This is a genomic window from Pseudomonas sp. Irchel s3a18 (assembly GCF_900187535.1).
GTDB lineage: Bacteria > Pseudomonadota > Gammaproteobacteria > Pseudomonadales > Pseudomonadaceae > Aquipseudomonas.
The window spans coordinates 461,372-518,476 of the sequence record NZ_FYDV01000001.1; the positions used below are offsets into that span (position 1 = coordinate 461,372).

Annotated in this window: 52 protein-coding genes and 1 pseudogene (1 of these 53 running past the window's edge); 34 read left to right on the forward strand and 19 right to left on the reverse strand. The window is 60.8% G+C overall.

Annotation, left to right across the window (positions count from 1 at the left end):
• Positions 1–31: 31 nt before the first annotated feature.
• Genes CKW29_RS01865 through CKW29_RS01875 form a run of 3 tightly spaced genes read right to left on the reverse strand, consistent with a single transcriptional unit; the run spans position 32 to position 5,510 of the window.
• On the reverse strand, positions 32–1,213 hold the full coding sequence (locus CKW29_RS01865) for a hybrid sensor histidine kinase/response regulator (RefSeq protein WP_095144376.1): 1,182 nt from the start codon (positions 1,211–1,213) through the stop codon (positions 32–34).
• Positions 1,207–2,034 carry a protein-glutamate O-methyltransferase CheR gene (locus tag CKW29_RS01870; RefSeq protein WP_095144377.1) on the reverse strand — a complete coding sequence of 276 codons (828 nt, stop codon included), beginning with the start codon at positions 2,032–2,034 and terminating at the stop codon, positions 1,207–1,209. Before CKW29_RS01870 ends, CKW29_RS01865 begins: the two co-directional genes overlap by 7 nt.
• Complete coding sequence (locus CKW29_RS01875; RefSeq protein ID WP_095144378.1) at positions 2,034–5,510, reverse strand: response regulator; 3,477 nt, start codon at positions 5,508–5,510, stop codon at positions 2,034–2,036. The genes CKW29_RS01870 and CKW29_RS01875 overlap by 1 nt, the downstream gene beginning before the upstream one ends.
• Positions 5,511–5,760: 250 nt before the next feature.
• On the opposite strand from CKW29_RS01875, the gene CKW29_RS01880 reads away from it, so the two are divergent.
• Positions 5,761–6,126, forward strand: a complete 366-nt coding sequence (locus tag CKW29_RS01880; protein ID WP_095144379.1) for a response regulator — start codon at positions 5,761–5,763, stop codon at positions 6,124–6,126.
• 98 nt (positions 6,127–6,224) lie between these two features.
• Positions 6,225–7,520 carry a glycosyltransferase gene (locus tag CKW29_RS01885; protein ID WP_095147810.1) on the forward strand — a complete coding sequence of 432 codons (1,296 nt, stop codon included), beginning with the start codon at positions 6,225–6,227 and terminating at the stop codon, positions 7,518–7,520.
• Positions 7,521–7,569: 49 nt separating this feature from the next.
• On the opposite strand, the gene CKW29_RS01890 is transcribed toward CKW29_RS01885, so the two are convergent.
• Positions 7,570–8,871, reverse strand: coding sequence for an OprD family porin (locus CKW29_RS01890; RefSeq protein ID WP_095147811.1), 1,302 nt, complete (start codon positions 8,869–8,871; stop codon positions 7,570–7,572).
• A 331-nt stretch (positions 8,872–9,202) separates the two neighbouring features.
• Here CKW29_RS01890 and CKW29_RS01895 point away from each other — a divergent pair, with 331 nt between their 5' ends.
• The 3 genes from CKW29_RS01895 (at position 9,203) to eco (ending at position 10,546) form a co-directional block, all read left to right on the forward strand.
• Positions 9,203–9,466, forward strand: coding sequence for a DUF2790 domain-containing protein (locus CKW29_RS01895; protein WP_095147812.1), 264 nt, complete (start codon positions 9,203–9,205; stop codon positions 9,464–9,466).
• Positions 9,467–9,557: 91 nt separating this feature from the next.
• Entirely contained in the window at positions 9,558–9,956 is a 399-nt protein-coding gene (locus CKW29_RS01900) for a hypothetical protein (protein ID WP_095147925.1), read from the forward strand.
• Positions 9,957–10,066: 110 nt separating this feature from the next.
• Positions 10,067–10,546: a serine protease inhibitor ecotin gene (gene eco, locus CKW29_RS01905; RefSeq protein WP_095144383.1), complete on the forward strand. Its 480-nt coding sequence runs from the start codon at positions 10,067–10,069 to the stop codon at positions 10,544–10,546.
• Between the two features lie 26 nt (positions 10,547–10,572).
• Here the strand turns inward: eco and ilvA are convergent.
• A pseudogene (ilvA, locus tag CKW29_RS01910) lies at positions 10,573–11,568 on the reverse strand (threonine ammonia-lyase, biosynthetic); the annotation flags it as partial.
• 246 nt (positions 11,569–11,814) lie between these two features.
• Here ilvA and CKW29_RS01915 point away from each other — a divergent pair.
• Positions 11,815–12,150 (forward strand): DUF2834 domain-containing protein, encoded by a 336-nt coding sequence (locus CKW29_RS01915; RefSeq protein ID WP_095144385.1) that lies wholly within the window; start codon positions 11,815–11,817, stop codon positions 12,148–12,150.
• Here the strand turns inward: CKW29_RS01915 and CKW29_RS01920 are convergent.
• From CKW29_RS01920 to CKW29_RS25375, 5 genes are all read right to left on the reverse strand, one after another.
• Positions 12,134–13,198, reverse strand: a complete 1,065-nt coding sequence (locus CKW29_RS01920) for an asparaginase (protein ID WP_095147814.1) — start codon at positions 13,196–13,198, stop codon at positions 12,134–12,136. The genes CKW29_RS01915 and CKW29_RS01920 overlap by 17 nt on opposite strands.
• A gap of 119 nt (positions 13,199–13,317) precedes the next feature.
• Positions 13,318–14,463 carry a PQQ-dependent sugar dehydrogenase gene (locus CKW29_RS01925; RefSeq protein ID WP_095147815.1) on the reverse strand — a complete coding sequence of 382 codons (1,146 nt, stop codon included), beginning with the start codon at positions 14,461–14,463 and terminating at the stop codon, positions 13,318–13,320.
• 51 nt (positions 14,464–14,514) lie between these two features.
• Positions 14,515–14,892 carry a hypothetical protein gene (locus tag CKW29_RS01930; RefSeq protein WP_095144388.1) on the reverse strand — a complete coding sequence of 126 codons (378 nt, stop codon included), beginning with the start codon at positions 14,890–14,892 and terminating at the stop codon, positions 14,515–14,517.
• A gap of 167 nt (positions 14,893–15,059) precedes the next feature.
• On the reverse strand, positions 15,060–15,959 hold the full coding sequence (gene lpxO, locus CKW29_RS01935) for a lipid A hydroxylase LpxO (protein WP_095147816.1): 900 nt from the start codon (positions 15,957–15,959) through the stop codon (positions 15,060–15,062).
• A gap of 170 nt (positions 15,960–16,129) precedes the next feature.
• Complete coding sequence (locus CKW29_RS25375; RefSeq protein WP_141234437.1) at positions 16,130–16,324, reverse strand: hypothetical protein; 195 nt, start codon at positions 16,322–16,324, stop codon at positions 16,130–16,132.
• A gap of 384 nt (positions 16,325–16,708) precedes the next feature.
• Between CKW29_RS25375 and CKW29_RS01940 the strand changes: the two genes are divergently transcribed.
• The 6 genes from CKW29_RS01940 (at position 16,709) to gltS (ending at position 23,357) form a co-directional block, all read left to right on the forward strand.
• Complete coding sequence (locus tag CKW29_RS01940; RefSeq protein WP_095144390.1) at positions 16,709–17,812, forward strand: AI-2E family transporter; 1,104 nt, start codon at positions 16,709–16,711, stop codon at positions 17,810–17,812.
• 18 nt (positions 17,813–17,830) lie between these two features.
• Positions 17,831–19,372: an efflux transporter outer membrane subunit gene (locus CKW29_RS01945; protein WP_095147817.1), complete on the forward strand. Its 1,542-nt coding sequence runs from the start codon at positions 17,831–17,833 to the stop codon at positions 19,370–19,372.
• Entirely contained in the window at positions 19,365–20,489 is a 1,125-nt protein-coding gene (locus CKW29_RS01950) for an HlyD family secretion protein (protein WP_095147818.1), read from the forward strand. The genes CKW29_RS01945 and CKW29_RS01950 overlap by 8 nt, the downstream gene beginning before the upstream one ends.
• Positions 20,479–21,501, forward strand: coding sequence for a DUF2955 domain-containing protein (locus CKW29_RS01955; protein WP_095147819.1), 1,023 nt, complete (start codon positions 20,479–20,481; stop codon positions 21,499–21,501). Before CKW29_RS01950 ends, CKW29_RS01955 begins: the two co-directional genes overlap by 11 nt.
• 10 nt (positions 21,502–21,511) lie before the next feature.
• Entirely contained in the window at positions 21,512–21,961 is a 450-nt protein-coding gene (locus CKW29_RS01960) for a potassium channel family protein (protein ID WP_095144394.1), read from the forward strand.
• Positions 21,962–22,142: 181 nt separating this feature from the next.
• Positions 22,143–23,357, forward strand: coding sequence for a sodium/glutamate symporter (gltS, locus tag CKW29_RS01965; RefSeq protein WP_095144395.1), 1,215 nt, complete (start codon positions 22,143–22,145; stop codon positions 23,355–23,357).
• A gap of 116 nt (positions 23,358–23,473) precedes the next feature.
• Here the strand turns inward: gltS and CKW29_RS01970 are convergent, their stop codons facing one another.
• Positions 23,474–24,157 carry a helix-turn-helix domain-containing protein gene (locus CKW29_RS01970; protein ID WP_095144396.1) on the reverse strand — a complete coding sequence of 228 codons (684 nt, stop codon included), beginning with the start codon at positions 24,155–24,157 and terminating at the stop codon, positions 23,474–23,476.
• 104 nt (positions 24,158–24,261) lie between these two features.
• On the opposite strand from CKW29_RS01970, the gene CKW29_RS01975 reads away from it, so the two are divergent.
• The 5 genes from CKW29_RS01975 to CKW29_RS02000 all read left to right on the forward strand — a co-directional run bounded on the left by CKW29_RS01975 (position 24,262) and on the right by CKW29_RS02000 (position 30,115).
• Positions 24,262–25,203 (forward strand): carbon-nitrogen hydrolase family protein, encoded by a 942-nt coding sequence (locus CKW29_RS01975; RefSeq protein WP_095144397.1) that lies wholly within the window; start codon positions 24,262–24,264, stop codon positions 25,201–25,203.
• Positions 25,204–25,275: 72 nt separating this feature from the next.
• Entirely contained in the window at positions 25,276–25,710 is a 435-nt protein-coding gene (locus CKW29_RS01980; protein ID WP_095147820.1) for a GFA family protein, read from the forward strand.
• Positions 25,711–25,960: 250 nt separating this feature from the next.
• The gene (locus CKW29_RS01985; protein ID WP_095147821.1) at positions 25,961–26,326 is read left to right on the forward strand and encodes a YcgJ family protein; all 366 of its coding nucleotides are present in this window, start codon (positions 25,961–25,963) and stop codon (positions 26,324–26,326) included.
• A 648-nt stretch (positions 26,327–26,974) separates the two neighbouring features.
• Positions 26,975–28,564, forward strand: a complete 1,590-nt coding sequence (locus CKW29_RS01995) for an ABC-F family ATPase (protein WP_095144401.1) — start codon at positions 26,975–26,977, stop codon at positions 28,562–28,564.
• Positions 28,565–28,912: 348 nt separating this feature from the next.
• On the forward strand, positions 28,913–30,115 hold the full coding sequence (locus CKW29_RS02000; protein ID WP_095147822.1) for an MFS transporter: 1,203 nt from the start codon (positions 28,913–28,915) through the stop codon (positions 30,113–30,115).
• 3 nt (positions 30,116–30,118) lie between these two features.
• Here the strand turns inward: CKW29_RS02000 and pssA are convergent, their stop codons facing one another.
• Entirely contained in the window at positions 30,119–31,462 is a 1,344-nt protein-coding gene (gene pssA / locus CKW29_RS02005; RefSeq protein WP_095144403.1) for a CDP-diacylglycerol--serine O-phosphatidyltransferase, read from the reverse strand.
• Positions 31,463–31,700: 238 nt separating this feature from the next.
• On the opposite strand from pssA, the gene CKW29_RS02010 reads away from it, so the two are divergent.
• From CKW29_RS02010 to CKW29_RS02050, 9 genes are all read left to right on the forward strand, one after another.
• Positions 31,701–32,264 (forward strand): TetR/AcrR family transcriptional regulator, encoded by a 564-nt coding sequence (locus CKW29_RS02010; RefSeq protein ID WP_095144404.1) that lies wholly within the window; start codon positions 31,701–31,703, stop codon positions 32,262–32,264.
• Positions 32,265–32,312: 48 nt separating this feature from the next.
• Positions 32,313–32,792: a DUF1348 family protein gene (locus CKW29_RS02015; RefSeq protein ID WP_095144405.1), complete on the forward strand. Its 480-nt coding sequence runs from the start codon at positions 32,313–32,315 to the stop codon at positions 32,790–32,792.
• A 375-nt stretch (positions 32,793–33,167) separates the two neighbouring features.
• Positions 33,168–33,782 carry a DUF3313 domain-containing protein gene (locus CKW29_RS02020; RefSeq protein WP_159950225.1) on the forward strand — a complete coding sequence of 205 codons (615 nt, stop codon included), beginning with the start codon at positions 33,168–33,170 and terminating at the stop codon, positions 33,780–33,782.
• Positions 33,783–34,104: 322 nt separating this feature from the next.
• Positions 34,105–34,944, forward strand: a complete 840-nt coding sequence (locus tag CKW29_RS02025; protein ID WP_095144407.1) for a transcriptional regulator — start codon at positions 34,105–34,107, stop codon at positions 34,942–34,944.
• Entirely contained in the window at positions 34,941–35,423 is a 483-nt protein-coding gene (locus CKW29_RS02030) for a hypothetical protein (protein ID WP_095144408.1), read from the forward strand. The genes CKW29_RS02025 and CKW29_RS02030 overlap by 4 nt, the downstream gene beginning before the upstream one ends.
• A gap of 262 nt (positions 35,424–35,685) precedes the next feature.
• Positions 35,686–37,323, forward strand: a complete 1,638-nt coding sequence (locus CKW29_RS02035; RefSeq protein WP_256577032.1) for an EAL domain-containing protein — start codon at positions 35,686–35,688, stop codon at positions 37,321–37,323.
• Positions 37,324–37,455: 132 nt separating this feature from the next.
• Positions 37,456–37,962: an outer membrane beta-barrel protein gene (locus CKW29_RS02040; protein WP_095144410.1), complete on the forward strand. Its 507-nt coding sequence runs from the start codon at positions 37,456–37,458 to the stop codon at positions 37,960–37,962.
• Positions 37,963–38,029: 67 nt separating this feature from the next.
• Positions 38,030–38,989: a helix-turn-helix transcriptional regulator gene (locus tag CKW29_RS02045; RefSeq protein WP_095144411.1), complete on the forward strand. Its 960-nt coding sequence runs from the start codon at positions 38,030–38,032 to the stop codon at positions 38,987–38,989.
• Positions 38,990–39,075: 86 nt separating this feature from the next.
• On the forward strand, positions 39,076–39,855 hold the full coding sequence (locus CKW29_RS02050; RefSeq protein ID WP_095144412.1) for a TSUP family transporter: 780 nt from the start codon (positions 39,076–39,078) through the stop codon (positions 39,853–39,855).
• Here CKW29_RS02050 and nudC read toward each other — a convergent pair.
• From nudC to CKW29_RS02070, 4 genes are all read right to left on the reverse strand, one after another.
• On the reverse strand, positions 39,823–40,653 hold the full coding sequence (gene nudC, locus CKW29_RS02055) for an NAD(+) diphosphatase (RefSeq protein ID WP_095147823.1): 831 nt from the start codon (positions 40,651–40,653) through the stop codon (positions 39,823–39,825). The genes CKW29_RS02050 and nudC overlap by 33 nt on opposite strands.
• 6 nt (positions 40,654–40,659) lie before the next feature.
• Positions 40,660–41,517 carry a crotonase/enoyl-CoA hydratase family protein gene (locus tag CKW29_RS02060; protein WP_095147824.1) on the reverse strand — a complete coding sequence of 286 codons (858 nt, stop codon included), beginning with the start codon at positions 41,515–41,517 and terminating at the stop codon, positions 40,660–40,662.
• A gap of 160 nt (positions 41,518–41,677) precedes the next feature.
• Positions 41,678–42,961: a Zn-dependent hydrolase gene (locus CKW29_RS02065; protein ID WP_095147825.1), complete on the reverse strand. Its 1,284-nt coding sequence runs from the start codon at positions 42,959–42,961 to the stop codon at positions 41,678–41,680.
• A 30-nt stretch (positions 42,962–42,991) separates the two neighbouring features.
• Complete coding sequence (locus tag CKW29_RS02070) at positions 42,992–44,479, reverse strand: NCS1 family nucleobase:cation symporter-1 (protein WP_095147826.1); 1,488 nt, start codon at positions 44,477–44,479, stop codon at positions 42,992–42,994.
• A gap of 620 nt (positions 44,480–45,099) precedes the next feature.
• Here CKW29_RS02070 and hydA point away from each other — a divergent pair.
• The 3 genes from hydA to preA all read left to right on the forward strand — a co-directional run bounded on the left by hydA (position 45,100) and on the right by preA (position 49,345).
• Entirely contained in the window at positions 45,100–46,539 is a 1,440-nt protein-coding gene (gene hydA / locus CKW29_RS02075) for a dihydropyrimidinase (RefSeq protein WP_095147827.1), read from the forward strand.
• Between the two features lie 163 nt (positions 46,540–46,702).
• Positions 46,703–48,070, forward strand: coding sequence for an NAD(P)-dependent oxidoreductase (locus CKW29_RS02080; protein ID WP_177452370.1), 1,368 nt, complete (start codon positions 46,703–46,705; stop codon positions 48,068–48,070).
• The gene (gene preA / locus CKW29_RS02085) at positions 48,071–49,345 is read left to right on the forward strand and encodes an NAD-dependent dihydropyrimidine dehydrogenase subunit PreA (RefSeq protein WP_095147829.1); all 1,275 of its coding nucleotides are present in this window, start codon (positions 48,071–48,073) and stop codon (positions 49,343–49,345) included. It abuts the gene before it with no gap.
• A 171-nt stretch (positions 49,346–49,516) separates the two neighbouring features.
• Here preA and CKW29_RS02090 read toward each other — a convergent pair whose 3' ends face one another.
• Positions 49,517–50,137, reverse strand: a complete 621-nt coding sequence (locus CKW29_RS02090) for a TetR/AcrR family transcriptional regulator (protein ID WP_095147830.1) — start codon at positions 50,135–50,137, stop codon at positions 49,517–49,519.
• A gap of 110 nt (positions 50,138–50,247) precedes the next feature.
• Positions 50,248–51,048, reverse strand: coding sequence for a sulfite exporter TauE/SafE family protein (locus CKW29_RS02095; RefSeq protein ID WP_095147831.1), 801 nt, complete (start codon positions 51,046–51,048; stop codon positions 50,248–50,250).
• Between the two features lie 161 nt (positions 51,049–51,209).
• On the opposite strand from CKW29_RS02095, the gene CKW29_RS02100 reads away from it, so the two are divergent.
• Complete coding sequence (locus tag CKW29_RS02100; protein WP_095147832.1) at positions 51,210–52,073, forward strand: MBL fold metallo-hydrolase; 864 nt, start codon at positions 51,210–51,212, stop codon at positions 52,071–52,073.
• A 30-nt stretch (positions 52,074–52,103) separates the two neighbouring features.
• On the opposite strand, the gene bkdR is transcribed toward CKW29_RS02100, so the two are convergent.
• Complete coding sequence (bkdR, locus tag CKW29_RS02105) at positions 52,104–52,592, reverse strand: Bkd operon transcriptional regulator BkdR (RefSeq protein WP_095079112.1); 489 nt, start codon at positions 52,590–52,592, stop codon at positions 52,104–52,106.
• A gap of 185 nt (positions 52,593–52,777) precedes the next feature.
• On the opposite strand from bkdR, the gene CKW29_RS02110 reads away from it, so the two are divergent.
• The 4 genes in view from CKW29_RS02110 to lpdA are tightly spaced (at most 3 nt apart) and all read left to right on the forward strand, a layout consistent with a single transcriptional unit that may run on beyond the window.
• Positions 52,778–54,013, forward strand: coding sequence for a 3-methyl-2-oxobutanoate dehydrogenase (2-methylpropanoyl-transferring) subunit alpha (locus tag CKW29_RS02110; protein ID WP_095079113.1), 1,236 nt, complete (start codon positions 52,778–52,780; stop codon positions 54,011–54,013).
• Between the two features lies 1 nt (position 54,014).
• Positions 54,015–55,073, forward strand: coding sequence for an alpha-ketoacid dehydrogenase subunit beta (locus CKW29_RS02115; RefSeq protein ID WP_095079114.1), 1,059 nt, complete (start codon positions 54,015–54,017; stop codon positions 55,071–55,073).
• Positions 55,074–56,357: a dihydrolipoamide acetyltransferase family protein gene (locus tag CKW29_RS02120; protein ID WP_095144424.1), complete on the forward strand. Its 1,284-nt coding sequence runs from the start codon at positions 55,074–55,076 to the stop codon at positions 56,355–56,357.
• 3 nt (positions 56,358–56,360) lie between these two features.
• Positions 56,361–57,105: the 5' portion of a dihydrolipoyl dehydrogenase gene (gene lpdA / locus CKW29_RS02125; protein WP_095147833.1), read on the forward strand. The gene runs 638 nt beyond the window's last position; only the first 745 of its 1,383 coding nucleotides appear in the window; it begins with the start codon at positions 56,361–56,363; the stop codon falls past the right edge of the window.

The window sequence follows — 57,105 nt, forward strand, 5'->3', positions numbered from 1 at the left end:
GCAGAGGTTGCGTTTTTTTTTGCCCGTCTTGCTACAGAGGCAGGCAAACACGGAACAACGCGCCTTGATCAATCTTGCTCTCGACACGGATGGTGCCACCGTGGGCCGCCACAATCTGCTCGCAAATGAACAGCCCTAATCCAAGGCCGGCCACCTCATTCCTGGTGCTAACCCGCTCGAACTGCTGGAAAATCCGCTTCTGGTTATCCTCGCTGATTCCCATCCCGGCGTCACGCACCTCGATCAAGGCCTGACCACCTTCAGGATAGACATGCACACTGATCGGCGCCTTGCCACCGTAACGCAAAGCATTGGTCAGCAAGTTGGACACCACCTGTTCGATACGAAACTCATCCCAGAGGCCTTCCACCGGCTGTCCGGCAACCAGCGTCACCGAAGCCTCGGCGGCTTCGATCTGGGGGGCAAAACTATGCACCACCCTACCCACCAGTTGCGCCAGGTCGAAACGACCCGGACGGATGGACAGCTTACCCGTGCGAATCCTCGACACATCGAGCATGTCTTCGATCAAGCGGATCAGACTCTTGATTTGCCGTTCGTCGCGATCGACCATCGCGTGCATCTTGTCCAGGGTGAAGGCGGCAGCGTTGTCCCGGGCCAGGTGCATCTTGCGCAACTGGGTTTCCAGAATCAGCCCGTTGAGGGGAGTACGCACCTCATGGGCCACGATCGACATGAAGTCGTCACGCATGCGCACCGCCCGCTCCAGCTCACCTTGTGTGGCTTGCAGTTGCTTGAGCAAGGTTTCCTGCTCGCGGCGGCTTTGCTCCAAAGCCTCCAGCTGCAACTTCATCGCCTTTTGCTGGCGATACAGATCGACAAATACCTTGACCTTGCTTTTCACCGCGTGGGTATCCAGCGGCTTGTGCAGGAAATCCACGGCGCCGCTTTCATAGCCTTTGAACACGTAGTTCGTTTCTCGACCGGCCGCACTGACGAACACAATCGGGATGTCCCGGGTCTTTTCGGTACCGCGCATCAGCTCGGCCAGTTCGAAGCCGTTCATGCCCGGCATCTGCACATCGACAATGGCCAGGGCGAACTCGTGTTGCAGCAGCAGCGACAAGGCTTTGTCGGCCGACTGCGCCGGGTAGATGGTGTGATGTTCACCGGCAATCAACGCCTTGAGTGCCAGCAGATTCTGCGGCAGGTCATCGACGATCAGCACGTTGGCCTGGATCTGACTCAGCATTTTCGGTAGATCCGTTCTTGTTTGACCAAGGGCTCGAACTGTTGGCCGTACGCGGAGAACTCAAGGGTCTCCTTGCTGCCCAGCGCCAGGAAGCCGCGATGGCACAGCGATTCATGAAACAAGCCAAAAGCCCGATCCTGCAGCTTCTTATTAAAATAAATCAATACGTTACGACATGAAATGAACTGGACTTCGGAAAACACGCTGTCCGTTGCCAGGCTGTGATCGGCAAAGGTCACGTGCTCGCACAGGCTCTTGTCGAAAATCCCGTGGTCATAGGCGGCCGTGTAATAGTCGGCGAACGAGCGCCGGCCACCGGCCTGCTGATAATTTTTGGTGTAGGCGCGGATGTTTTCCCGGGAGAAGATGCCCCGCCGGGCCTGTTCCAGCGACCGCGGGTTGATGTCGGTCGCGTAAATGAGGGTGCGTTCCAGCAATCCCTCCTCGCGCAACAGAATCGCCAACGAATAGACCTCCTCCCCGGTGCTGCAACCGGCGATCCAGAGCTTGATCGAAGGATAGGTCTTGAGCAGCGGCACCACTTCCTGGCGAATCGCCAGAAAGTGCGCCGGGTCGCGAAACATCTCACTGACCGGAATCGTCAGCAGTTGCAGCAACTGCATGAACGCGGTCGGGTCGTGCAGCACCCGCTCCTGCAAGGCAGAGATGGTCCTGCACTCGAACTGAGGCAGCGCGTGGTTGACCCGACGCTGAATCGACGCTGCGCAATAATCGCGGAAATCGTAACTGTACTTGAGATAGATCGCTTCGATCAGCAACCTCAGTTCGATCTCGCAAGCTGCACCCGTGTTGCGCTCCACTAAACTCTTTCCATCTTCGGTAGCCACACGCGAACCAGCGAGAACAGGCGATCCAGGTCGATGGGCTTGGCCAGGTAGTCATTGGCACCCGCTTGCAGGCAGCGCTCCTGATCATCCTTCATCGCCTTGGCGGTGACGGCAATGATCGGCAGCTTGCGCCAGCGCGGCTCCTGGCGAATCCGGGCCGTAGCTTCAAGCCCGTCCATCTCCGGCATCATCACGTCCATCAGCACCAGGTCGATGTCCTCGACTGCATTGAGTTTTTCCAGCGCCTCGCGGCCATTGCGGCCAATGACCACGATGGCGCCCTTTTGCTCCAGGGCACTGGTGAGGGCAAAGATGTTGCGCACGTCATCATCCACCAGCAGCACCTTGCGACCTTCGAAGAGCCGGTCATGGCTGCGGGCAGTCTTGAGCATCCTTTGCCGCTCATGGGACAAGCGGGATTCGACTTTGTGCAGGAACAGGGTCACTTCATCCAGCAAGCGCTCGGGAGAGCGCGCGCCCTTGATGATGATCGAGCGTGAATAGCGGAGCAGTTCCGCCTCTTCATCACGGGTCAGGTTGCGCCCGGTGTAGACAATGACCGGCGGGAACGAGCAGATGTCTTCGCTGGACATGCGTTTGAGCAGATCGTTGCCGAGCATGTCTGGCAGTTTCAGGTCGATGATCATGCAGTCGTAGAGGTTTTCGCGCAGCAGGTCCAGCGCTTCCTGGGCAAGCCCCACGGCAGTGATCTCGATGTCATCGTCGCCGATCAGGCGGGCAATGCTGTCGCGTTGCAGGTCGTCGTCTTCAACCAGCAGCACCCGCTTGACCTTCTGCGTCAGCTTGGCCTCCAGGCGTGCAAACACACCCTTGAGCTCTTCGCGGGAGGTCGGTTTGACGGCATAGCCAACCGCGCCCATGTGCATGGCGGCCTCGACACGGTCCTCGACCGAGATCACATGGACCGGAATATGTCGGGTGTCGGCCTGTTCCTTGAGGCGCTGCAGCACGGTCAGGCCGGAGTGGTCCGGCAAGCGCATGTCCAGCAGGATCGCATCGGGCAGGAACTGTGTGGCCAGCTCATAGCCTTCGTCGGCACCATGGGCCACCAGGCACTGATACCCCAGCTCATGCGCCAGATCGAAGAGGATATGCGCAAAACTGACCTCGTCCTCCACCACCAGAATGCACCGACCGGTAAACGGCGCATTGCCGCGGTCATCGGCAAAGCGTGGTGCCTGTGGTGTGACAGCCCGGGGTTTGCCTGGCGCCGCGGGTGCAGGCGAGGCAGCCTTCATCGATTGAATCCGCTGCGCATCGTCTTCAACGTAACGCTCAGGCAGCACCAGGGTGAAGACACTGCCCTGCCCCGGCTCGCTGCTGACGCTGATCGATCCGCCGAGCAAGGCCGCCAGGTCCCGCGAGATCGACAACCCCAGCCCCGTGCCACCGTAACGACGATTGGTGGTGCCGTCGGCTTGGTGGAACGCCTCGAAAACACTTTCAAGCTGATCGCTGGCAATACCGATCCCCGAATCGCGAACCACAAAGCCGATACCGGCGTCCGGCTGGCGGATGACGGTGAGGCTGACCGTGCCCTTTTCGGTGAACTTGATCGCGTTCGACAACAGGTTCTTGAGCACCTGTTCCAGGCGCTGGGGATCGGTGAACAGTATCGGCGCTGCATCCGCCTGCACTTGAGCCGTGAACACCAGTTGCTTGTCGGCGGCCAGGGGCACGAACATCCCGCGCAGGCCATCTACCAGCCGCGCGACGCGGGTGTTCTGCGCACGTATCTCCAGCTTGCCGGCCTCGACTCTGGAAATGTCGAGGATGTCATTGATCAGGTTCAGCAAGTCGTTGCCGGCCGAGTAGATCGACTCGGCGTACTGCACTTGTTCGGCACTGAGGTTCTCTTGGGGGTTCTCGGCCAGCAGTTTGGCCAGGATCAACGAACTGTTCAGCGGTGTGCGCAACTCATGGGACATGTTGGCCAGGAACTCGGACTTGTACTTGCTCGAACGCTGCAGTTCTTCGGCACGCTCTTCGAGCTGGGCCTGGGCCTGGTGCAACTCGGTGTTTTTCAGGTCCAGGACATCGCGCTGCTCGGCCAGGGTGAGTGCCTGGTCTGCCAGTTGCTCGTTGGTCTGCTCAAGCTCGACCTGCTGGGTTTCCAGGTGGGCCTGGGACTCCTTGAGAATCCGCGACTGTTCCTCCAGCTCCTCGTTGGCCGCCTTGAGCTCTTCCTGCTGCACCTGCAACTCTTCGTTGAGCTGCTGGGTTTCGGCCAGCACCTCCTGCAGGCGCTGGCGATAGCGCGCCGCCTCGAGCGAGGTGCCGATGTTGCCGGCAATCAGCTCCAGCAGTTCGACATCGCGCTCGTCCAGGGCACGCAAAAAGCCCAGCTCGATCACCCCGTTGACCTGGTCGTCGTTCGTGGCAGGCACCACCAGCACGCTGCGGGGTGCCCCCTCACCCAGTCCTGAGCTGACTTTGAAATAGTCGCCCGGGACATCGTCCAGACGGATCAAGCGACCTTGCCGGGCGGCCTGTCCGGCAATGCCTTCGCCGCTGGCGATCGATTGTTCACGCGCTTGCTGCTCACGGGAGAAACCATAAGTGGCCACCCGAACAAGGCCGCCATGATCGTCCTTCACATACAGGGCCGCGACGACACTGCCCAGGTACTGCGCACAAAACTGCAGGATACTGCGCCCCAACAGGTTCAGCGTCAGCTGACCGAGGACCTGCTCTGCCAGTTCGGTCTGCCCCTTGCGCAACCAGGCTTGCTGTTCCAGGCGCCGAGCGCTCTTTTGTTGCGCGGCCAGGTTGGCACTGTAGCTTTTCGAAAGGCTGACCAGGTCGCGGCGCCCGACGTAGGCCAGCAGGCCGCTGATGCCGACGATGAACAGCACGTACAGGGAGATGCTCCAGATCGTCGTGCGACGAACCTCTTCGTTGCGCGTGGCACGCAACTGTTGCTCCATGCCGGTGACGTCTTCGTACTGTTTGCGGATTTCGTCGGTCAGGCGCTTGCCACGACCGGCCTTCACCACCGCGCGGTAGTCGCCGCTGCTACGCTGCAGGTCGATCATCGTTTGGGCATAGGCATTCCACTCGGTTTGCAACGCCTCGATCCGACGCAACCGGTCAAGTTGTATCGGGTTGTCCGCCGTCAGCTCCTGCAAGGTGTTAAGCGCCACCATGATTCGCGGCTTCGCCGTTTCATAGGGGTCAAGGAAGTGCGCGTCACCGGTCAACAGATAACCGCGCATGCCGGTTTCCAGGTCAACCGTCAGCTTCACCGCTTCGTTGGCGTTATTGATCACCCGGTCGGTATGCTCGACCCTCTGCATGACCGACATCAGGTAGGTGATCAGGGAGACAAAGAACACCACGCTGAGGACACCCAGCCCCAGCGGCAAACTGACGTTACGACTCAGGAGTTTGCGAAAGCTCTGCTCATCAACCGAAGACGAAGCGTTCATTGGGAGGCCTTGGTGAACTGTCGTAAGAGAAGGAGTTTGCCCCAAAAGCGAATGTGGGATCCATGTTTCTGACAGCCTAGCCAGCAATTGCCGGTATTGCCCTCCAATGATCCCGAGACGCGCAAGACCGCGCCCGATTCCTGTACATTAACGCTTTGCTGTACCGCTTTGCGCACGTGTCGGGTTTGATCAATGATGCCGGGCAGTGTGATGGCCCCGGTCACCGAGCGCCCTTTTGAGAACAGCCCTTATGTCCGTCACCGCCACCATCCTTGTCGTCGAAGACGACGCCATCGTGCGCATGCTGATCGTCGATGTGCTGGAGGAACTGGCGTTCAAGGTGCTTGCGGCCGAAGGCAGCACGGACGCCTTGATCCTGCTGGAAAACCAGTCGAATACGATCGACCTGCTGATGACCGATGTGGGCTTGCCGGATATGGATGGCAAGGAACTGGCCATGCGCGCCCGCGAACTGCGCCCCAACCTGCCGGTTCTGTTTGCCAGTGGTTATGCCGCAAGCATTGAAGTACCTGACGGCATGTCGGTGATTGGCAAGCCATTCTCCATCGATCAACTGCGCGACAAGGTCAAAAGCCTGCTGGGTGACGCCCACTAGAGGGCACTGTCGCCGCCCAGCCTGCAAATGCCTGGGCTGTGGTTTAATGGCGCCCCCGCACCTCCCTGCCCACCTGCCGTTTCAAGGAAATACCGCTCATGAGTCCGTCTCGCGCAACCAAGGTCCTGGTCATTGGTTACGTCTGGCCCGAACCGCGCTCATCCGCCGCCAGCGGTCACGTCATGCAAATCCTCGAAACCTTTCTCCAGCAGGGTTGGGACATTACCTTCAGCAGCCCCGCAGGCGTCGGCGAGCACAAGGCCGATCTGCTGTCGATGGGTATCAAGGAACAGCCCATCGAGCTCAACAACAGCAGCTTTGATGCCTTCGTCAGCCAATTGGCTCCGGATATCGTGCTGTTCGACCAGTTCATGATGGAGGAACAGTTCGGCTGGCGCGTTGAAAAACACTGCCCCGATGCACTGCGTGTCCTGGAAACCTCGGACCTGCAAAGCCTGCGTCACGCTCGCCATCAGCGTTTGAAAGACCGCCTGAAGGCCAGCGACGACCACAATGATTTCGCCTCGCTGTTTGCCCCTGCGCTGGCGCAGGAGTTTGCCCTGATGGCCGACACTGAGCTTGCCAAGCGGGAAATTGCCGCGCTGTTACGCTGCGACCTCAACCTGATGATCTCGGAAGTGGAAATCCAGTTGCTGGTGGAGCATTTCTCAGTGCCACGCAGCAGTGTGCATTGGTGTCCATTGATGCTCGACCCGCCGGCGCAAGCCTTCGTGCCTTTTGAAGACCGTGCGCATTTCCTCAGCATCGGCAACTTCCGCCACGCACCGAACTGGGACGCCGTGCTCTGGATGAAAACCGCCATCTGGCCGCTGATCCGCCAACAGCTGCCCGGTGCGCAACTGCACATCTACGGCGCCTATACACCGCCCAAGGCCACGGCCTTGCACAATCCGGCACAAGGGTTTCACGTCATGAATTGGGCCGAAGACGCCCTGCAGGTCATGTCGGCCGCACGCATCTGCCTCGCGCCCCTGCGCTTTGGTGCAGGGATCAAGGGCAAGATCTTCGATGCGATGCTCTGTGGTACACCGAACATCACCACCCCGACCGGCGCTGAAGGCATGTCCGGGGACATGCCCTGGGCCGGGGAAATTGCCGAAAGTGCCGAGGCCATCGCCCAGGCGGCGGTGCGCCTGTATCAGGACAAGGCACTGTGGACCCGGGCCCAGGATGCCGGCGTACAGCTGCTCGACGCCCGTTACCGGCAGAGCGTCCATGGTCCGGCGCTGATCGACCGGTTGCAGCACTGCCGTGACAACCTGCTGGCGCTGCGTCGGGAGAACTTTATCGGTGGCATGCTGCGTCATCATCAACACAAGAGCACGCAATACATGTCGCAGTGGATTGAAGAGAAAAACCGCAACACCCGGTGACGCCCATCAAGGTCGACCAGCGATCGCGCTCACACTGCCCGCCCAAGACTCACAGCAGCGAAAAGTTGTAGCTGACGATCAGCCGGGTCTCATCCACATCCCGGGCGAACTGTTCGTAGTTGGTGCGGTAGGTCGCACTGCGCAGGCGCAGGCTCACATCCTTGAACGTCCCGCTTTGCACCACGTACTTGAGTTCGCTGTCGCGCTCCCATTCCTTGCCTTCCTGCTCGCTACCCGCGACCTTGATGTGATCGCCGTTCACGTAACGGGTCAGGAAGCTCAAGCCATTGATACCGATGGCCTTGAAGTCGTAGTCGTAACGCAGCTGCCAGGAGCGTTCCTGGGCCGCGGCGAAGTCATTGACCTGCACATAGTTGACCAGATAGGGGTTGCTGCCATCCAGGTACGGCATCGAGTTATCGCCGATCATGCGCTGCCAGCCGGCGCTGAAGGTGTGCCCGCTGACGGCATAACCCAGCATGCCGCTCAGGGCGCGGTTGTCGATGGCGCCAGCACGGGCCGCACCGCTGTCGGCACTGCTGAGCACCCGCAGATCGGCCTTCAACGAGCCCGCCGCCAAGGGTTGATTGGCCAGTACGCCCAGGAAGTGCTGGCGATAGATGTCTTCCAGTTCGCCATACTGGTACTGAGCGCTCAGGCGATCATTGAGCTTGTACTCCACGCCGTACAGATCGAAGTGATCGGCCGTCACGTTGCAAGCGTAACGCTTGTTCTTGCAGTGCAGGCGAATGTCCTGGGCGTCCGTTGAATCCCGGGCGGTGTACCGGTTGAGGCGGGCGCCGGTGAAGGTCAGGTTCTTCAGCTCCCTGGAGGTGAGCAGCGCACCGTTGAACATCGTCGGCAACAAGCGGCCGTCGTTGTACTTGATCAGTGGCAGGTCCGGCAGCAGTGCGCCGTACTTCAGTACGCTGCGGGACGCCCGGACCTTGGCGGTCAGGCCCAGCTTGGCGTATTGGTCTGCGGAACCGCGCGGGTCATTGCCGGATGACGGCAACAGGCCACTGTTGCTGCTGTCGGCACTGGAGTCGAGCTTCAAACCCAGCATCCCCAGCGCATCGACACCAAACCCTACGGTGCCTTCGGTGTACCCCGACTGCAGATTGAGAATGAAGCCCTCGGCCGACTCTTCGCGTTTCGAGGCGCCCTGCGGGTTGGAGGTGTGGCCATCACGAAAGTCGCGATTGAAATACACCGTGCGCGCCTCGACAGTAGCGTGGCTGTCTTCAATGAAACCACTGGCCTGGCTCTGTGTGGAAAAACCGGCGCACAGCAAGGCGGCGCCGACGCCCAGAACCGGGCACGACGTGATGAGGGGAAACGGGGGACGCATGACAAAAGCTCCAGCAGTGCATCTTTGCGACGGGACAATCAGCCAACACAAATAGCGTTCATCCAGCAAACCACTGTCTGCCGGAATGAAATGAAAAGTTACAAGGTGATCGCCAATGGTGGCATATGGCCCCATATCGCTACAGGCGACTTTAGTCTGAAACCATCGCCACCTATCCGGGCAGCCTCATCGCGCGCGCCCGTCATCTATGCTTAACCCTGCTACCCAACAGTGGCTGAACCGCGTTCGTGCCAGACATTCCGACACCCTGCGCGGCAGGGCCGGCATCTGCGGATGTCGTGCCAATCCTGGTCTGCTCCGGAGATGTGTCATGAACATGCGCACCCTGCTGGCTATTGCGGCCCTCACCTGCACCGGATACGCCGGGCTGGTGCTGGCCGACACCGCACCGTCCCAAGCCGTGCCCTATCACTACGGCATGGCGCTGCACGTGAACAAAGTGCTTTCAATGACCGAACCCACCACAACGGACTGCAAGGTGGTAACCGCCGAAATGACGTTCATCGACAACGCTGGCAAACAGGAGAGCATCCGTTATCAGAAACTCTCGGAGGCCTGCAGTTACCAAAACTGAGTGAAGCGGGTCACGACAACTCTTGATGATGGGCGAGCGCCGGGCCAAAGGTTATGCTTTGGCCTGCCCTCCGCTGCCGCAAGGATTCGCCATGCAGTTGTCATTTCGTACCCTCGCCACCCTTACTACCGCACTGTGTTTTGTCCTGGCGCTGATCTGGGGCTTGATTCCCGAGTTCATGCTGTCGATCTGGGGGGTTGCCTACGACAACACCGCCGGCTTGATGGCCAGGCGCGGGGCCATGTTGTTCGTGACCCTGGGCGTGATGTTCTTCATGGCGCGCCATGCACCGCCCTCCATAGCCCGCACCGCCATGAGCAGTGGTGTGGTCATCGGGCTGCTCGGCCTGGCAGTACTGGGCTTTAGCGAATGGCTCAATGGCCGCGCCGGTCCCGGCATCCTGTTGGCGGTAGTGGTCGAGATCGCGCTAGGCACAGCCTTTCTCCAGACTCGGCGCGACTGCGTCGAACTCACGCAATCCGTTGATTGAGCCGCCTGAACTTCTGCCGCGCAAACCCGTCAATACACCCGGTTTGCATTGGCAGGCCCATGGGGCAGAATGCTCGCGTTTTTTGAATCAACCACAAGCAAGGAGGCGTCATGCGCTCATCTACCCTTACCGCCACGGCCGCTCTGCTGATCGGCCTGTCCACCCAGGCCGTTGCGGCCAAACTTGAAGACGTTGCGCCCTTCCCCAAAGCCGAAAGTGGCTTTACCCGCCAGGTCATTCATCTTGCCCCGCAAGCCCGTGAAAACAATTACCAGGTCGAGATCCTCGCTGGCAAAACCCTCGCCGTGGACTGCAACCAGCAACGTTTGGGTGGCATCCTCGAAGAGAAAAACCTCGAAGGCTGGGGCTATCCCTTCTATCGCATGGATAATGTCATCGGCCCGATGAGCACCCTGATGGCCTGCCCCGATGGCAAGCGCACACAGGACTTCGTACCGGTGGTCGGCGATGGCTTCATGTTGCGTTACAACAGCAAGCTGCCGATCGTGCTCTACGTGCCCAAGGACATCGAAGTGCGCTACCGGATCTGGTCGGCCGCCGACAAGGTTGAAAAAGCGACTCAAGAATAAAGCGCCCCGTCTCCCCGCGCGCAGCTCAATGCAGCGCGCTCGGCCACGTGACGCAAGCTGTCGAAGTTGATATTGGCGCCTGAATCGATCGCTACCAGCGTCTGCCCCCGCACGCCCTGTTGCGCGACATACTGCTTGATGCCCGCCACGGCCAACGCGCCGGAAGGCTCGGTGATCGAGCGGGTGTCGTCATAGATGTTCCTGATCGCGGCGCACAGTTCATCATCGCTGACAGTCAACACCTGGTCGACGTAATCGCGACAGATCTGGAAGCCATGCGCGCCGATCTGCGCGACCGCGACACCGTCAGCGAAGGTGCCCACACTCGGCAGCACCACCCGTGCTCCCGCTTGCAATGCTGCCTGCAAGCACGCGGAATGCTCGGACTCCACACCGATGATGCGGATATCCGGCCGCAGGTATTTGACGTACGCCGCGATACCGGCGATCAGGCCGCCGCCCCCCACCGGAACGAAAATCGCATCCAGCGGCCCCTGGTGTTGGCGCAGGATTTCCATGGCCACGGTGCCCTGGCCGGCGATCACATCCGGGTCGTCGAAGGGCGAGACGAAGGTGCGACCGGTTTGCCGGGCCAGGTTCAAGGCGTACTCCAGGGCGAACGGAAAACTGTCGCCATGCAGCACCGCATCCGCGCCACGGCTACGCACTCCGATGACCTTGAGCGCAGGGGTTGAGGTAGGCATGACGATGGTCGCCTCGATCCCCAGTTCCCGTGCCGCCAGCGCCACACCTTGCGCATGATTGCCGGCCGACGCCGTGATCACGCCACGGGCCTTTTGTTCGTCGCTGAGTTGCGCCAGCTTGTTGCAGGCACCCCGAATCTTGAAGGAAAAGGTCGGTTGCAGGTCTTCGCGCTTGAGCAGAATCTGGTTGCCCAACGCCTCGGACAATGCCGGCGCGACCTGCAACGGCGTGCGCACCGCCAGTTGGTAAACCGGGGCGGCGAGGATTTTTTTCACGTAATACTCAAGCAGGGCCTGAGCGGTCGTCGGGGAGTCCATCAACGTCTCCTGGTGGTGTTCAAGGCCCCGGAGACAGAAAATGAAAACCCGCCTCTAGGGCGGGTTGGGTGCAGCCGTCAGCTAGCCCGCCAAATCAGGAATGGCGGTAATAATGCTTGGCTGGCAACGCAGTGCAGTGAAAGTCATGACTGGAAATTAGCCGCGTGCTGATGGCAAGTCAATGGCCAACTTTGCCTACGGTGAGTTAGTCTGCGAAAACTGCTCACTGACCCAAGGAAGGACTCCATGAAGTCTGTCGCGCTACCGTTGATCGCCCTGCTCGCCTTTACCGGCTACACCCTTGCCGTGATGCTCCAGGCCGAACAGTCATTGATTGATTTCGGCATCGGCCTGATGTCCCGCACGGACACGGCCCAGGTGGTGATCGACCTCTATCTGCTGGCCACGCTGGCGGGTATATGGATGTACAAGGACGCCCGCGACCGAGGCCAGTCAGCGTGGTCCGTACTGCCATACCTGCTGCTTACCGCCGTGTTCGTTTCCGCGGGGCCGCTGTTGTACCTGGTGGTGCGCGGCCTTCGCACCAGCAAGACCCGCCCGGTCGCTACGCAACAGGCGTGATGGACCCAGGGTCTGATGCCTGACGGGGAGCCAGTGCAAAGGTCAGTGCCATTCGCCCCGTTGGCACCTTCATGGTGTTCATCATCGGGGGGTGGTGCCAGGCACTGAGTTGCTGGCGTTGCTCGGCAGAACCGATATTCAGCTGTTCCAGCACCTCACAGACCACGGCATACAAAACACCCTGGTGACCGTCTTCGACTTTCACGGCGATACCCCGTGCCGGCTGGCCATCGCTGCCACGCACACCAATGGCGTAACTGGCGTCGGCCCCCACCTTGCCCACCAGTTGGCCGGCGTAGGCTTTCATCAGCGCAGTGCAGAAACGCCCCTCCCCGGCGACCAGTTCCGGGTGCCGGGTCATCGCCTGGTAGATTCGCGCCAGTGCGGCTTCACGGGGCGTCGTGGTGTCACTGGCCGCCGCCAGTTTGGCAAACAGCAAGGCCAGACGGTCGAGCGCAAACGCGGGAGTCGGCAGGTTACAGCCATCGATTGCCCATTGGATGCTTCCGGCGCGCACTTCGCAGGCCGCGGCGACGGTGTCCATCACCCGGCGTTGCAGCGGATGCTGCGCAAGGTGATACCCCTCCAGCGGTTGTCCCAGGGCTTTGGCCGCCGCCAGCATGCCCGCGTGCTTGCCCGAGCAGTTGCTGCACGCGGGGGTGGGTTGAAAGTCGCGTCTGATCCAATCGAGATAGACCGCATCGCCTATCGGTGGGTGACCGCCACAGCGCATGTCCGCCTCGGTGGCACCCGACTTTGCGAGCAGATCGCGCGTCAGGCGAATATGCCGCTCTTCACTGCTGTGTGACGCGCACATCAAAGCCAGGTCCGACTCATCCAGGCCAAATGCTTCCAACGCACCGGTTTCCAGGATCGCCAATGCTTGAGCGGGCTTGACCGCCGATCTGGTCAGGGTCATGCGAAGCGGGTTACCAAAGCCACACAGCAACTGCCCTTGGGCGTCGACCACGGCAATGTGCGCCATATGGGTGTTCTCCACCGCTTCACCCCGGTAGACGATCGCGGCAATCGAGTCTTGCGTGTTCATTCAAACGCTCCCTGGTTCAAGTACTGGATGTCTCGACCATCGTCGGATGTGTCAGTCAGTGCAAGGGGGTCGACCAGACACGGCCTGCGGCCTCATGCCCCCACACCCTGTACGCTCACCTACAGACCGATCTTGTACAACGCCCCGTCGTCTTCATCCGTGAGTATATAAAGATAACCATCCGGCCCTTGGCGAACGTCGCGGATCCGTGCCTTGAGTTCGCCAAGCAAGCGCTCTTCATGCACCACCTTGTCGCCATCGAGTTGCAGGCGAATCAACTCCCGGGTCGCCAGGGTGCCAATGAACAGATTGTGCTGCCAGGCCTTGAAGCGGTCCGCGTCGTAGAACGCCATGCCACTGATTGCCGGCGACTGCTCCCAGACATGCAGCGGCCCCACCGTACCCTCGGCGGTTGTGCCCCCGGCTTCGGGGATGGGTAATCCCGAGTAGTCGATACCGTGGGTCGCCGTGGGCCAACCGTAGTTCGCCCCTCGCTCGATAAGGTTGATCTCATCGCCGCCCCTGGGGCCGTGCTCGTTTTCCCAGAGCTCGCCAGTCCAGGGGTTCAGCGCCGCACCTTGCGGATTGCGCTGGCCATATGACCAGATTTCCGGGCGCACTCCGGCTTGACCGACAAAGGGGTTGTCCTTCGGTACCTGCCCGTCGGAATGGATTCGCACGACCTTGCCTTGAAGCTTGTCGAGGTCTTGGGCGGTCTCCCGGACATTGTTCTCGCCCAGGGTGATGAACAGGTAACCGTCGCGATCGAACACCAGCCGTGAGCCGAAATGATTGCTGGTGGAGAGCTTGGGCTCCTGGCGAAAAATCACCCTGAAGTCGTTGAGCGCCGTCAGGTCCTCGGATAAGCGGCCACGCCCCACCGCCGTGCCGGCCTTGCCGTCCTCGCCACCGCCTTCGGCGTAGGACAGATAGACCATGCGATCGACCTTGAACTGTGGCGACAACACGACGTCGAGCAATCCCCCCTGGCCTTTGGCCCACACCTGGGGCACGCCACTGAGCGGTGCTGAACGCTTGCCCTCGGCACTGACCACTCGCAGGTCACCGGGGCGCTCGGTCACCAGCATGCCCTGCTGGTCGGGCAGGAACGCCACTGCCCAAGGATGCACCAGGCCCCGAGTGACTTGCGTGACCTTGAGGGTGCCCTGTTCACTCGGCAACTGTTGGGTTTGCACGGCAAGCAGCGGCATCGAGGTCAGCAGCGCGCTGGCGCACAAGGTTGCCAGAAGCGATTTACGCGACATGTTCAGTTCCTTTTGAAATGGATGTTCGACCTGCGGTGAGCCCCCCCCCTTTCAGCGGTTACTGGTGTCCGGGTCTCTGTGGGGAGGTGCCGGGGAAACATAGGGTTTCACCGTCGGCGGCGTGGCTCCGGGCCGTGGATAGCCATTGCCAATGCCGCCGTTATCCAGGGTCGGCAGGCGGGGAACCGGCACGGTGTTGGGGGCGCGAATCGCCGGCGCAGCGGGCTGGGTACCCTGCATGCTGTTGGGGTTAACTCGACGAATCGGACTGTTGTAGGGATTGTTTTGGGGGCTGCCGGGAAGGTTCTGCGCCAGCAGTACGGGATACCCCGCCACCGCAGCCCCGGTGTCGACCTCTACGCCCGCCAACGCCAGTGAACCCAGCAGACCTGAGGTCAGCGCGGCGATACCCAAGACAAACCTGTTCATGGTGGAGGTCCTCCAATACATGCAGACACGTTGTTCGATACCACGCTACGCCCAGGGTTCGACGCTGTGAAGGAAATACTCCCAAAGAAGATGTAACACCAACGAACCTTGCCGTCGGAAACCGCCGTGCCTGGCGCCAACGAATCGACGCAGGCAGCGGGATCGCCTCAGATCAGCACGATAATGGCCAGCAACCCGCCGAAAATCGCCCACTTTTCCAGGTAGTAGAGCGTGCGGTTGCTCTTTTTCAACGCCTTGCCCCGCAGGCGTATCTTGTAGATCTTGCCGAATGCCCGATTCAAGCCACCGGTTCTGTCGCCCGCATCGTTGGGGGCACCTGCAGACGACATCACGGTGCGGCTGAACCAGCCATTGAACGCCGCCGCCCAGCGGTATTTCATGGGGCGTTCGATGTCGCAGAACAGAATGATACGGTTCTGCCTGGTGGTGTTCTCGGCATAGTGGATGTAGGTCTCGTCGAACATCACGGCCTCACCGTCGCGCCAGTGATAGCGCTCGCCGTCGACGTCGATGTAGCACCCTTCATCATTCGGCGTTTCCAGGCCCAGGTGGTAACGGTAACAGCCGGCATACGGATCCCGATGGCGAACCAGCCTGGAGCCCGGTGGCAACTCGGCGAACATCGCGGCCTTGATCGAACCGATGCTTTGCACCAGCTCCGTGGTAAGGGGGCACAGCTTGGTGGCCGAGGGGTGACTGTCGCCATACCACTTCAGATAAAAACGCTTCCAGCCGGACTTGAAGAACGAGTTGAAGCCCACGTCGTCGTATTGATCCGAACGCTTGATCTCCCCGGCCCGCAGCAGGCTCTGTCCTTCGGCGCGGATTGCCTGCCAGTTGGCCTGCAACGGGCTCAGGTCCGGAAAATTAGCGGGGTCCAGGTACGGCTTGTTGGGGAGCCTGGAGAACAGATAGAGGAAGCAGTTGATCGGCGCCAGGAAGCTTGAGTGATCGCTTAGCTGGCGACCCAGCTTGTGCCGAATACGGCCACGCAGATGCACATACGCGATGGATAAAACGTAGAGGGAAACAAGGATGAGCTTCACGGGAAATCGTCACACGTAAGAGAAATACCTGCTGCGCACCACTGGGCTGATCGGAACGCAACGTCTGAAATTCAATTGCCGCAGGCTTGGCAAAGTGTCAGTTCAAGGCAATTGGCCGGTATTTTAGACATACTTTGTAACCCAGGGTTAACACCCAAGTGTGAAAAACCTTATGGTTTTTGTGTCGCCGGGGGCGTCTGTTCGTCGCGACCGACATCGCGCGCTCCCGCAGCCTGCCCCTGATCATGGAAGACACTCTGCCGGCCTTTGGTGCGCTGCCCCGGCACCTGATAACGCAGCGTTGCGGTGCGCTGCACGCCCCGTAAATAATTGTTTTTGATAAAGATTGATTGGGCATCGAGCACGATTTTCGCCCTAATGCGCGCCGAGGACGGTTAGCGGGGGAGCCAATGGAAGAGACACGGCTGTTCCGCCCGGGCGCTCTACGAGTACCGGCGGGTGCTGACCCTCCTCACTCCTTCTTTTCTTGAAATTTTTTGCCCTGCGCAAGCGAAAGCACACGCGGGGCATTTTTTTGTCGGTCTCGATGCCCATGGACGTGTTTGATGATTTGTGACGCCCCCCCCTTCCTGACAGTCCCACCATCGCTTCCTGACAAAGAGGTCGCGATCAAGCGACTGATCACTTATTCCGATTCCCGCACATATTCGCCATCTAGTACAAGTTGAGCGTCTATGCTGCATTTAGCCACCTCACACCTTTGCTGACCGCCGTCGGAGGCCTTCCCCATGATCCCCTCGCCCATCACCGAGAAGAGTTTGTCTCGGAATATGCTTGATGTACTGATTCGAGCAGGACTACTCACCATTCTGGCGATGTTCTGCTTCCGCATTTTCAGTCCGTTCCTGGATTTGATGCTGTGGTCGATCATCCTGGCAATCACTCTCTATCCACTGCATATCAAGTTCAAGAACCGACTGGGCCTGAGCAGCGGACACACCGCCACCCTGCTCGTACTGATCGCCGTTGCCATCCTGATGGTGCCGATCTATCTGCTGGGTACGTCCCTGGTGGACTCGGTGGAAAGTGCCATCGCCGTCGTCAAGAGCGATACCGTTCAGGTTCCACCACCACCCGAGGCCCTTGCCAGTTGGCCATTGGTAGGCAAACCCCTGAATGCCCTGTGGATGCAAGCCTCCAACGACCTGCCCCTGCTGATACAAAAGTACATCCCCGAAATCAAGGGCTTCAGCCTCTCGCTGCTGGGCAAGCTTGCCGGAGCCAGCATGGGCTTCCTGATTTTCATCTTCGCCCTGATCATCGCGGGGATCTTCATGGCCTATGGCCAAGCCGGTAGCCGGAGCGCGGTGAGCATTGTTTCGCGCATTTGCGGCCCGGACCGGGGCCCTAGCATCACCGTACTGTGCACCGCCACCATTCGCGCAGTGGCGCTGGGTGTGATCGGTATCGCCTTCATTCAAATGCTGCTGGTGGGTGCCGGCCTGATATTCAAGGGCATTCCCGGTGCAGGCCTGCTGGCCCTGGCGGTACTGCTGCTGGGCATCATGCAGCTGCCAGCGACCCTGATTACCATTCCGGTGATCATCTTCGCCTTCGCCACTGACGGTCCGACTACCGGGACCATTGTGTTTTCCATCTTTGTGTTTGTCGCAGGCCTGGTCGATAACGTCCTCAAGCCACTGCTGCTGGGGCGTGGTGTCGATGTACCGATGCCGGTGGTGTTGATCGGCGCATTGGGCGGCATGGTCACCGGGGGCATCATTGGTCTGTTTATCGGCCCGGTCGTGCTGGCGGTTGCCTATCAACTGTTCTGGCAATGGGTTGGTGACCAACCGCAAGACAAGGGGTCGAGCGACCAGACGAAGGCCTGACGCGACATGACGCATAGCATGTCCCTATCCGGTCCCGGGCGGTTACTGTTGATCGGCGCACTTGGCCTCAGCGGTTGCATGCAGGTGGGACCGGACTTTAAGCCGCCGGCCGAGCCGTGGATGGAGCATTGGAGCAGCCCGCCGGTCGAGCGGGCCAGCCAACGCGCACAGAACCCGGACTTGCGCCAGTGGTGGCAGATATTCACCGACCCGGTGCTCGATCGCCTGATTGCCGAGTCGGACGCCCACAACTCGAATCTGAAGATTGCCGGCTTGCGGGTGATGGAGGCCCGCGCGCAACTGGGTATCGCCCAAGCCGGGCGCTACCCGCAGGTGCAACAGGTCGGCGCCGACAGCCTGTATGTTGATCGCGACCAGTCGGCGGGCCGCAACCCGCAAGACAGTCATTTCTGGCAATACAGCGCCGGCTACGATATTGGCTGGGAGATGGATTTCTGGGGGCGCTTCAGTCGCGCCATCGAGTCATCCGATGCCAGCTACTTCGCCGCCCAGGCCAACTATGAGGACGTCCTTGTGCTGTTGCGCGCACAAGTGGCCGATACCTACTTTGCCTTGCGCACCACCGAAGCCCGACTGCGTGTAGCCCGCGACAACGCGGAGCAACAAAAGCGCAGCTTTGAGATTACCGAGAAACTGTTCCAGAGCGGGCAAAGTGCCGAGCTCGACGTGCAACAGGCCAAGACCCAGTACCTGGGTACCCTGAGCAGCATTCCCAGCCTTGAAGACCAGGCGTTGCGTGCCCGCAACGCGCTGGCCGTACTCATTGGCCAGCCGCCCAGCGCCCTGTCCATGCTGGTGACCAACACCGGCCTGATCCCGCTGGTTGACCGGGCGGTGCTGCAGGACGTGCCGGCCGAACTGCTGTTACGCCGACCGGACGTGCGCGCCGCCGAACTGAACGTCGCGGCCCAGTCAGCCCTGATTGGCGTGGCCGAGTCCGACTTCTATCCCTCGTTGTCGCTGCTGGGCAGCATTGCCTGGTCCGCCAACTCGCTGGGTGGCACCTCCAATAGCCTGGACCTGGTGGGCGGCCCCAGCTTGCGCTGGAATGTCTTCGACTTCGGGCAGATCACTAACAATGTGCGGGTGCAGGATGCCCGCCTTCAACAATTGATCGAGGCCTACCGCGACAAAGTCCGCCAGGCCGCGCGCGAGGCCGACGACGCCGCCACCGGCTTGAACAAGGCGCTTGAACGCGAGCGCATCCTGCGCGACTCGGCCCTGGCGGCCAAGCGTTCGCTGGTGCTGGCCAATGCCCTGTATCGGGAAGGCTACTCGGACTTCCAGCGGGTGCTGGACGCCCAACGTGCCTTGCTGCAGCAAGAGGACAACTATCTGCTCAGTCGCGCCGATGCCGTGAGCAACTTGATTGCCCTGTACAAGTCGCTGGGTGGCGGTTGGTACAGCGCCCTGCCGAAAGTCGATCCCGGCACTCGCCAACTGATGGAAAAACGCACCGACTGGGGCGACATGCTGGATGAGTCCACCCCCGCACCACCGTCCCCTCTCGCGCCAAACAAGGTAAACGACCATGACTGAAGCCCCCCAGCCCGCCGCCAAGACGCCAGAGCCGGTGGCCGATCCGGTGAATAAGGGCGTCAAATGGGTGTTGCTGCTGATTGTGCTGAGCCTGGCCTGGTACCTGCTGGCCGACCGCTTCACCCCCTATACGCAACAGGCCCGCGTAGGGGCCTTTGTGATTCCGGTCGCCTCGGAAGTTTCGGGCCGGGTGATCCGGGTCAATGTCCGCAACAACCAGGACGTCAAGGCCGGCGATGTGCTGTTCGAGGTGGATCAGCAGCCGTACCAGATCGCCGTCGATCGCGCGCGCTCGGACCTTGACTCGACTCGTCGCCAGATTGCTGCCAGCACGGCCGGGATTGCCTCGGCACAAGCCTCCTTGCGCGCCGCCCAGGCCAACGAACTCAAGACCAAGCAGGACAATCAGCGCCTCGAGGGCCTGTACCGCCAGGACCCGGGGACGATCTCCGTACGCCTGCTGGAAGTTTCGCGGGCCAATCGTGAGCAGGCGGTCAGCCAGGTCGCCGCCGCGCGGGCCGAAGTGCAACGAGCCCGCGAAACGGAAGGTGGCAGTGACGAAGACAACGCGATGCTGCGCAGCGCCGCCTCGGCCCTGGAAAAAGCCCAACTGGATCTGGCCAACACCCAGGTGCGCGCCAGTTCTGCGGGGTTGATCACCGACTTGCGCACCGATGTCGGGCAATTTGCCGCCGCCGGCAACCCGGTCATGACCCTGATCGCCATCCACGACGTGTGGATCAGCGCCGACATGACCGAGAACAACCTGGGCCTGGTGGCCCCGGACACCCCGGTCTCCATTGTCCTCGACGCCCTGCCTGGCGAGGTCTTCGAAGGTCGGGTGCGTAGCATCGGCTATGGCGTGAGTGTCGGCCAGAGCACACCGCCCGGCTCACTGCCGACGGTACAGAACAGCCGCGACTGGTTGCGTCCGGCGCAGCGCTTCCCGGTGATTATCGAGTTCGCCCCTGGTGCACTGGGCGAACTGCGTGATCTGCGTGGCATTCGTTCCGGCGGGCAGGCCGAGGTGATGGCCTTCCCTAGCGCCGGCAACCCGCTGAACCCGATCGGCCGCGTGTTCCTGCGGTTCATGAGCTGGCTGTCCTATGCCTACTAAGCATGATCCTCGTGCCCAACGTACTCTGCGCCTGGCGACGGGCACGGCGTTGTGCCTGGCGATCAGCTTCGCGATGGAACTCTCGATCCCCTTCCTCGCGCCGGTGCTGTGCCTGCTGCTGGGCATGGCAAACCGGCCGTTATCCTTCAAGGCCGGGGTCGGCCTGGCACTGGCGGTGATGTTGACCACCGGCTGCGGACTGCTGCTGATCCCTGTGCTCGATTACTACCCGGCAACCGGGATCCTGCTGATCAGCCTGGGGTTGTTCCTGGCATTCCGCCACGGCCTGCAGGGCGGCAACAACCTGATCGTCACTTTTCTGATAATTGGCCTGACCATGATTTCGGCAGCCGGTGTCGCCGATTTCGGGGCGGCGGTCGCGGTCATCGCCGCGATGGTCAGTGGCTTGTCGCTCGCCGTGCTGGCCGTGACGTGCAGCCATTGGCTGTTTCCCGAACCGGCCCAGCCCGCGCGACCACCCGCCACGGCCGCCATGCCGCCCGAGGAAGTCAACCGAGTGGCGTTGCGCGCCACCTTGATCGTGATCCCTACCTTCCTGCTGGCCCTGATCGACCCGAGCAAATACCTGCCGATCATCCTCAAGGCGGTCAGCCTGGGGCAGCAAAGCTCCACGACAAACGCACGCAACGCCGCTCACGAACTCCTGGGGTCGACACTGCTCGGCGGCGTGCTGGCCATCGCGTTCTGGTGCGCGCTCAGCCTGTTCGTGCACTTATGGATGTTTTTCCTGTGGATGCTGCTGTTCGGCTTGCTGGTCGGGCGCAAGCTGTATCGCCTGAGTCCGACATTGCAGACCCCCGGCTTCTGGCTCAATACCCTGATCACCATGATCATCCTGCTGGGCCAGTCGGTACAGGACAGTGCCGCCGGCAAGGACGTCTACACCGCGTTTGCCATGCGCATGGGGCTGTTCATCGTCGTCACCCTCTATGCCTGCCTGATGGTGTATTGGCTCGAGCAACGCCGACCCGCCCCTAAACGCGCCCACTGAGGAAATTGCAATGCTGCACAATCTGCTGGCCGGTATACCCGTGATGTTGCTCTGCCTGCTGCTGCAAGGCGTTTTCGTGACCGTCTGCCTGCGCCAATACGTGAGAATCCGTGAAGCCCATGCCGGACGGATCTCGCAATGGATGAACATGGTCCTGTTGTCGACCGCGATGCTGCTGATGCTGATCGGCAACTTTGTGCAAATCGGCATCTGGGCCGCGCTGTTCATGCTGATCGGCGAATTCGATGATTACACCACTGCCGTGTATCACTCAGGCGTCAACTTCGCGACCCTGGGTTACGGCGACATGGTCATGTCCCCGTCCTGGCGCCTGTTGGGCCCCATGGAAGCGGCCAACGGCATCCTGATGTTTGGCGTCTCGACCGCCGTGATGACCGCGGCGGTAATGGACGTGATCAAGCACACCGTGCAGAGCCTGGAAAAACGCGCCGGGCGCTAACTGATGGGGCGGCACCCGCTGAACGATTCAACCCGTCTGTTGCATTGACGGGTTGAATCCACAGCCACGAACGAACGTCAGCACGCCCTGCGCCACTACCTCCACTTTCATTGACAAATGTCTGGGTATTGTTCGGCCGGGTCTGAATAATACTTTTTTCAGGTTCATAAATAGGCTATCGATGACCGCCCAGCTTTTTCCTGTTCATGGTCTCGTGAGCTTCACGCTCGCCATCGTGCTGCTGTTTCTCGGCAAGACCATCGTCCAGCACACCACCTTGCTGCGCCAATACTGCATTCCCGAATCGGTCGTCGGTGGCTTCATCTGCGCAGCGGTAACTACCCTGCTCTACTACGGTCTCAACATCCAGATCGAATTCGAGCTGCAGGTACGCGACACACTGCTGCTGTATTTCTTTGCCGGCATCGGCCTCAAATCGGATGTGCGCCAACTGATCAAGGGTGGGCGCCCGCTGCTGATCCTGGTCGTGCTCGCCGGCGTGTTCATCATCCTGCAAAACCTCCTGGGCATGAGTGTGGCCGAGGCGTTCGGGCTGGATCCCAAGGCGGGCCTGATGGTGGGTTCGATCGCCCTCACGGGAGGCGTTGGCACCACGCTGGCCTGGGCGCCGCTGTTCGTCGAAAAACTGGGCATCCAGAACGCGCATGAACTGGGAATCGCCAGCAACACCATTGGCCTGATTGCCGCTTGCGTGATCGGTGGCCCTATCGCCAACCGTTTGATCCGCCGTTATCAGCTAACACCCTCAAAGGATCTCGCACTGGAAGTCGGCATTCTCGAGACACAGCCGAGCAAGCCATTGGATTACTACGATGTGCTCTGGGCCTGGATGTGGCTCAACCTGACCCTGATGCTCGGCTACGGACTCAACCTGCTGCTGGTCAAGGCCGGGGTCACTCTCCCCAACTTTGTCAGCTGCCTGTTCGCGGGCATCGTCATTCACCACCTGGTGTTGGCCCTGATCGGCGAACAGCGCCTGAAAACCTGGAGCGGCGCCAGCCAGGGCTTGTCGCTGATCTCCGATATCTGCCTGGGGATGTTTCTGACCATGGCCCTGATGGGGCTTCAGTTGTGGCAACTCAGCGGCGCACTGATGTTTATCCTGTGCACATTGACCCTGCAGATCACATTGAGCATTGCCTATACGCTACTGGTGGTCTTCCGCTTCATGGGCCGTGATTACGAAGCCAGCGTGATCGCCTCGGGATTCGGCGGCATTACCCTCGGTTCCACGGCGACCGCCATCGTCAACATGACGACCGTGACCCAGAAGTACGGTGCGGCTCACCAGGCCTTCCTCATCGTACCGTTGGTGTGCGGCTTTTTCATTGACCTGCTCAACGCCTTGATCATCGGCCTGTTCAGTGGTCTCTAGCGTCCTTGCAACCGGGTTCGAACGGCTGCGGCCAAACGTGCCGCGGTAGAATCCGGGGGGCTGATGGCCGTGTTTGTCGACTGTGGGAGATGGTTTAGCGATGGCCGCCGCCAGGGCTAGAGTACGGCGCTGCGGGTACCGGCGAACGCGCTCGTGCCAAGCCAGCGCCACAGGTTTTTCGCATCCTGCGCGGCGCCGTCTACGCGCAGCTCTCGCGACTGAAGCACCTCCTGCGGTGTGCGGTCGCCAGTCCACACCTCGGTCAACGCCCGCACGCTAGAGTCCACGACAAGCGTCAGGTCGCGTCCGGGGTCGTCGCGGCACAGGTCTGCCACCCCCTGTTCGACCACGAGCCACCACGCTTGCTCGCCGGGCCGCGCGTCGCGGAACCTGAAGTGGATGACCACCGGTCGGGACGGGAACGCCTCAATGTGCGCAAATCGGCGCACATCCCACATGAGCAGGCCCGCGTCGAGTTCGTCGTCGCGAAGACGACTGCCAATCCAGCGCGCGCCCCAATGGCCGAGCGCCATGATGATGGGGCGCAAATCCTCGCCCGCCTCGGTCAGGCTGTACTCCCAGACTTTGCCTGCGGCCGTGCGATGCACGACACCGATACCTTCCAGATGGCGCAACCGCTGTGCCAGCAGGCTGGTGGACATCCGTGGTACGCCTCGGTGCAGTTCATTGAAGCGCTTACTGCCGCACAGCAACTCGCGCACGACCAAAGGTGTCCAGCGCTCGCACAGTGCTTCAGCACCGCGTGCGACCGTGCAGAACTGACCGTAGCTCTCTTCCATCGCCAGGACTCCGCCACTGCAACGCTTCAGATTCTGAACTAGCCTCGCGACCTCGTCACGCGCACGCTGAGACCTTCGAAAGCCTACCGCCACAGGAGAACGCCATGACGATGATCGCCATCATTCAGCGCCCGCCAGTGCTGCTCGATCGCAGCGCGACAATCGCCCGGGCCGTGCAATCGGTCGCCGAGGCTGCGGCTGCGGGAGCCTCGCTGATCGTTTTGCCCGAACAGTTCATTCCAGGTTACCCGTCATGGATCTGGCGGCTGGCGGCGGGAACGGACGGGGCTTTAATGGGCCAGTTGCATGCGCGGCTGCTGGCCAACGCCGTCGATATCGCGAGCGGTGACCTGAGCCAATTGTGCGAGGCCGCCAGGGTTCACGCCGTGACGATCGTGTGCGGCATCAATGAATGCGACCGGCGCCATGGCGGCGGCACGCTCTACAACAGCGTAGTCGTTATCGGAGCGAACGGCGACGTGCTCAACCGACATCGCAAGCTGATGCCAACCAATCCCGAGCGCATGGTACATGGCTTCGGTGATGCAAGCGGGTTGCGCACGGTCGACACACCGGCCGGCCGCGTTGGCACGCTCATCTGCTGGGAAAACTACATGCCGCTGGCACGCTATGCACTGTATGCCCAAGGGGTGGAGATCTACGTCGCCCCCACGTACGACAGTGGCGATGGCTGGATCAGCACAATGCGCCACATTGCACTCGAGGGCCGCTGTTGGGTGCTCGGCAGCGGCACGTTGCTGCGCGGCAGCGACATCCCCGACGACTTCCCGGCGCGTACGCAGCTGTTTCCCGATCCGGACGAATGGATCAACGACGGCGACTCGGTGGTGGTCGATCCCCAAGGCCGGATCAAAGCCGGCCCGTTACACCGAGAGGCCGGCATCCTGTATGCGGACATCGACGTCACACTCGTGGCGCCAGCGCGGCGGACGCTCGACGTTACCGGGCACTACGCGCGCCCTGACATTTTTGAACTGCAGGTGCGGCGCACGCCGGCGACAGCGGTGCGCTACATTGACGAGTGAAGGTGGGCAACGTTCAGACGCTCCATGCCACGTCCAGTGGTATGGCCTGACAATGGGTCAAGGAGTCATTCCATGAGTATTGAACAGTCTTACAAGGGCAGCTGTTTCTGCGGCGCAGTCGAGTTCACAGTCAGCGGCGAGCCGGCCGCGATGGGCTACTGCCATTGCGAGTCGTGTCGGCATTGGTCAGCAGGGCCGGTCAATGCCTTCACGCTATGGAAACCCGAGGCGGTGCAGGTGACTCGGGGTGCTGACAACATTGGCACCTACAACAAGACGCCGCAGAGTTACCGCAAGTGGTGCAAGACGTGCGGCGGGCACCTCTTCACCGATCACCCGGGGATGAGGCTCATCGACGTGTATGCCGCAGTCATCCCGGACCTCGCGTACTCGCCAGGCGTTCACGTCCATTATCAAGAGACTGTGCTGCGCATTAAAGATGGATTACCCAAGCTCAAGGATGTCCCCAGTGAATTAGGGGGATCGGGCATCAGCGTGGACGAATAGCGCTAGCAAGGTAAGCGTGCGGCCAACACACCGCCCTGATCCCAACGCCAAGGACGACGGTGTCCGCGTGATTCAGGTGGACGCCCTGTCCGGGCTTGGCGGAGCCGGCTGGATGACTTTGCCGGACGCATACAGTTGCTGACCAGAAGGGACACTCGCATTAGCGTTGGCTGTAAAACTCGAATCGGAGGTAGACGATCCTGGTCACATTGTGGACCCTATGCACCCGATCAGGAGGCTTAGCTAGCGTATGAACAAACCGTATCTCTCGATTTCCCTATCCCTGTTGTTGGCCGCGGGCGTGATGCCGGCCGCTCATGCCAAACAACCAGCCGCCAACCAGTCGCCAGCGCCAGGCGTGCTCTGCGACCGCTATGTATGTGCCGACGACAAAGGGATTTCCCACGAACTGACAGAAAAGTATCTCGGCAAGAAGGCCGCTGCGAACACGCTGTTCGCAATGCCCGACGTCGATCTGACCGAGTTCACGTTTGCCAACGGGATTTTCTGCGACGTGAAGGAGCGGCTGTGCCGTGAAGATCGCTACTATGGCGCGAACGGAGAGCGCAGTGGGGCCATCTCCAGGAAATATACCCAACTGCTGTTCGGCGAATAACCGAAGTGGAAAAAGCCAGGAAGCGTGCCCGCTGAAGTCGTGGATGACGTGTTAGCCCAGTTGGCCAAGATCCTCGAACATGGCACCAAAAAGAACGGCTACAAACGGCCCTGCGCGGCCGTTATCATTTGCGCTCGTATGCAACAAGGACTGTCCACGTCTGCCGCGGGATTGCCTTGGGGGAAGCGGTGGAGCGTAAGGAAACGGAGAGTGAACGCGTTATTCTGCTCAACGAACGAGCAGAACAGCGCCCAGGAGGTCGCCCAAACGTACGCAGAACGTCGGAATAAAGGGACAGGAAAGATCCTTGAAACCCCTTTCATCTTTCCGCCATCCAGGAACAGCGAGTACATCAAGCAGACGCCAGATCGGCGCAAGCAGTGACGACCGGCCCTCAAGGCGCCCGGTATCCCTTGTCGGTCGCCGTACAACTGCGGTCGTACTTATGCGACAATATGCTCAATGTCCAACATGAACCCCGCCTTCATCGCTCAGCAACCTGGCCGTAGCGTCCAGATGTTGCTGTCGACGTATGCGCGTTGGCTGAACTCAAGCTCAGACCGGGCGGAACTGGAAAAGCTCCAGAGTGGTATCGAGTCGGTATCAGGCAAAAACGTGCAGCCCGCAACCCATTGATAGGTAAAGTAATTGATCTCCACAGCTAACATCACGATGCAGTTCGGCGCCAAGCCGTTGTTCGAGAACGTTTCGGTCAAATTTGGTGCAGGTAACCGCTATGGCCTGATCGGGGCCAACGGTTGCGGCAAGTCGACCTTCATGAAAATCCTCGGCGATGACCTCGACCCGTCCGGCGGCCAGGTCATGCTCGAGCCGAACGTGCGTCTGGGTAAGCTGCGCCAGGATCAGTTCGCCTACGAAGAATTCAGCGTGATCGACACCGTCATCATGGGTCACGAAGAGCTGTGGAAGGTCAAGGCCGAGCGCGACCGCATCTACTCGCTGCCGGAAATGACCGAAGAAGACGGCATGGCGGTTGCGGAGCTGGAAACCGAATTCGCCGAAATGGACGGCTACACCGCCGAATCCCGCGCCGGTGAACTGCTGCTGGGCCTGGGTATCGGCATCGAGCAACACTTCGGGCCGATGAGCGAAGTGTCGCCGGGCTGGAAACTTCGTGTCCTGCTGGCTCAGGCGTTGTTCTCCGATCCGGAAGTGCTGCTGCTCGACGAACCGACCAACCACCTGGATATCAACACCATCCGTTGGCTGGAAAACGTGCTGACCCAGCGTTCGAGCCTGATGATCATCATCTCTCACGACCGTCACTTCCTGAACAGCGTCTGCACCCACATGGCCGACCTGGACTACGGCGAACTGCGCCTGTTCCCGGGCAACTACGACGAATACATGACCGTGGCGACCCAGTCCCGCGAGCAATTGTTGTCGGACAACGCCAAGAAGAAAGCACAGATCTCGGAGCTGCAATCGTTCGTCAGCCGCTTCTCGGCCAACGCCTCGAAAGCCAAGCAGGCCACGTCCCGTGCCAAGCAGATCGACAAGATCCAGCTGGCCGAGGTCAAGCCTTCGAGCCGTGTCAGCCCGTTCATCCGTTTCGAGCAGACCAAAAAGCTGCACCGCCAGGCAGTCATCGTCGAGCATATGGCCAAGGGCTTTGACGGCAAGACCCTGTTCAAGGACTTCAGCTTCACCGTTGAAGCCGGCGAGCGCGTGGCGATCATCGGCCCGAACGGTATCGGCAAGACCACCCTGCTGCGCACCCTGGTCAACGAGCTGAGCCCGGATGCCGGTAGCGTGAAATGGACCGAAGCCGCGGAAATCGGCTACTACGCACAGGACCACGCTTCGGACTTCGAAGACGAATCCAACCTGTTCGACTGGATGGGTCGCTGGACCACCGGTGGCGAGCAACTGGTGCGTGGCACCCTGGGCCGCATGCTGTTCTCCAACGACGAGATCCTGAAGTCGGTCAAGGTGATCTCCGGTGGTGAGCAAGGTCGCATGTTGTTCGGCAAGCTGATCCTGCAAAAACCAAACGTGCTGGTGATGGACGAACCGACCAACCACCTGGACATGGAATCCATCGAAGCCTTGAACCTGGCGCTGGAAAACTACCCGGGCACGCTGATCTTCGTCAGCCACGACCGTGAGTTCGTATCGTCCCTGGCCACTCGAATCATCGAGCTGAGCCCAAGCGGCGTGACCGACTTCAGCGGCACCTACGACGACTACCTGCGCAGCCAGGGCGTGGTGTTCTAAAGGCAGCCTTTAGCAGCACGCTTCAAGCCGCAAGCAAAGCCCCGTCCCTGTGACGTGATGCTGTTCAGTTAAGCGAACGCCGACCTTTGTAGGAGCGAGCTTGCTCGCGATGGACGTTAACGATTACGCGTACTCTCCGAGTAACCGCGTAGTCCTTGAGTTCATCGCAAGCAAGCTCGCTCCTACAAGATGCGGTCTCATCTCCTTAACTGAACAACATTACATCTCAGTGACGGGGCTTTTGCATTGGCGGCCTCGTGGCTACCATCAGCGTCACTAATAAAACTGTGCGTGAAACCGATATGCCTATAAGGTTTCAGATCGCACACTGATCATGGAAGAGTTCACATGTCTACCCCGACCGCCAGTGCCAATGCTGTACTGACGCCCGCCGCCTTCGACCTGCGCCCGCTGATGTTCGCCAACATGGCCTGCACCATGGCGATGATGGCGTTCGTTTCGATGATCGGCCCCATCTCGCGGATACTCGGGCTGGCCACCTGGCAAGCCGGCGCGGCGGTGACTGTGTCCGGGGTGCTGTGGATGGTCCTGGCCCGGCCATGGGGCCAGCTCAGCGATCGCCTGGGCCGTCGCCATATTCTGTTGCTCGGCACCGCCGGGTTCACCCTCGCCTACTGGGCGCTGTGCCTGTTCATCGATGTTGCGCTGCGCCTGCTGCCCTCGGCACTGCTGGGGTTCATTGGCTTGATGCTGGGGCGCGGCATCATCGGCGTGTTCTACGCGGCCATTCCGGTGGGCGGCAATGCACTAATCGCCGACAACGTCGAACCCCAGTACCGTGGCCGCTCCATGGCCGCGCTGGGGGCGGCCAACGCCTGCGGGCTGGTGATGGGGCCGGCCATTGCCGCGCTGCTGTCACGCTACAGCCTGAGCTTGCCGTTCTACGCCATGGCGCTGCTGCCACTGCTGGCCTTTCTGGTCCTGCGCTACAAACTCAAGGGCCAGGAACTGCATCTCAAGCAAGCACCCCGCACCGTTCACCTGAATGATCCACGCCTGCGCCGGCCCATGGCGGTGGCGTTTGTCGCGATGCTCTGCGTGTCGATTGCCCAGATCACCGTGGGTTTCTACGCCATCGACAAGCTGGGCATGGGGCCGGCCGATGCCGCACAAACCGCCGGCATCGCCCTGACCATGGTCGGCCTGGCGTTGATTTGCTCGCAGTTGATCGTACGTCGGCTGGACTGGTCACCCCTGCGCTTGATCCGCGTGGGGTCGGTGATTGCCGGTACTGGATTTGCCGGCAGCATGTTCGCCGACACGGCCTGGGGGTTATGGCTGTGCTTCTTCGTTTCCGCCGGCGGCATGGGCTGGGTTTTCCCGTCGTTCGCCGCCCTGGCCGCCAATGCGGTGGACGCCTCGGAACAAGGCGCTACGGCCGGCAGCATCGGTGCCGCCCAAGGGTTTGGCGTGGTGATCGGGCCCCTGGCGGGCACCTTGATCTATGCCCTGGAGCCACGCCTGCCCTATCTGGTCGCCGCGGGGTTGTTGCTGTTGGTCGCCGTGTGGCCCGCCAGCAAACCCCGCTGAACCTTAAAGGATGCGGTAAAGCAGGCGTTCGATGCGTACCCGGCTGACTCGCCGCAGAAACTTGCTCACCGCCGGGGGATACTCCGGCAGCGTCTCCAGGTGCTGATAGTTTTCGATACGGCGAGTGTGGCGGAAAATCTCTGCCAGCTCGCCGCGCCGGGGCTCTCTCAACTCACCCTTGGGATCATCGATCAGCAACGCGTTTTCCAGGTCCAGTCGGAACGCGCGCGGATTCAGGTTGTTACCGGTCAACAGGGTGTAGCGCTCGTCGACCCACATGCCCTTGAGGTGGTAGGTGTTGTCACCGTCGCGCCACAGATGCAGGTTCAGCGCACCGCTGTCGATCTCGCGCTGATGACGCTTGGCGAAACGCCGCAGGCTGATCTCGTAGAGGTACGGCAATGCCGCGATCACCTTGAATGGTTCGCTCGGCGGGATGTAGAAGTCGTTGGCAGTCTTGTCGCCAACGATGATGTCGACCTTCACCCCACGCGCCAGCGCCCGGTTGATTTCCCGGGTCACCGGCAAGGGCAGGTTGAAATACGGCGTGCAGATCGTCAATTGATACCGGGCACTGGCAATCAACTCGCAGATCACCCGGCTCAGCGGGTTGTTCTTGCCGACCCCGAGCAATGGGCTGACGGACAGCTCGCCCTTGTTCAATACCCCCAAGGCTGTGTCGTAGGCCGCGTGCTTGAGGCGACTGCGCAAGTCGCCAATATCGTTGCGCAGGCTGCGCGTGGTCGGCAAGTCGGGCACATCCAGCCGGTGCACAGCACTGGAGGCGATCAGGCCATGTTGCACCAGGTGCTGCATGGAGTCGGCCAGTGCCCGGTTGCGCAACAGGTGATAACGGTCGAAACGGTACTTGTCGAACTTGTGCAGGTAGACGTTGTTCAGGCTGGCGCCGCTGTAGATCACGCAGTCATCGATCACAAAGCCCTTGAGGTGCAACACACCGAACAGCTCGCGGGTCTGCACCGGCACGCCATACACCGGCACTTCACTGCTGTGCTCGCGGGTTTGCTGCTGATACCAGGCCGAGTTCCCTGGCTGCTTGCCGGCACCGATCAAACCCCGTTGTGCCCGCAACCAGTCGACCACCACCACCACGTCCAATTCCGGGCGGGCAGCTTTGGCCGCGTGCAAGGCATCAAGGATTTCCTGGCCGGCTTCATCGTGTTGCAGATAGAGCGCAACGATGTAGATACGCTGGGTCGCCTGGGCGATCTTCTCCAGCAGGCATCGACGGAACTCGGCCGCGCCGCCGAGAATGGTGACGGCATCGGCGGTCAGCGGAAAACTGCGCAGTCTGGGCAGCAGGGAGCGTTTGAAAAGCGACGGCATAGGGCTCGCAAATGGGTCTAATCCGAAGAACCCGTGAGCTTACACCATGTGCGACGAACGGGCTTGCTCCCGTGGCCCGCATAGACGCCGAAAGTACGGAAAATGTGATGTTCGATTCACTGTACTCACCCTCTCAGGCCCCGTCTTGCAGTCTGGCGGGAGCCTCCCTCCGGCGCTATCACCGACACTTTTACAATTCTTCTTGACCAAGGAGAACGATCATTCTACTTTTGGCGACATGAACGAGATAACTAGCAACGACACACGCGACATCATTCTGGATGTCACCGAAAAGTTGATCTACAAAAGTGGCATCGCCGCCACGGGAATGGATCTTCTGGTGAAAACCGCCGGCGTTTCCAGAAAAAGTATCTACCGCTACTTCGCCAACAAGGACGAGCTCGTCGTCGCCGCCCTGCTACGTCGTGACGAGCGCTGGATGCATGGGTTTACCCGGCAAGTGAACCAGGCCCCAACCCCGGGACTGCGCTTGCTCAACCTGTTCAGCGTGCTGAAGGACTGGTTTGCCAGTGACGGTTTTCGCGGCTGCGCCTTCATCAATACCAGCGGTGAAACCGGTGACCCGCAGGACCCGGTACGTCTCGTGGCGAAGGCACACAAACAGAAACTGCTCGCCTACCTGGGCGAGCTGTGCACCGAACATGGCGTACAGGATCCGCAGGCCATGGCCCGCCAACTGCTGATTCTGATCGATGGAGCCATTACCGTTGCACTTGTCATGGGTGATCACAGTGCCGCCGATAATGCGCAATGCATGGCGCGAAAGTTACTGGACCTGTGACGCTTAAAACAAGAGCAACTTACCGTTCACTTCCCCTGGAGACTTTAAATGTCATCTGATGCCGAAGTTCGCCCACCCCTGCCGCCATTCACTCGCCAATCGGCCATTGAAAAGATCCGCCTGGCCGAAGACGGCTGGAACTCTCGTGACCCACAGCGGGTTTCACTGGCCTATACCCTGGACACAAAGTGGCGTAACCGCGCCGAGTTCGCCAACAACCGCGAAGAGGCCAAGGGCTTCCTCACCCGCAAATGGGCGAGGGAACTGGATTATCGATTGATCAAGGAACTCTGGGCCTTCACCGACAACCGCATCGCAGTGCGTTACGCCTATGAATGGCACGACGACTCCGGCAACTGGTATCGCTCATACGGCAATGAAAACTGGGAGTTCGACGAACAGGGACTGATGTCCAACCGTCACGCCTGCATCAACGACATGCCCATCCTGGAAAGCGCGCGCCAGTTCCACTGGCCCTTGGGCCGGCGCCCGGATGACCATCCTGGATTGACCGAGCTGGGCCTCTAGTGGCCTGTACGGTTAGTTCGTTAGCTCAAATTCGGATGCCAGCAGCCCAGAGCCAAGGCGCTGTGACAAGCCATAGCCCGCTATGGCGAGGAACAGCAACGCAGTATATGGGCCGCTGGCGTCGAAGTTGACTAACAGAACTAACCACACAGGCCTCCAGGCCGCCCGGGGTGCAGGCCTGCGCCGGAGACCTATACCGGTCCGCCCGGCGCTGGATTGGGTTACGCCCTTGGGCTCGCAGTTTTCGGATAGCGCTGCCCGCCAAGGCCCCTCACCCTATTGCCCCCTCAGTCAAAATCCATGGGTCATTCAGTGATGCGCTTCTCCCGCCTGCTTCCAGTGGTACTTCTTGTCGGCGTGGCCGGTTGTACCACCATGCCAGCTCCTGAAACACGGCACTCCGGCTTTCTGAATGATTACAGCCGCCTGACCAAGGATCCGCAATGGCCCAAGAGCGAGTACTGGATCAAGCCATCGCTTGAGATCAAGCAGTCCTACCAGAAGCGGATTTACCTGGAGCCACCGCGCCTTTACGTCACTGGCAAAGACCTTGACCAGACCATGAAAAGTCCAGCCGACACGACTGCGATGCTCAACTACCTGAAGCAGGCGATTCTCTACCAGTTCCTCACCTCGGGCTATGAAGTCACCACCCGGCCCGAGCCCGATACGCTCCTGCTGCGCACGGCCATCACCGGCAGCGAACGGACACCACGCGACCCGTCCACCCCCGAGTACCTCCCCATTGGCATGGTGGTGGGTGGCGTCATGCAACTGACCGGTACTCGAGACGAAAGCCTGCGCGTCTATTTCGAAAGTGAAATGCGCGACGCAACATCGGGCGAACTGCTGGCGCAATCCGTCAGCGCCACCACGGGCAACGAACTCTCCCCGTCTGCCACGACCAAGGTAGAAGACAGCTACCCCGCCCTCGATGCCTGGGCCAGGCAGTTGCGTGAACGGGCCGACAAGGCCTTCGCACAGCCGTGAGCGGCACAGGCGCGACAGCGGGTACCAGGCCCGCTTCGCGCCCTGGAAAAAAGCGCCCCCTACACCCTCGCCCCCGGCATTCAAGACACCCGTCAATCTGACCACCAGGTAGATCAGCCATCGAGTTGCATCGACCTGGCGACACCTGGAAAACCTTCCTGACGATCTTGCCCGTCAGCCCCTACAAGGATTTGGCGCTATCGTCAGCGCCGCTTGCCTGATAAAATTAGAAGTTACCTTCCCACGTCTATCTGCTGCGCCCCCCGCCTGAGCAAAACGATCCTGGCACAAAGACTGAACATATCCGAATGGAGAATTAACCATGAGCTACTCTTTTAAGTTGAAAAATGGCTCGATTGCCATTTTCGACCCAGAGAACTCACTGCTATCCATCACGACGCCGCTCGGAGAGGTTCAAGACACCACACTGGGCAGAGCAGAGTCACGTCTTTTAGCGTTGCTACTGGCAGAACCCGGCGTTACCAAAACCCGCGATGAAATTGTCGAATACACCTGGAATGACCGGGTCGTCGCGTCGGGCAGTTTGAACCAGGCGATCTTTTCCCTGAGAAACAGCCTTAACGACAGTCGCGATCACGAGATTGTGATGACCATCCCCCGGCGTGGTTATCGGTTCAATCAAAATCATGTCATCGACCCACAGACCGAGCTGGCGACGTCACCGGAGAGTGAACAACTCGTCCCTGCGGATGTAATCGAAGCGGACTCGACCGTTGCGCCTTCAATCGATGACACTCCTGTTACCCCCGCAACACCCACGCAACAAAGACCGGGGTTTATTATCAATAAACTCTTTATCGGTTATGCCGCGACCGTTGCCCTGTGCGTGGCGACCCTGATGCACCTGGGTTTTCCATTCAACAGGCCCGAAGTCAAAGTCGTCAATACGCAACTCCACAACATCACCTTGAACACGGTCGGCAACAGCCTCGACGAAGCCCGGGCACTCAGTGACACCGTGGCCAAACAACTCGAGAAGTCACCGGCCAGTTTGAAGGGGCAGATCTGGATCAGCCAGTCCAAGTCGAATTACACACTCGCCTGCATCCGGGCAGATCAAAGCACCCACAACTATCAATTCAATAGCCAACAAAAAGAACTTCTTGTCATGATCCAACAGTGCCTGGAGACTGCTCTATGAGCCTGCTGAAAAAACCGGCCACTCAATGGGTAGTGCTGGGACTGATCAATGCCGCCTGTATTTACGCGCTCATTTCTTCGCCCATCTCTTTCAAGAAGAATGTTGGCTACCACACCAATAGCCATCAATGGCTTGAAGATCAGAACCAACTGAATACTGAAGAGTATCTCACCATAGGCGAAGACCGGCTCACACTGTCCGCCATCGAAAGCCTGAATGGAAAACTGCGCAATGCAACGGTGTCCGCCGACATCATCCGTTCGAACCAGAGCAACCTGGAAATCAAAATAGCCAGCACTAAACTGAGCCAGGACAGCGAACTCTTTGCGATCGACAAAATGCCCGACCTGTTTTTCAGGCGCCAGTACATTGGTCAGGAAGGTTCTACTCTCAATTACAGCTTTCTGCCGACCTCCGACGACAACACCGTCTGCTTCTACCTCCACGAATTCGGCCGCTTGCGCTGCATGAACAACTGATCTCCCCACACGTGGCAAAGCCATTTTGAAGGTGAATAGTCGCCTGGAAATGGCCTTGCCCGGTGCGCCATCGCCACGCGACGCCCAGCAAAATAACGATTAATAATTTCCCTTCGCCCCTCCCCCGCCTCACCCTGACTTATCTCTGTCAGCAGGTGAATAAGCATGCGCCTCCTTCTTCAGTTAAACACACTGCCGCTCAAGCAAAAGATACTGCTGTGCGCCCTTGCCTATATCAGCGGAATCGCACTGGGATTCGTTATTGATCCCTGATACGCCGTGCGCCGTCACTTACTTCAAGCAAAACAAACCATTTGCCGAGGGCCGCTTGAAAAGCTCACTTCGAAGATCAACGCTGGTGTTATCCGGATCGATTGCAATGGGATGGCTCGCCTGGCTTTGTGCCGGAACGATTGCGGAGCGGCGTATCGCGCAACAACTCAATAACGTGCATGAAAAGGTGAACACTGCGCTCATCGAACCGCACATACAGTTGGTTGATGTATTCAGCAGCCTGAAATCTTTCGAGCGCTCGACCCCGGACTGCTCCAGCGAGCTGTATTCAATGCTTGCCGAGAAGGTCGAAGAGAACCGATATATCTATCAGGCCGCTGTCAAACTTCAGAACAGGAAAGTTTGCTCATCTTACGGTCGAAAACTTCTCTCCCCCTTGCAAGGTAATGAGCGAGGCTATCCAGCCACCGATGGCTACACCTATTGGTTCCACACCGATCACAACAGGTCCGTGGATACTGACTTTATTATCGTCTCGGACTCATCGACTTACGTCTGGCTCAACAAAGCGATTCTCCTGAAAAGCCTGGGCATCCCGTCAGGCGTCCAGCTGGACCTGATAGACGCAAACGACAAGGAATCCGTTGTTTCCTCCCATCGGCGGTCCCTGACCCTTGAGCAATCGCCGGGTATTGGACAACTCACGGTCTCGGCCGACCGGGTCTTTATGGCATATGCCAACAGCCGCAATGCACTGGTACCGGTCATCTCACTTCCCGCCAGCCACTTGAGTAGCTTGAAGATGAATGTATTTATCGCGCTGATCCTCGTCGGCGCCGCACTGCTCGGTGCCGCGCTGTATATCGCCCGACGCACGCATCAGCACTACAGCTCTACCGCGGTAAAACTGCGGCGTGCCTTGCGAGACGGTGAACTGCAGGTCAACTACCAGCCTATCGTTGATATGCGAACCGGTTGCCTGGTCGGCGCAGAAGCGCTGTCACGCTGGAAACTCGACGACGTGAGCATTTCGCCGGAAGTGTTCATTGGCGCCGCCGAGAAGTCCGATCTGATTTGCGAACTCACGCGCTATGTCATTCAGCGCATTGCCGAGGATTACAGCACCTACCTTTGGGCCTGCAAGAACTTCTACATCACCATCAACGTTTCCGCCCGTGACATCCTCGACGAAACCTTTCCAGACTTTGTCGCCGAGGTTCTGGCCCTGCACGATATCCCGGCGTCCAACATTGTCTTTGAAGTCACCGAAAGCACCCTGTTCGAACAGACCATCGCCGCCGCACAACTGCAGCGCCTGCGAGCGTGCGGGCATCGGATAGCCATCGATGACTTCGGTACGGGCTATTCCAACCTCTCCCTGATCCATTCACTGCCCATCGACATCCTGAAGATCGATCGCTCATTCATTGAAGGCGAGAAAGTCGCAGCGGTGGATGCTCTCTGGCAACACATCGCCAACATCGCCCGGGACCTGAAGTTCCAGGTCGTTGCCGAAGGTGTGGAAACCCCGCAGCAAGTGCAGCACCTGACATCCGGCGGCGTTCAGTTTGCCCAGGGCTGGCTGTACTCCAGGGACGTAACACCTGAAGCGCTGGCCAAACTGTACTTCTCGATTTCAAGCGAAGAGCAAACCCTGTGCGGGTGAGTCTTGCACTGGAAATACAGATTAATGACTTTGATCAATCGCAGCCCCTGCCAATGATCAGGCACCGAAACAATGTGCCACGGCACAACTTTTTGACTAACCGGAAATCCCCGCACAAGGAATCCACCGCACATGCAATTCAGAAACCTAGCAATCGCCTCGTTGCTCTCCCTGCTGTCCTTTCAGGCACTGGCCGCTGGCGATGACAAAGGACTGTACCTAGGCGCTGGTGTTACCAGCATTGAAACCGACGAGAGCGATCTGGATGGTGATGACAACAGCTACAAGGTGTTCGCCGGTTATCGCTTCAACGGCAACCTGGCGATCGAAGGGGCCTACGTCGACCTGGGTGAACTCGAGGATAACAACCGCAAGTTCGAGGGTAAATCGATGCAAGCGGCGGCCCATCTCGGCTTTCCGATCGGCGACCGCATCCGCCTGTTCGGCAGTGTCGGTGCTCACGCATGGGATTCCGACGGCAACGTCGAAGACGATGACACCGGTGTTGACCTGACCTACGGTGCCGGCGTCGAGATGGACGTGTTTCGTAACATCGGCATCCGCGCCGAATACGAAGTCCTGGAAGTGGGCGACCTGGACTTGAACCAGACCACTGCTTCCGCCTACGTGCTGTTCTAAGGCACCTGTATCGAGCGGCCAACCCGGCCGCTCCTTGCATCGAATGACCCGATGAGCCCCCAACCCCATGAACAGCTTTGCGCCTCCCCGGTTTCTTGAACTGGAGTCCGCCCCCCTGGACGAGTTGAGCGGACGCAAGGATCATTGGGACATCGACTTGTCTTCTGTCGAGCAGGCAGCCCTCATCCAGCGTTTCAGGCACATTCGTGGCCCCCAACTGCGGCACAGTCGTTTCGATTTCAATGCCTGCGTCACGGCCGTCGGCGCCATTCCCGACGGATTCGTCACCTTCGCCATTTCCCGTCTGACCGCTGGCCGGCCGACCTGGAACAACCAGCGACTGCAACCCAACGAGATTGTCGTACTGCACGGCGGCGAGTCGGTGCACTACCGCTGCGAACCGAATGAAGCCCTGTTTACCGTGACCACGACGCTCGAACACTATGAGGCGTGTCGGGAACGCCATGGCGCCATTGACCTGCTCAAGGCTCGCAAGGAACACCGCTATCAAGCTGAAAGCCATCAGCCCATACGGTCAGCATTCAAGCTGATCGGCGACTCGCTGGCAGCGCTATCGCCCACCACCCTCGCCTCCCGCCACCCAGGCTGGAACAGCCAATGGGAATCGACCGTGCTCGGTGCGCTCCTGCAAGCGCTGACACCTGATCAACTCAGGGTTCGGGACGTCCCCACACGCCGGAAAGTGGCGGCACGTGCCATTGAGTACATTCATGAGCATGCGCATAAGCCGATCACCCTGCTTGACCTGGCCGAACGGCTCAACACCACGGGTCGCAGCTTGCACCAGGGCTTTATCGAGTCCTTCGGCACCACCCCCATGGCCTACCTGCGAAACATTCGGCTCTCAAACGCTCGACAGGACCTGATCAGGCACACCTGGCCGTCGGTGACCGAGACGGCGATGCACTGGAATTTTTTCCATCTGGGGCGTTTTTCCAAGGACTACCAGCACGCTTACGGTGAAGCGCCTTCGCACACCTACCGGCGTCACCCCCTCACGCCCTAGACGTTAGTGCGGTCGCCGGAGGCGGCGGTTATGGGTAAGATGGCGCCCTGCCGTTACCCCTCTGCCCCACCGAATAAGTCGACCCCATGCCTTTCGAACTCAGCGTAGACCTCACCACTCTGGCCATTCTGGCCATCGTCGCGTTCATTGCCGGTTTCATTGATGCCATTGCCGGCGGCGGCGGCCTGCTGACCACTCCAGCACTGCTCACCGCCGGCCTGCCGCCGCACCTTGTGCTGGGCACCAACAAACTGAGCTCCACCTTCGGCTCGGCCACCGCCAGCTTCACCTTCTACCGACGCAAGCTGTTCCACCCGCGGCAATGGACCCACGCGATTGTCGGCACCCTGGTGGGTGCGTTGACCGGCGCCATCGTCGCGCATTACCTGCCGGCGGAGTGGCTGAACAAGATGCTGCCGGTGATCGTGTTTGCCTGTGGCCTGTACCTGTTGTTCGGCGGCACGCCAAAAGCGCCACTGGACAGTGACGCACCGATCAAAAAGAAGTGGCAGTCGAGCCAGGGCTTCAGCCTGGGTTTCTATGATGGCGTGGCCGGGCCCGGTACGGGCGCGTTCTGGACCGTCAGCAGCCTGCTGCTCTATCCGATCGACCTGGTCAAGGCCAGCGGTGTGGCGCGCAGCATGAACTTCGTCAGCAACATCGCGGCGCTGTCGGTGTTCATCTTTTCCGGGCAAGTGGACTGGATCATCGGCCTGTGCATGGGCCTGTCGGTCATGGTCGGTGCGTTCTTCGGCGCACGCACCGCCATCAGCGGAGGGGCGAAGTTCATTCGCCCGGTGTTCATCGCGGTGGTGCTGGGGTTGACCGTACGCCTAGCCTGGCAGCACTGGTTCAGCGTGGCCTAAGCGCCGCGCGACATAGACGTCGATCAGGTACCGGGCAATCGAGCGCGACGCCGGCAACGGCGGCAGCGCATGAATGTTGAACCACTGGGCGTCTTCGATTTCATCCGCCTGCGGGACGATCTCGCCACCGGCATACTCGGCATGAAACCCTAGCATCATCGAGTGCGGGAACGGCCAGCACTGGCTGCCCAGGTACTGGATGTTGCGCACCTCGATCTGCACTTCTTCGCGCACTTCCCGGACCAGGCAATCCTCGGCGGACTCCCCCGGCTCGGCGAAGCCCGCCAGGGTGCTGTAGACCCCGGCGACAAAGCGTGGCGAACGGGCCAGCAGGATCTCGTCACCGCGGGTGATCAACACGATCATGCTCGGTGAAATCCGCGGGTAGCTACGCAGGTCACAGGGTTCGCAGTACATCGCCCGCTCGCGCGACACCTGGACCATGGGTTGGCCACAGTTGCCACAGAAACGGTGCTCACGGGCCCAGGTGCCGATTTGCGCGGCATACCCCAACACCTTGTACAGCGTGTGGTCGCCATCGAGCATGAAGGCCCGCAGCCCCTTCCAGTCGCAACCCGACACCTCGCTCGACGCCTTGAGTTCCAGCAGGTACACCGGCTCGCCGTCCAGGTAGCCGATGCCGTGCTCGGCGAGAATCGACAGGTCCTGGCGCTTGAGCCATTCACGCGGGAACAGCGCGCCATTGTCATCGAACAGAAAACCTTCGGGGCTGCGGGCCACGGCCCAGCCGCCTGCTACGTCAGTGTCGAGTACCGCGGTGGTCCAGCGTAAAGTCATGTGTGCTCAGTCCAGAAATTCGGGTTTCCGTTTGCTCATGTGGGCGGCCATGGCCACGCGCAGATCATTGGACTGCAACATGGCGGCGTTCCAGGTAGCGATGTATTCCAGGCCGTCGTTGATGCCGTGATCGCGCATGTAGCTGATCATCTCCTTGGTGCCGGCGATGGCAATCGGCGACTTGGCCGCGATTTCACGGGCGATGCCCATGACCCCGTCCAAGAGGCTGGCGGTGTCCGGGTAGACACGGTTGACCAGGCCGATCGTGCGGGCCTCGTCGGCGCCAAAGGTGCGCCCCGTGTAAGCCAGTTCACGCAGCATGCCGTCACCGATGATCCGCGGCAAGCGTTGCAAGGTCCCGACGTCGGCGGCCATGCCGATATCGATTTCCTTGATCGAGAATTGCGCGTCCTCGGCGGCATAGCGCATGTCGCAGGCAGAGATCAGATCGATGGCGCCGCCCAGGCAATAACCCTGGATAGCGGCCAGCACCGGTTTACGGCAGTTATCCACGGCGTTGAACGACGCTTGCAGGGCGAGAATCTTGCGCCGCAGCAAACGCGCATTGCGTCCCACGTCCTTGCCCATTTCGTTGGCGACCGAGGCCAGCATCATCAGGTCGATACCCGAAGAGAAGTGCTTGCCGGCACCGCTGATCACCACCGCCCGCACGGCATCGGTGTCATCGATCCACTGGAAGATCTCGATGATCTCGGTCCAGAACGCCGCGTTCATCGCATTGATCTTCTCCGGACGGTTGATCTGCACATGGGCGATGTTGTCGTTCAGTTCGACACGAAAGGCCTTGTACTCAGGGAGAATGTTGTCCTTCAGATCGACGCTGAGGTCCTGGAATTCCGACATGGTGGTGGTCCTTGCTGGCGCTGGAAATGAGGCTGGAACTATAACAAGCCCACGCACATCACCCCAGGCAGTGCATCGGCCAAAAGCAGGACGCTTATACACAACCCGGGGGAACGCGCCTGGATGATCGCTCCCACGCGGGAACGATCACGCCTACGGTTCAGGGTGCCGGCGTGCTGCTGGCAACTGTCTTCGAGGCCGCCAGCATCGCCCGCAACAACACCGCACAGCCGGCGGCCAGGTCATCCGGCGCGGCGTTTTCGATTTCGTTGTGGCTGATGCCGCCTTCGCACGGCACGAAGATCATCCCGGCCGGCCCCAGTTCGGCGAGGAAGATCGCGTCATGCCCCGCGCCGCTGACGATGTCCATGTGCGACAGCCCCAGCCCTTGCGCGGCGCTGCGCACGGCCTCGACGCAGTCCTTGTCGAAGTACAGCGGCGGGAAGTCGGCGGTCGGGGTCAGTTCGAAGCTCAGGCCGTGCTCGTCGCAGGTGCTGTCGATCACCTGGCGAACTTCGGCAATCATCGAGTCCAGCCGTGCCGGCTCCAGATGCCGGAAGTCCAGGGTCATGCGCACCTCGCCGGGGATCACGTTGCGCGAGCCCGGATAGGCCTGCAGGCACCCCACGGTGCCGCAGGCATGAGGCTGATGGCCGAGGGCCGCGCGGTTCACCGCCGCCACCACCGCGGCTGCGCCCACCAGTGCGTCCTTGCGCAAATGCATCGGGGTCGGCCCGGCATGGGCCTCGACTCCGCGCAGTTTCAGGTCGAACCACTTCTGCCCCAGCGCCCCCATTACCACGCCAATGGTCTTGCGCTCATCCTCCAGGATCGGCCCTTGTTCGATATGCGCCTCAAAGTAGGCCCCCACCGGGTGGCCGCTGACCTTACGCGGGCCGGCATAGCCAATGGCATTCAATGCCTGGCCCACCGTCACGCCGTCGGCATCGGTCTTGGCCAGGGTCTCTTCCAGGGTGAACTTCTCGGCAAACACCCCCGAACCCATCATACACGGGGCGAAACGCGATCCCTCTTCGTTGGTCCAGACCACCACTTCCAGCGGAGCCTCGGTCTCCACGCCCAGGTCGTTGAGGGTACGCAGTACCTCAACGCCGGCCAGCACCCCGAAACAGCCGTCGAACTTGCCGCCTGTGGGTTGGGTGTCGATGTGGCTGCCGGTCATCACCGGAGGCAACGCCGGGTTACGCCCGGCACGCCGGGCGAAGATATTGCCGACCCCATCGATGCTGACGGTGCAGCCCGCCTCCTCGCACCAGGTGACGAACAAATCCCGGGCCTGGCGGTCGAGGTCGGTCAGTGCCAGGCGACAAACGCCGCCCTTGACCGTGGCACCGAGCCGGGCCAGTTCCATGAGCGACTGCCACAAGCGGTCGCGATTAATGTGCTGATGGCTGGACTGCAGAACGTCAACGGCAGCGTTCATGATCATCTCCTCTGGTGTTCTTCTGCTCGCTCACACAGGCGTCTTCACGGTCACGGCCTGCGCCCCGCCCATCGAACACAGCCCGTAATAAATCAGGCCGCCCAACGCCGACCCGGTAAACCATCCGTAGCTGTAGAACCAGCTGAAGGCATCGCTGCCCAGCGACAGCACGGTCAGCGCCACCGGTACGCCGAAGGCGATGAAGCCAAACCAGTTCCACGCCGGGTACACGTCATCGCGGTACAGGCCGGCCAGGTCCAGTTGCTGTTTCTTGATCAGGAAGTAGTCCACCACCATGATCCCGGCGATGGGCCCGAGCAGGCTCGAATAGCCGAGCAGCCAGTTGGAATAGACCGACTCCAGGCTAATGTCGGAGACGATCCAGCCGAGCTTCTTCAACAACTCGTGCCCCATCAAGGCCAGCCCGACAAACCCGGTGAGCATCACGGCGCTGGTGCGGTTGATCAGTTTGGGGGCCAGGTTCTGGAAGTCGTTGGTGGGCGAGACAATGTTGGCGGCGGTGTTGGTGGACAAGGTGGCGATGATGATCAGGGCCATGGCCAAGGCAACCCAGACCGGACTCTGGATATGCCCGATCAGGGTCACGGGGTCGGACACCGTGACCCCCACCAGTTGTTCCGAGGCGGCGGTCATGACCACGCCCAGGGAGGCGAACAGGAACATGGTCAACGGCAACCCGATGATCTGCCCGACGATCTGGTCCTTCTGGCTCCTGGCGTAGCGACTGAAGTCCGGGATGTTCAGCGACAGGGTGGCCCAGAAGCCGACCATGGCGGTCAACCCGGCAAAAAAGTAGCCCCACAGGCTGGCGCCTTCCGGACGTTTCGGCGGCTGGGCGAGCAACTCGCTGAGCGACACGTTCGGCATGGCCCAGACCAACAGGCCCAGCCCCACCAGCACCAACAGCGGCGCCGAGAGGGTTTCCAGCCATTTGATCGACTCGGCGCCGCGCAACACCACCCACAGGTTCAGCGCCCAGAACAGCATGAAGCCGATGACTTCACCGGTGCCCCCCAGGGACTTCCAGCCCTCGAAGATCGAACCGAGGAACAGGTGAATGGCCAGCCCGCCGAACATCGTCTGGATGCCAAACCAGCCGCAGGCCACCAGGGCGCGAATCAGGCAGGGGACGTTGGAGCCGATCACCCCGAACGACGAACGCAGCAGCACCGGAAACGGGATGCCGTACTTGGTGCCGGCGAAGGCATTGAGGGTCAGCGGAATCAGGACGATGACGTTGGCCAGCAGAATCGCCAGCAACGCCTCGCCAACGCTCAGGCCAAAGTAGGCGGTGAGTACCCCGCCCAGGGTGTAGGTCGGCACGCAGATCGCCATCCCGACCCACAGGGCGGTGATGTGCCATTTGTTCCAGGTGCGTTCGTGCACCTTGGTCGGCGCGATGTCGTGGTTGTACCTGGGGCTGTCGAGGACGTCGCTGGCGGCGTCCAGTTCGTACAACCCGTCGCGCTCGATGACTTGCGATGTGTTCTGCTGCATGGCCGCTCCACTGTTGTTTTGATTATTGTGCTCATCGGTGACCCGCTGCAGGACCGCGGGCCGGACGATGGCCGGAGAACTGACAATTTTTATCGACCGGCCAAGGTGTCAGCGGCCCCAATCAATAACCATGCCGGACACGTTGCCGATGCGCTGGGCGCGTCAATAAAATCCATGTAAAGCACTGAAGTTAATCAGTTTTACTTCAACAACCGATCCACTCACAAACACTTGCCTGGGCACTCAGGCCAAATGCCAGGCACGTTATCCGAGCCGTCAGGGTTCAATCGGGTGCGCTACAGTTGATGTGAATTTTCCTGTCAGCCACAGGCGCACCTCAAATAGCTGATTTCACATAGGAAATCTTGACCATATTTCGTTCCTGTCAAGTGCGTCAAAATGGTGAGCGACTGCACCACATTGCTGCTTTTAACTTTTTAATCTTTAAAAACAATTAGTTAATACAGTTATAAGCTTATAAAAAATATTCTTGCCCAATCCATAAACTGCAGCTAGCGTTTATTCCTGACAGTGCTGACAGGAATGCAACTTCCTTAGCCTGCTACATATAACAACACTTAGAACCGGCATCAGCCGGTCATGCCTGCGAGGAAACCGGAATGTCTCTGTTGATCCGTGGCGCCACCGTCATTACCCATGATGATAGTTACCGCTCTGATGTCTTGTGCGCCGACGGCGTGATCAAGGCCATTGGCAATAATCTGGATGCACCCGCAGGCTGCGAAGTACTCGATGGCATTGGCCAGTACTTGATGCCGGGCGGCATCGACCCGCACACCCACATGCAACTGCCCTTCATGGGCACCGTGGCCAGCGAAGACTTCTTCAGCGGTACGGCGGCGGGACTGGCCGGCGGCACCACCTCGATCATCGACTTCGTGATTCCCAACCCGCAGCAGTCGTTGCTCGAGGCCTTTCATCAGTGGCGCGGCTGGGCGGAAAAATCCGCCTCCGACTACGGCTTTCATGTGGCCATCACCTGGTGGAGCGAACAGGTACGCGAGGAAATGGCCGAGCTGGTACGCCTGCACGGGGTCAACAGCTTCAAGCACTTCATGGCCTACAAGAACGCGATCATGGCGGCCGACGACACCCTGGTGGCCAGTTTCGAACGCTGCCTGGAACTGGGCGCGGTGCCCACCGTGCACGCGGAGAACGGCGAACTGGTCTACCACCTGCAGCGCAAGCTGATGGCCCAGGGCATCACCGGCCCTGAAGCCCACCCGCTGTCGCGCCCCTCGCAAGTCGAGGGCGAGGCCGCCAGCCGGGCAATTCGCATCGCCGAGACCCTGGGCACGCCGCTGTACCTGGTCCACGTCTCCACCAAGGAAGCGCTGGACGAAATCACCTACGCCCGCAGCAAGGGCCAGCCGGTCTACGGCGAAGTACTGGCCGGGCACCTGCTGCTGGACGACAGCGTCTACCGCCACCCCGACTGGCAAACCGCCGCCGGTTACGTGATGAGCCCGCCCTTCCGCCCGCGCGGGCATCAGGAGGCGCTGTGGCATGGGTTGCAAGCGGGCAACCTGCACACCACCGCCACCGACCACTGCTGCTTCTGCGCCGATCAGAAAGCCGCCGGCCGTGACGATTTCAGCAAGATCCCCAACGGCACCGCCGGCATCGAAGACCGCATGGCCGTGCTGTGGCACGAAGGGGTCAACAGCGGGCGCCTGTCAATGCAGGACTTCGTGGCACTGACCTCCACCAACACCGCGAAGATCTTCAACCTCTACCCGCGCAAAGGCGCGATCCGCGTCGGTGCCGATGCCGACCTGGTGCTCTGGGACCCGCAAGGCAGCCGCACCATTTCCGCCAAGACCCACCACCAGAACGTCGATTTCAACATCTTCGAAGGCAAGACCGTGCGCGGCGTACCCAGCCACACCATCAGCCAGGGTCGCCTGGTCTGGGCCGACGGCGACCTGCGAGCGGTGCGCGGGGCCGGGCGCTACATCGATCGCCCGGCCTACCCGGCGGTGTTCGACCTGTTGAGCAAGCGCGCCGAACTGCACAAGCCGACGGCCGTGAAACGCTGAAATCCAGGCCTTCGCAGGTAAGCGAAGCACCGCCCGGCCCGTTCCCACACTCGTAAGGTATTCCTCCCGTGGGAGCGGGCTTGCCCGCGAAGAGGCCGGCACCGGCAACACAACATCAATGCCCGTCAGAGGCACTTCCTCAATTAACCGTGAGGCCAATACCGTGATCCCGACCCTGAGCCACTTGCCCCATCCCCCGGAGGACGGGGCCACCCTCGCCGGCCACTTCACCGATCTGGCGCCCCCCCTCAATGCTCGCCAGGCTCACCTGGAAGCCTCGCGGTGCCTGTACTGCTACGATGCCCCATGCGTCAACGCCTGCCCGAGCGAGATCGACATCCCCTCGTTCATCCGCAACATTCATCAGGAAAACGTCCAGGGCGCGGCGCAAAAGATCCTCTCGGCGAACATCCTCGGCGGCAGTTGCGCCAGGGTCTGCCCGACGGAAATCCTTTGCCAGAAAGCCTGCGTGCGCAACAACGCCGAGGAATGTGCGCCGGTGCTGATCGGCCTGCTGCAACGCTACGCCATCGATAACGCCCATTTCACCGAGCACCCGTTCACGCGTGCAGCGCTCACCGGCAAACGCATTGCCGTGGTGGGTGCCGGGCCTGCCGGGTTGTCCTGCGCCCACCGCTGTGCGATGCACGGCCACGATGTGGTGATTTTCGAAGCCCGGGCAAAGGCCGGTGGCCTCAACGAATACGGGATCGCCAAGTACAAGCTGGTGGATGACTTCGCCCAGCATGAGCTGGATTTTCTGCTGGAAATCGGTGGCATCGAAATCCGCCACGGGCAAAGGCTCGGCGATAACCTGAGCCTCGGCGAACTGCAGCAACAATTCGATGCGGTATTCCTCGGCCTCGGCCTGGCCGCCAGCAAACAGCTGGGCCTGGCCCATGAAGACGCTCCGGGGTTGCTGGCCGCCACCGACTACATTCGTGAACTGCGCCAGGCGGATGACCTGAGCCAACTGCCGCTGGCCGAGCATTGCATCGTCCTGGGCGCCGGCAATACGGCCATCGACATGGCCGTGCAAATGGCTCGCCTGGGGGCTCATGACGTCAACCTGGTGTACCGCCGCGGCCTCGAAGACATGGGCGCCACCGGCCACGAGCAAGACATCGCCAAGGCCAATCAGGTGCGGCTGATGACCTGGGCCCAACCCGAGGAAGTCTTGCTCGACGATAAAGGCCAGGTGCGCGGCATGCGCTTCGCCCGCACGCGCCTGGACAAGGGTCGGTTGATCACCACCGGGGACACCTTCGAACTGGCCGCCGATGCGATCTTCAAGGCCATCGGCCAGACCTTCGACGACAGTACGTTGAGCGATCCGCTGGCCAGGGAACTGAAACGCCAGGGTGACCGGATTCTGGTGGACGAACAGATGCGTACCAGCATCCCGGGGGTCTATGCCGGCGGCGATTGCACCAGCCTCGACCAGGACCTCACCGTACAGGCGGTCCAGCACGGCAAGCTGGCCGCGCAAGCGATCCATGCCCGACTCATGCCCACTGTGGAGGCTGCGTAAATGGCCGATCTCTCGATTGTCTTCGCCGGCATCAAGGCCCCCAATCCCTTCTGGCTGGCCTCCGCGCCGCCCACCGACAAAGCCTACAACGTCGTCCGTGCCTTCGAGGCCGGCTGGGGCGGCGTGGTCTGGAAAACCCTGGGTGAAGACCCGGCGGCGGTCAACGTGTCGTCGCGTTACTCCGCGCACTTTGCTGCCAACCGCGAGGTGCTGGGCATCAACAACATCGAGCTGATCACCGACCGCTCGCTGGAAATCAACCTGCGGGAAATCACCCAGGTCAAGAAAGACTGGCCGGACCGCGCCTTGATCGTCTCGCTGATGGTGCCTTGCGTCGAAGAGTCGTGGAAAAACATCCTGCCGCTGGTGGAGGCCACGGGGGCCGACGGCATCGAGCTGAACTTCGGCTGCCCCCACGGCATGCCGGAGCGCGGCATGGGGGCCGCCGTGGGTCAGGTGCCGGAATATGTCGAACAGGTCACCCGCTGGTGCAAGACCTATTGCTCGTTGCCGGTGATCGTCAAGCTCACGCCGAACATCACCGACATCCGGGTCGCCGCCCGGGCCGCCCATCGTGGCGGCGCCGATGCGGTGTCGCTGATCAACACCATCAACTCGATCACCAGCGTCGACCTCGACCGCATGGTGGCCCTGCCCATCGTGGGCACCCAGAGCACCCATGGCGGTTATTGCGGCTCGGCAGTCAAACCCATTGCCTTGAACATGGTCGCCGAGATCGCCCGCGACCCGCAGACCCAGGGCTTGCCCATCTGCGGCATCGGCGGCATCGGCAGTTGGCGCGACGCCGCCGAGTTCATGGCCCTGGGCAGCGGCGCGGTGCAGGTGTGCACGGCAGCGATGCTGCATGGCTTTCGCATCGTCGAGGACATGAAGGATGGCCTGTCGCGCTGGATGGACAGCCGGGGCTATGCCCGCGTGCAGGACTTCGCCGGGCATGCGGTGGGCAATACCACCGACTGGAAGTACCTGGACATCAACTACCAGGTGATCGCCAGGATCGACCAGGAGGCCTGCATCGGCTGCGGCCGTTGCCACATTGCCTGCGAAGACACCTCGCACCAGGCCGTGGCCAGCCTGAAACAAGCCGACGGGACCCATCGATATGAAGTGATCGACGACGAATGCGTGGGTTGCAACCTGTGCCAGATCACCTGCCCGGTGCAGGACTGCATCGAGATGGTGCCCGTGGACAATGGCAAGCCGTTTCTGGACTGGAACCATGATCCGCGCAATCCGTACCACGTTGCCGGGTGAAATCAGCGGGGTCTTGCCGGACGCCATCGCGGCCCGCTCCCACACAGGGTCTCTAGTGTTCACAAGATCCCTGTGGGAGCGGGCCGGGCGGCGCTCCGCTTACTCGCGATGAGGCCGACAGCTACACCACAAACCTCAAGCGCAACTGATCGTTCCCACCCTGGCGGTCGACTACGGCTCCAGCCCGATCCCGCGCAAAATCACACCGGTCACCGTCTGCACCGCCCGTTCGAACTGCATGTCCGACAACGGCTGATGGTCGTTGAGGATGTTCACCTGGTGATCGAAGTCGGCGTAGTGCTGGGTCGAGGCCCAGATCATGTACAGCAGGCTGGAAGGCTCCACCGGCAGGATGCGTTTGTCTTCCACCCACTGACGAATCTTGGCCTCCTTCATCTTGGCCCAGTCGTAGAGGCTGGCATCCAGGGCTTCACCCAGGGTCGGTGCGCCGTGAATGATTTCATTGGCCCAGACTTTCGAGCCGTAGGGGCGGCTACGGGAATGGTTCATCTTGGCGCGGATGTAGCTGCTGAGCACCACCCGGGGGTCATCGAACATTTCGAAGCACAACGCGTCCTGCTTCCACACGTCCAGCAAGTCCAGGAGCACCGCGCTATAGAGTTCGGTCTTGGTGCTGAAGTAGTAATGCAGGTTGGAGCGCGGCAACTGCACTTCCTTGGCAATGTCGCCCATCGCCGTGCCGCCGAAGCCTTTTTCGGCAAAGACCTTTTCGGCGGCCAGCAGGATTTTATCGACGTTACTGCGACGGATCTCGATCTTGTGATTGCCCATAAGGGCTCCCTGACAGCGGCATGGATCAAGACTAGCATTCGCCACCGACGAAACGAAACGTCCCACAGCAACGGTCGACTTACGCCGCTCCGATCACCATCGGCCGCGTCTTACGCCTTGAGCAACATGTAGCCGGCCACCAATAGGCACACGCTGGCAAACCCCACCTGTAACGCCCGGGCGGGCACGCGGGCACACAGGCGACGGCCAATCACCATACCGACGATGCTGGCGCCAATGAACGCGACACCCAGGCCATCGATCCTGACGCCGGCCTGCAAGGCGCCAATCACCCCGATCGCCGAGATCAGGCTGATCACCATCAGGGAGGTGGCGACAATGCCGCGCATCTGGACGTCGGTCAGTTGCTTGAACGCCGGGACGATCAGAAACCCGCCGCCCACGCCCAGAAGCCCCGACACCACACCGGTCACCGCGCCAAGCGCGGCCAGGGTCGCGGTGCATTTGGCGGTCCAGGAAAAGCGGCCGGTCTGTTGATCGAGCATGCAATTCTTCTGGCCCCAGTTGGCGTGGCCATGGTCGCTCGGCCCCGTCTCCCGGCGCTCGCGACGCAACATCCGCCAGGCCACCATGACCATCAGCAGGCTGAACAGGATCATCAGGATTTTTTCCGGTAACTGATGGGCAAAGTAGATACCCAGCGGGGAAAACACCGCGCCCAGCAAGGCAATCAGCAGCGCCGCGCGGTAACGCACCAGGCCGTGGCGCAAACCGTCGATGGCGCCGACCGCCGCGGCACTGCCCACCGCGAACAACGCGACAGGAGCAGCCTGGGTCATGGTCCAGCCCAACCCCAGTACCAACGCCGGCACCGCAAGAATACCGCCACCGGCACCGGTCAACCCCAGCAACAACCCCATCACCACGCCAAAAAAACTCGCCAGCAACATAAACCACTCGTGATCTGCGTAAAAAGCCGGGAGCGCCCGGTATCGATGCCTGACAGGATAGAGCCCCGCAGGCTTTTTTCCTTCATTGAATTGCATGGGGGCTGGTCAGCACAGGGAAAATGCCACTACGCTCAAGGCTTGTCCTGAATGAATCTCCCACCATGCCCGCCTTGATTGAAGCTTTTTTCGACCCCGCGTCATCGACCTTTACCTACGTCATCTATGACCACGATGGCGGGGCCTGCGCCATCGTCGATCCGGTGCTCGACTACGACCCGGCGGCCGGGCGAACGGCAACGACCCAGGCCGACCGCGTGATCGCCTTCGTGCGCGCGCACCGGCTACAGGTGCAATGGCTGCTGGAAACCCATGCCCATGCCGATCACCTGTCCGCCGCGCCTTACCTGCGCCGCGAGCTGGGTGGCAAGATCGCGATCGGCGAATCCATCAGCAAGGTTCAGGGGGTGTTCAAGCGCTTGTTCAACCTTGAGCCGGAGTTCCGTATCGACGGTTCGCAGTTCGATCACCTGTTTGCCGCAGACGAATCGTTCATGATCGGCACACTCAAGGCCACGGCCCTGCATGTTCCCGGTCATACACCAGCGGACATGGCTTACCTGATCGACAGCGATATGATCCTGGTGGGTGACACCTTGTTCATGCCCGACGTGGGTACCGCCCGTTGCGACTTCCCCGGCGGCAACGCCAACCAACTGTTTGCCTCGATCCACAGGCTGCTGGCCTTCCCCGCCTGCGTGCGGCTCTATGTCTGCCACGACTACCCGCCTGAAGGCCGGGAGGTGCAATGCCAAACGACGGTGGGCGAACAGCGCCAACGCAACATTCATATCCACGACGGCATCGACGAAGCCACGTTCGTCGCCATGCGCACCCGGCGTGACGCCGGGTTGGACATGCCGAAGCTGTTACTGCCGGCAATACAGATCAACGTGCGGGCGGGCAATCTGCCGCCCGCCGAAGACAACGGCGTGACCTACCTGAAAATCCCGATCAACCAGTTCTGAGAGGCGCTGGAAACTGGCGCCAACAACGACTCAGAGGGCCAGGGTCAACCCATTGGCCGGCAACGGCAACGCCGTCTTGTAGCGCACCTGCTTGAGCGCAAAACTCGACCGGATGTTCGCCACTCCCGGGACCTTGGTCAAAAAGTCCATCATGAAGCGCTCCAACGATTGAATGGTCGGCACCAGCACCCGGATCAGGTAGTCCGGGTCGCCGGCCATCAGATAGCACTCCATCACCTCCGGGCGGTTGGCAATCGCCGCTTCGAACTGCGCCAGGGCCTCCTCCACCTGTTTCTCCAGGCTGACGTGAATGAACACGTTGACGTGCAGCCCTAGCAAGTCGGCATCCAGCAGCGTGACCTGCTCGCGAATCAAGCCCAATTCCTCCATCGCCTTGACCCGGTTGAAACAGGGTGTCGGCGACAGATTCACCGAACGCGCGAGGTCGGCATTGGTGATGCGCGCGTTCTCCTGAAGGCTGTTGAGAATGCCGATATCCGTACGATCCAGCTTGCGCATGAGATAAAACCACCTGTTTTTTATGTTTATTCAGATTTTTTATCCTCAAACAGCCTAAAGCGCAATGAAACAGAGAGAAATATTCTTCTTGGGCCGGCCTATGATTGTTGTAGGACAAGATTTCTTTTATCGAAGAATGACCGTCAGCTCACTACAAGAAATTCACAAGATCGAGCGTAGAAGCCATGAACCAAGCGTACGAACCGCTGCGCCTGCACGTTCCCGAACCTTCGGGCCGTCCCGGCTGCAAAACCGACTTCTCCTACCTGCACCTGACCGATGCCGGCACGGTGCGCAAACCCCCAATCGACGTTGAACCCGCCGACACCGCAGACCTTGCCCGCGGCCTGATTCGCGTGCTCGACGACCAGGGCAATGCCCTGGGCCCATGGGCCGAAGGCGTGCCGGTGGAGATTCTGCGCCAAGGCATGCGCGCCATGCTCAAGACGCGGATCTACGACAACCGCATGGTCGTCGCCCAACGTCAGAAAAAAATGTCGTTCTACATGCAGAGCCTTGGCGAAGAAGCCATCGGCAGCGCCCAGGCCCTGGCCTTGAACATCGACGACATGTGCTTCCCCACCTACCGCCAGCAAAGCATCCTGATGGCCCGCGACGTGCCGCTGGTGGACCTGATTTGCCAGCTGCTGTCCAACGAGCGCGATCCGCTCAAGGGCCGTCAGTTGCCGATCATGTACTCGGTCAAGGAAGCCGGTTTCTTCACCATTTCCGGTAACCTCGCCACCCAGTTCATCCAGGCAGTGGGCTGGGGCATGGCCTCCGCCATCAAGGGCGATACCAAGATTGCCTCGGCATGGATCGGCGACGGCGCCACCGCCGAGTCGGACTTCCACACCGCCCTGACCTTTGCCCACGTGTACCGTGCGCCGGTGATCCTCAACGTGGTCAACAACCAGTGGGCCATCTCCACCTTCCAGGCCATCGCCGGTGGTGAAGCCACCACCTTTGCCGGTCGTGGCGTAGGCTGCGGCATCGCCTCCCTGCGGGTCGACGGCAACGATTTCATCGCGGTGTACGCCGCCTCCGCCTGGGCCGCCGAACGCGCCCGCCGCAACCTCGGCCCGACCATGATCGAGTGGGTCACCTACCGTGCAGGCCCGCACTCGACGTCGGATGACCCGTCCAAGTACCGTCCTGCCGATGACTGGAGCCACTTCCCGCTGGGCGACCCGATCGCGCGCCTCAAGCAGCACCTGGTGAAGATCGGCCAGTGGTCCGAAGAGGAACATGTAGCCCTGAGCGCCGAACTCGAGGCCCAGGTGATTGCCGCGCAGAAAGAAGCCGAGCAGTACGGCACCCTCGCCGGTGGCCAGATCCCGAGCGCCGCGACCATGTTCGAAGACGTCTACAAAGAGATGCCAGAGCACTTGAAGCGCCAGCGCCAAGAGTTGGGGATCTGACATGAACGATCACAACAACACTATTGAGTTGGATACCGCCATGACCACCACCACCATGACCATGATCCAGGCCCTGCGCTCGGCCATGGACGTGATGCTCGAGCGCGACGACGACGTCGTGGTGTTCGGCCAGGACGTCGGTTACTTCGGCGGTGTGTTCCGTTGCACCGAAGGCTTGCAGAACAAGTACGGCACCTCGCGGGTGTTCGACGCGCCGATCTCGGAAAGCGGCATCGTCGGCGTGGCGGTGGGCATGGGTGCCTACGGCCTGCGTCCGGTGGCCGAGATCCAGTTCGCCGACTATGTCTACCCGGCGTCGGACCAGATCATCTCCGAAGCCGCGCGCCTGCGTTATCGTTCGGCTGGCGAGTTCACCGCCCCGATGACCCTGCGCATGCCGTGCGGCGGTGGCATCTACGGTGGCCAGACCCACAGCCAGAGCATCGAAGCGATGTTCACCCAGGTCTGCGGCCTGCGCACGGTCATGCCGTCCAACCCCTACGACGCCAAGGGCCTGCTGATCGCCGCCATCGAAAACGATGACCCGGTGATCTTCCTTGAGCCAAAACGCCTGTACAACGGCCCGTTCGACGGCCACCACGACCGCCCGGTAACGCCGTGGTCGAAACACCCTGCCGCCCAAGTGCCGGATGGTTACTACACCGTCCCACTGGACGTCGCCGCCATCACCCGCCCGGGCTCGGCCGTCACCGTCCTGACCTACGGCACCACGGTGTATGTGTCGCAAGTCGCCGCCGAAGAAACCGGCATCGACGCCGAAGTCATCGACCTGCGCAGCCTGTGGCCGCTGGACCTGGACACCATCGTCAAATCGGTGAAAAAAACCGGACGCTGCGTGGTCGTCCACGAAGCCACCCGGACCTGCGGTTTTGGCGCCGAACTGGTGTCGCTGGTGCAGGAACACTGCTTCCACTACCTGGAAGCGCCAATCGAACGCGTGACCGGTTGGGACACCCCCTACCCCCACGCGCAAGAGTGGGCGTATTTCCCTGGCCCGTCCCGTGTGGGCGCGGCTTTGAAACGGGTCATGGAGGTCTGAATGGGCACGCACGTTATTAAAATGCCGGACATTGGCGAAGGCATTGCAGAAGTTGAACTGTCGGCCTGGCACGTCAAGGTCGGCGACATGGTGGTCGAAGACCAGCTACTGGCCGATGTGATGACCGACAAGGCGATGGTCGACATCCCGTCGCCGGTGCACGGCAAGGTGATCTCCCTGGGCGGTGTGCCCGGTGAAGTCATGGCCGTTGGCAGCATCTTGATCAGCATCGAAGTCGAAGGCGCGGGCAACTACAAAGAGTCCGCGCAGCCGGCCGCCGTTGCCGAAGTCAAAGCCGAGGCACCGAAAGCCGCGCCCGCGCCGGCCCCCAAGGTCGAAACCGTGGTCGCCAGCAAACCGGCACCGACCTGCCGCCCAGCGCCCCAGGCGCCAGTGGCTCGCGAAGCCAACGAACGTCCGCTGGCATCACCAGCCGTGCGTAAGCACGCACTGGACGCCGGCATTCAACTACGCCTGGTTCAGGGCACAGGTCCCGCTGGACGTATTCTGCACGAGGACCTTGAGGCCTACCTGACACAAGGTCCTTCGGCCAAACCCGCTGCCGGCGCTGCCTACAGCGAACGCCATGACGAAGAGCAGATCCCGGTCATCGGCATGCGCCGCAAGATCGCCCAACGCATGCAGGACGCCACCCAGCGCGCGGCGCATTTCAGTTATGTCGAGGAAATCGACGTCACCGCGGTGGAAGAGCTGCGTGCGCACCTGAATGAAAAACACGGTGCCACCCGCGGCAAGCTGACCTTGCTGCCGTTCCTGGTGCGCGCCATGGTCGTTGCCCTGCGTGACTTCCCGCAGATCAACGCCCGTTACGACGACGAAGCCCAGGTCATCACCCGCCTCGGCGCCGTGCATGTGGGCATCGCCACTCAAGCCGACATCGGCTTGATGGTGCCTGTGGTGCGGCACGCCGAAGCGCGCAACCTGTGGGACAGCGCCGCGGAAATCGCCCGCCTGGCCACCGCCGCACGCACCGGCAAGGCCGGCCGTGACGAGTTGTCCGGCTCGACCATCACCCTGACCAGCCTGGGCGCCCTGGGCGGCATCGTCAGCACCCCGGTGCTGAACCTGCCGGAAGTGGCCATCGTCGGCGTCAACAAGATCGTTGAGCGGCCGATGGTGATCAAGGGCCAGGTGGTGATCCGCAAGATGATGAACCTCTCCAGCTCCTTCGATCACCGGGTGGTCGACGGCATGGACGCGGCGCTCTTCATCCAGGCCATCCGCGCTCTGCTCGAACAACCCGCCACGCTGTTTATGGAGTAAAGAATGCAGACTCTGAACACCACGCTGCTGATCATCGGCGGCGGCCCTGGCGGTTATGTGACAGCAATCCGCGCGGGCCAGCTGGGCATCAACACCATTGTCGTGGAAGGCCAGGCACTGGGCGGCACCTGCCTGAATATAGGCTGCATTCCGTCCAAGGCGCTGATCCATGTCGCCGAGCAGTTCCACCAGACCCGGCACCACAGCCAGCATTCGGCCCTGGGCATCAACGTCTCGGCGCCAACCCTGGACATCGGCAAGAGCGTCGAGTGGAAGGACGGCATCGTCGATCGCCTGACCACCGGCGTCGCGGCCCTGCTGAAAAAGAACAAAGTCCAGGTGATTCAAGGCTGGGCCAAGGTCATCGACGGCAAAACCGTGGACGTCGGCGACACCCGCATCCAGTGCGAGCACCTGGTGCTCGCCACCGGTTCGACCAGCGTCAACCTGCCGATGCTGCCAATCGGCGGAGCAGTCATCTCCTCCACCGAAGCCCTGGCGCCGAACAGCGTGCCCAAGCGCCTGATCGTGGTCGGCGGCGGCTATATCGGCCTGGAGCTGGGGATTGCCTACCGCAAGCTCGGTGCCGAGGTCAGCGTGGTTGAAGCCCAGGAGCGCATCCTGCCAGCCTACGACGCCGAATTGACGCAACCAGTACACGAAGAACTGAAGAAGCTTGGCGTGAAGCTTTACTTGAAGCATAGCGTGCAAGCCTTTGATTCTAAATCAAACACCTTGCAAGTCATGG

Excerpts from the sequence above, each read along its gene's own strand:
- CKW29_RS01980 (WP_095147820.1), top strand. The coding sequence starts at position 25,276 with ATGAGTATTGAACAGTCTTACAAGGGCAGCTGTTTCTGCGGCGCAGTC.
- CKW29_RS01890 (WP_095147811.1), bottom strand. The coding sequence starts at position 8,871 with ATGCGTCCCCCGTTTCCCCTCATCACGTCGTGCCCGGTTCTGGGCGTC.
- CKW29_RS02120 (WP_095144424.1), top strand. The coding sequence starts at position 55,074 with ATGGGCACGCACGTTATTAAAATGCCGGACATTGGCGAAGGCATTGCA.
- CKW29_RS01975 (WP_095144397.1), top strand. The coding sequence starts at position 24,262 with ATGACGATGATCGCCATCATTCAGCGCCCGCCAGTGCTGCTCGATCGC.
- CKW29_RS01925 (WP_095147815.1), bottom strand. The coding sequence starts at position 14,463 with ATGTCGCGTAAATCGCTTCTGGCAACCTTGTGCGCCAGCGCGCTGCTG.
- CKW29_RS02095 (WP_095147831.1), bottom strand. The coding sequence starts at position 51,048 with ATGTTGCTGGCGAGTTTTTTTGGCGTGGTGATGGGGTTGTTGCTGGGG.
- CKW29_RS01955 (WP_095147819.1), top strand. The coding sequence starts at position 20,479 with ATGCCTACTAAGCATGATCCTCGTGCCCAACGTACTCTGCGCCTGGCG.
- CKW29_RS02110 (WP_095079113.1), top strand. The coding sequence starts at position 52,778 with ATGAACCAAGCGTACGAACCGCTGCGCCTGCACGTTCCCGAACCTTCG.
- CKW29_RS01985 (WP_095147821.1), top strand. The coding sequence starts at position 25,961 with ATGAACAAACCGTATCTCTCGATTTCCCTATCCCTGTTGTTGGCCGCG.
- CKW29_RS01895 (WP_095147812.1), top strand. The coding sequence starts at position 9,203 with ATGAACATGCGCACCCTGCTGGCTATTGCGGCCCTCACCTGCACCGGA.
- pssA (WP_095144403.1), bottom strand. The coding sequence starts at position 31,462 with ATGCCGTCGCTTTTCAAACGCTCCCTGCTGCCCAGACTGCGCAGTTTT.
- hydA (WP_095147827.1), top strand. The coding sequence starts at position 45,100 with ATGTCTCTGTTGATCCGTGGCGCCACCGTCATTACCCATGATGATAGT.
- CKW29_RS02060 (WP_095147824.1), bottom strand. The coding sequence starts at position 41,517 with ATGTCGGAATTCCAGGACCTCAGCGTCGATCTGAAGGACAACATTCTC.
- CKW29_RS01960 (WP_095144394.1), top strand. The coding sequence starts at position 21,512 with ATGCTGCACAATCTGCTGGCCGGTATACCCGTGATGTTGCTCTGCCTG.
- nudC (WP_095147823.1), bottom strand. The coding sequence starts at position 40,653 with ATGACTTTACGCTGGACCACCGCGGTACTCGACACTGACGTAGCAGGC.
- CKW29_RS02070 (WP_095147826.1), bottom strand. The coding sequence starts at position 44,479 with ATGCAGCAGAACACATCGCAAGTCATCGAGCGCGACGGGTTGTACGAA.
- gltS (WP_095144395.1), top strand. The coding sequence starts at position 22,143 with ATGACCGCCCAGCTTTTTCCTGTTCATGGTCTCGTGAGCTTCACGCTC.
- CKW29_RS01915 (WP_095144385.1), top strand. The coding sequence starts at position 11,815 with ATGAAGTCTGTCGCGCTACCGTTGATCGCCCTGCTCGCCTTTACCGGC.
- CKW29_RS02040 (WP_095144410.1), top strand. The coding sequence starts at position 37,456 with ATGCAATTCAGAAACCTAGCAATCGCCTCGTTGCTCTCCCTGCTGTCC.
- CKW29_RS02090 (WP_095147830.1), bottom strand. The coding sequence starts at position 50,137 with ATGGGCAATCACAAGATCGAGATCCGTCGCAGTAACGTCGATAAAATC.
- eco (WP_095144383.1), top strand. The coding sequence starts at position 10,067 with ATGCGCTCATCTACCCTTACCGCCACGGCCGCTCTGCTGATCGGCCTG.
- CKW29_RS01950 (WP_095147818.1), top strand. The coding sequence starts at position 19,365 with ATGACTGAAGCCCCCCAGCCCGCCGCCAAGACGCCAGAGCCGGTGGCC.
- CKW29_RS02000 (WP_095147822.1), top strand. The coding sequence starts at position 28,913 with ATGTCTACCCCGACCGCCAGTGCCAATGCTGTACTGACGCCCGCCGCC.
- CKW29_RS01970 (WP_095144396.1), bottom strand. The coding sequence starts at position 24,157 with ATGGAAGAGAGCTACGGTCAGTTCTGCACGGTCGCACGCGGTGCTGAA.
- CKW29_RS01875 (WP_095144378.1), bottom strand. The coding sequence starts at position 5,510 with ATGAACGCTTCGTCTTCGGTTGATGAGCAGAGCTTTCGCAAACTCCTG.
- preA (WP_095147829.1), top strand. The coding sequence starts at position 48,071 with ATGGCCGATCTCTCGATTGTCTTCGCCGGCATCAAGGCCCCCAATCCC.
- CKW29_RS02050 (WP_095144412.1), top strand. The coding sequence starts at position 39,076 with ATGCCTTTCGAACTCAGCGTAGACCTCACCACTCTGGCCATTCTGGCC.
- bkdR (WP_095079112.1), bottom strand. The coding sequence starts at position 52,592 with ATGCGCAAGCTGGATCGTACGGATATCGGCATTCTCAACAGCCTTCAG.
- CKW29_RS01930 (WP_095144388.1), bottom strand. The coding sequence starts at position 14,892 with ATGAACAGGTTTGTCTTGGGTATCGCCGCGCTGACCTCAGGTCTGCTG.
- CKW29_RS01900 (WP_095147925.1), top strand. The coding sequence starts at position 9,558 with ATGCAGTTGTCATTTCGTACCCTCGCCACCCTTACTACCGCACTGTGT.
- CKW29_RS01945 (WP_095147817.1), top strand. The coding sequence starts at position 17,831 with ATGTCCCTATCCGGTCCCGGGCGGTTACTGTTGATCGGCGCACTTGGC.
- CKW29_RS01940 (WP_095144390.1), top strand. The coding sequence starts at position 16,709 with ATGATCCCCTCGCCCATCACCGAGAAGAGTTTGTCTCGGAATATGCTT.
- CKW29_RS02115 (WP_095079114.1), top strand. The coding sequence starts at position 54,015 with ATGAACGATCACAACAACACTATTGAGTTGGATACCGCCATGACCACC.
- CKW29_RS02065 (WP_095147825.1), bottom strand. The coding sequence starts at position 42,961 with ATGAACGCTGCCGTTGACGTTCTGCAGTCCAGCCATCAGCACATTAAT.
- CKW29_RS01880 (WP_095144379.1), top strand. The coding sequence starts at position 5,761 with ATGTCCGTCACCGCCACCATCCTTGTCGTCGAAGACGACGCCATCGTG.
- CKW29_RS02010 (WP_095144404.1), top strand. The coding sequence starts at position 31,701 with ATGAACGAGATAACTAGCAACGACACACGCGACATCATTCTGGATGTC.
- CKW29_RS02030 (WP_095144408.1), top strand. The coding sequence starts at position 34,941 with ATGAGCCTGCTGAAAAAACCGGCCACTCAATGGGTAGTGCTGGGACTG.
- CKW29_RS01885 (WP_095147810.1), top strand. The coding sequence starts at position 6,225 with ATGAGTCCGTCTCGCGCAACCAAGGTCCTGGTCATTGGTTACGTCTGG.
- CKW29_RS02045 (WP_095144411.1), top strand. The coding sequence starts at position 38,030 with ATGAACAGCTTTGCGCCTCCCCGGTTTCTTGAACTGGAGTCCGCCCCC.
- CKW29_RS02025 (WP_095144407.1), top strand. The coding sequence starts at position 34,105 with ATGAGCTACTCTTTTAAGTTGAAAAATGGCTCGATTGCCATTTTCGAC.
- CKW29_RS01865 (WP_095144376.1), bottom strand. The coding sequence starts at position 1,213 with ATGCTGAGTCAGATCCAGGCCAACGTGCTGATCGTCGATGACCTGCCG.
- CKW29_RS02100 (WP_095147832.1), top strand. The coding sequence starts at position 51,210 with ATGCCCGCCTTGATTGAAGCTTTTTTCGACCCCGCGTCATCGACCTTT.
- CKW29_RS02020 (WP_159950225.1), top strand. The coding sequence starts at position 33,168 with ATGCCAGCTCCTGAAACACGGCACTCCGGCTTTCTGAATGATTACAGC.
- CKW29_RS01920 (WP_095147814.1), bottom strand. The coding sequence starts at position 13,198 with ATGAACACGCAAGACTCGATTGCCGCGATCGTCTACCGGGGTGAAGCG.
- CKW29_RS02015 (WP_095144405.1), top strand. The coding sequence starts at position 32,313 with ATGTCATCTGATGCCGAAGTTCGCCCACCCCTGCCGCCATTCACTCGC.